Origin of the sequence: Bacillus sp. FJAT-42315, assembly GCF_002797375.1 — a bacterium.
GTDB lineage: Bacteria > Bacillota > Bacilli > Bacillales > Domibacillaceae > Bacillus_CE.
This window is the reverse complement of sequence record NZ_KZ454941.1, coordinates 849,910-900,777: the sequence shown is the minus strand read 5'-3', so window position 1 is coordinate 900,777 and position 50,868 is coordinate 849,910. Positions and strand designations below refer to the sequence as shown.

43 protein-coding genes and 1 other annotated feature are annotated in these 50,868 nt (G+C 38.5%); of the genes, 10 read left to right on the top strand and 33 right to left on the bottom strand.

All coding sequences use genetic code 11. From position 1 onward, the window contains the following. The 4 genes from CEF22_RS04135 to CEF22_RS04120 all read right to left on the bottom strand — a co-directional run. A partial coding sequence (locus CEF22_RS04135; RefSeq protein ID WP_198508020.1) for a DUF4007 family protein occupies positions 1–688 on the bottom strand: 688 nt, incomplete at its 3' end. 59 nt (positions 689–747) lie between these two features. Next, the gene (locus tag CEF22_RS04130) at positions 748–5,976 is read right to left on the bottom strand and encodes an FtsK/SpoIIIE domain-containing protein (RefSeq protein ID WP_157843162.1); all 5,229 of its coding nucleotides are present in this window, start codon (positions 5,974–5,976) and stop codon (positions 748–750) included. After that, positions 5,951–7,630, bottom strand: coding sequence for a hypothetical protein (locus CEF22_RS04125; RefSeq protein WP_100401883.1), 1,680 nt, complete (start codon positions 7,628–7,630; stop codon positions 5,951–5,953). The genes CEF22_RS04130 and CEF22_RS04125 overlap by 26 nt, the downstream gene beginning before the upstream one ends. 14 nt (positions 7,631–7,644) lie before the next feature. Continuing rightward, complete coding sequence (locus CEF22_RS04120) at positions 7,645–9,375, bottom strand: hypothetical protein (RefSeq protein ID WP_100401882.1); 1,731 nt, start codon at positions 9,373–9,375, stop codon at positions 7,645–7,647. Between the two features lie 400 nt (positions 9,376–9,775). Between CEF22_RS04120 and CEF22_RS04115 the strand changes: the two genes are divergently transcribed. After that, complete coding sequence (locus tag CEF22_RS04115) at positions 9,776–10,711, top strand: HAMP domain-containing protein (protein WP_100401881.1); 936 nt, start codon at positions 9,776–9,778, stop codon at positions 10,709–10,711. Between the two features lie 65 nt (positions 10,712–10,776). Then, a complete protein-coding gene (locus CEF22_RS04110) occupies positions 10,777–11,712 on the top strand; it encodes an IS30 family transposase (protein ID WP_100401880.1) in 936 nt (311 codons plus the stop codon). A gap of 163 nt (positions 11,713–11,875) precedes the next feature. Here the strand turns inward: CEF22_RS04110 and CEF22_RS04105 are convergent, their stop codons facing one another. From CEF22_RS04105 to CEF22_RS04075, 7 genes are all read right to left on the bottom strand, one after another. Then, positions 11,876–12,589 (bottom strand): GntR family transcriptional regulator, encoded by a 714-nt coding sequence (locus CEF22_RS04105; protein ID WP_100401879.1) that lies wholly within the window; start codon positions 12,587–12,589, stop codon positions 11,876–11,878. Between the two features lie 114 nt (positions 12,590–12,703). Next, a complete protein-coding gene (locus tag CEF22_RS04100) occupies positions 12,704–13,552 on the bottom strand; it encodes an ABC transporter permease (protein WP_100401878.1) in 849 nt (282 codons plus the stop codon). A 257-nt stretch (positions 13,553–13,809) separates the two neighbouring features. Beyond that, entirely contained in the window at positions 13,810–14,961 is a 1,152-nt protein-coding gene (locus CEF22_RS04095; RefSeq protein WP_100401877.1) for an extracellular solute-binding protein, read from the bottom strand. Positions 14,962–14,963: 2 nt separating this feature from the next. After that, positions 14,964–15,941 carry an ABC transporter ATP-binding protein gene (locus tag CEF22_RS04090; protein WP_232726062.1) on the bottom strand — a complete coding sequence of 326 codons (978 nt, stop codon included), beginning with the start codon at positions 15,939–15,941 and terminating at the stop codon, positions 14,964–14,966. Positions 15,942–15,962: 21 nt separating this feature from the next. Further along, positions 15,963–16,802 carry an ABC transporter permease gene (locus tag CEF22_RS04085; protein ID WP_100401876.1) on the bottom strand — a complete coding sequence of 280 codons (840 nt, stop codon included), beginning with the start codon at positions 16,800–16,802 and terminating at the stop codon, positions 15,963–15,965. 70 nt (positions 16,803–16,872) lie between these two features. Further along, positions 16,873–17,619: a glycerophosphodiester phosphodiesterase gene (locus CEF22_RS04080; RefSeq protein WP_100401875.1), complete on the bottom strand. Its 747-nt coding sequence runs from the start codon at positions 17,617–17,619 to the stop codon at positions 16,873–16,875. Continuing rightward, entirely contained in the window at positions 17,597–18,418 is an 822-nt protein-coding gene (locus tag CEF22_RS04075) for an inositol monophosphatase family protein (protein ID WP_100401874.1), read from the bottom strand. Before CEF22_RS04075 ends, CEF22_RS04080 begins: the two co-directional genes overlap by 23 nt. A 396-nt stretch (positions 18,419–18,814) precedes the next feature. Between CEF22_RS04075 and CEF22_RS04070 the strand changes: the two genes are divergently transcribed. The 3 genes from CEF22_RS04070 (at position 18,815) to CEF22_RS04060 (ending at position 22,344) form a co-directional block, all read left to right on the top strand. Further along, complete coding sequence (locus CEF22_RS04070; RefSeq protein ID WP_442857392.1) at positions 18,815–20,449, top strand: methyl-accepting chemotaxis protein; 1,635 nt, start codon at positions 18,815–18,817, stop codon at positions 20,447–20,449. Between the two features lie 91 nt (positions 20,450–20,540). Then, entirely contained in the window at positions 20,541–20,969 is a 429-nt protein-coding gene (locus CEF22_RS04065) for a hypothetical protein (protein ID WP_100401872.1), read from the top strand. A gap of 100 nt (positions 20,970–21,069) precedes the next feature. Further along, positions 21,070–22,344 carry an RNA-binding domain-containing protein gene (locus tag CEF22_RS04060; protein WP_100401871.1) on the top strand — a complete coding sequence of 425 codons (1,275 nt, stop codon included), beginning with the start codon at positions 21,070–21,072 and terminating at the stop codon, positions 22,342–22,344. A gap of 126 nt (positions 22,345–22,470) precedes the next feature. Here the strand turns inward: CEF22_RS04060 and CEF22_RS04055 are convergent, their stop codons facing one another. From CEF22_RS04055 to CEF22_RS04030, 6 genes are all read right to left on the bottom strand, one after another. Continuing rightward, on the bottom strand, positions 22,471–23,376 hold the full coding sequence (locus CEF22_RS04055) for an NAD(P)/FAD-dependent oxidoreductase (protein ID WP_157843161.1): 906 nt from the start codon (positions 23,374–23,376) through the stop codon (positions 22,471–22,473). A gap of 94 nt (positions 23,377–23,470) precedes the next feature. Further along, a complete protein-coding gene (locus tag CEF22_RS04050) occupies positions 23,471–23,869 on the bottom strand; it encodes an RrF2 family transcriptional regulator (protein WP_100401869.1) in 399 nt (132 codons plus the stop codon). A 263-nt stretch (positions 23,870–24,132) separates the two neighbouring features. Beyond that, positions 24,133–25,236, bottom strand: a complete 1,104-nt coding sequence (locus CEF22_RS04045) for a Fic family protein (protein WP_198508019.1) — start codon at positions 25,234–25,236, stop codon at positions 24,133–24,135. A gap of 420 nt (positions 25,237–25,656) precedes the next feature. Continuing rightward, the gene (locus CEF22_RS04040; protein WP_100401867.1) at positions 25,657–27,276 is read right to left on the bottom strand and encodes a M20/M25/M40 family metallo-hydrolase; all 1,620 of its coding nucleotides are present in this window, start codon (positions 27,274–27,276) and stop codon (positions 25,657–25,659) included. Positions 27,277–27,316: 40 nt separating this feature from the next. After that, positions 27,317–28,090 (bottom strand): dimethylarginine dimethylaminohydrolase family protein, encoded by a 774-nt coding sequence (locus CEF22_RS04035; RefSeq protein WP_100401866.1) that lies wholly within the window; start codon positions 28,088–28,090, stop codon positions 27,317–27,319. A gap of 19 nt (positions 28,091–28,109) precedes the next feature. Then, a complete protein-coding gene (locus CEF22_RS04030; protein ID WP_100401865.1) occupies positions 28,110–28,985 on the bottom strand; it encodes a dimethylarginine dimethylaminohydrolase family protein in 876 nt (291 codons plus the stop codon). 154 nt (positions 28,986–29,139) lie between these two features. Between CEF22_RS04030 and CEF22_RS04025 the strand changes: the two genes are divergently transcribed. Next, positions 29,140–29,880 carry an IclR family transcriptional regulator gene (locus tag CEF22_RS04025; protein WP_100401864.1) on the top strand — a complete coding sequence of 247 codons (741 nt, stop codon included), beginning with the start codon at positions 29,140–29,142 and terminating at the stop codon, positions 29,878–29,880. Positions 29,881–30,076: 196 nt separating this feature from the next. On the opposite strand, the gene CEF22_RS04015 is transcribed toward CEF22_RS04025, so the two are convergent. From CEF22_RS04015 to CEF22_RS03980, 8 genes are all read right to left on the bottom strand, one after another. Continuing rightward, the gene (locus tag CEF22_RS04015) at positions 30,077–31,453 is read right to left on the bottom strand and encodes an amino acid permease (protein ID WP_100403899.1); all 1,377 of its coding nucleotides are present in this window, start codon (positions 31,451–31,453) and stop codon (positions 30,077–30,079) included. Between the two features lie 255 nt (positions 31,454–31,708). Then, positions 31,709–32,365 carry a YczE/YyaS/YitT family protein gene (locus CEF22_RS04010; RefSeq protein ID WP_100401863.1) on the bottom strand — a complete coding sequence of 219 codons (657 nt, stop codon included), beginning with the start codon at positions 32,363–32,365 and terminating at the stop codon, positions 31,709–31,711. Positions 32,366–32,448: 83 nt separating this feature from the next. Next, positions 32,449–33,123, bottom strand: coding sequence for a DNA alkylation repair protein (locus tag CEF22_RS04005; protein ID WP_232726061.1), 675 nt, complete (start codon positions 33,121–33,123; stop codon positions 32,449–32,451). A gap of 76 nt (positions 33,124–33,199) precedes the next feature. Continuing rightward, positions 33,200–34,006 carry a MerR family transcriptional regulator gene (locus tag CEF22_RS04000; protein WP_157843160.1) on the bottom strand — a complete coding sequence of 269 codons (807 nt, stop codon included), beginning with the start codon at positions 34,004–34,006 and terminating at the stop codon, positions 33,200–33,202. A gap of 65 nt (positions 34,007–34,071) precedes the next feature. Continuing rightward, a complete protein-coding gene (locus CEF22_RS03995) occupies positions 34,072–35,421 on the bottom strand; it encodes a dihydrolipoyl dehydrogenase family protein (protein WP_198508018.1) in 1,350 nt (449 codons plus the stop codon). 90 nt (positions 35,422–35,511) lie between these two features. After that, a complete protein-coding gene (locus tag CEF22_RS03990; protein WP_232726060.1) occupies positions 35,512–36,375 on the bottom strand; it encodes an HD domain-containing protein in 864 nt (287 codons plus the stop codon). Positions 36,376–36,477: 102 nt separating this feature from the next. After that, on the bottom strand, positions 36,478–37,803 hold the full coding sequence (brnQ, locus tag CEF22_RS03985) for a branched-chain amino acid transport system II carrier protein (RefSeq protein WP_100401859.1): 1,326 nt from the start codon (positions 37,801–37,803) through the stop codon (positions 36,478–36,480). Positions 37,804–38,009: 206 nt separating this feature from the next. Then, positions 38,010–38,261, bottom strand: a binding site (T-box leader). 72 nt (positions 38,262–38,333) lie between these two features. After that, positions 38,334–38,789, bottom strand: coding sequence for a hypothetical protein (locus CEF22_RS03980; RefSeq protein WP_100401858.1), 456 nt, complete (start codon positions 38,787–38,789; stop codon positions 38,334–38,336). Positions 38,790–38,993: 204 nt separating this feature from the next. On the opposite strand from CEF22_RS03980, the gene CEF22_RS03975 reads away from it, so the two are divergent. Continuing rightward, complete coding sequence (locus CEF22_RS03975; RefSeq protein WP_100403897.1) at positions 38,994–39,845, top strand: DegV family protein; 852 nt, start codon at positions 38,994–38,996, stop codon at positions 39,843–39,845. Positions 39,846–39,854: 9 nt separating this feature from the next. Here CEF22_RS03975 and CEF22_RS03970 read toward each other — a convergent pair whose 3' ends face one another. The 4 genes from CEF22_RS03970 to CEF22_RS03955 all read right to left on the bottom strand — a co-directional run bounded on the left by CEF22_RS03970 (position 39,855) and on the right by CEF22_RS03955 (position 43,501). Beyond that, positions 39,855–40,514, bottom strand: a complete 660-nt coding sequence (locus tag CEF22_RS03970; protein ID WP_100401857.1) for an oxidoreductase — start codon at positions 40,512–40,514, stop codon at positions 39,855–39,857. A gap of 224 nt (positions 40,515–40,738) precedes the next feature. Next, on the bottom strand, positions 40,739–41,353 hold the full coding sequence (locus tag CEF22_RS03965; RefSeq protein ID WP_100401856.1) for a PepSY domain-containing protein: 615 nt from the start codon (positions 41,351–41,353) through the stop codon (positions 40,739–40,741). 85 nt (positions 41,354–41,438) lie between these two features. Then, on the bottom strand, positions 41,439–42,056 hold the full coding sequence (locus tag CEF22_RS03960; RefSeq protein WP_100401855.1) for a class A sortase: 618 nt from the start codon (positions 42,054–42,056) through the stop codon (positions 41,439–41,441). Positions 42,057–42,118: 62 nt separating this feature from the next. Then, on the bottom strand, positions 42,119–43,501 hold the full coding sequence (locus CEF22_RS03955; protein ID WP_100401854.1) for a SpaA isopeptide-forming pilin-related protein: 1,383 nt from the start codon (positions 43,499–43,501) through the stop codon (positions 42,119–42,121). 272 nt (positions 43,502–43,773) lie between these two features. Between CEF22_RS03955 and CEF22_RS03950 the strand changes: the two genes are divergently transcribed. The 3 genes from CEF22_RS03950 to CEF22_RS03940 all read left to right on the top strand — a co-directional run bounded on the left by CEF22_RS03950 (position 43,774) and on the right by CEF22_RS03940 (position 46,064). Next, a complete protein-coding gene (locus CEF22_RS03950; RefSeq protein WP_100401853.1) occupies positions 43,774–44,808 on the top strand; it encodes a Cj0069 family protein in 1,035 nt (344 codons plus the stop codon). Positions 44,809–44,944: 136 nt separating this feature from the next. Beyond that, positions 44,945–45,544, top strand: coding sequence for a class I SAM-dependent methyltransferase (locus CEF22_RS03945; protein ID WP_100401852.1), 600 nt, complete (start codon positions 44,945–44,947; stop codon positions 45,542–45,544). Between the two features lie 67 nt (positions 45,545–45,611). Beyond that, positions 45,612–46,064 (top strand): OsmC family protein, encoded by a 453-nt coding sequence (locus CEF22_RS03940; protein ID WP_100401851.1) that lies wholly within the window; start codon positions 45,612–45,614, stop codon positions 46,062–46,064. 67 nt (positions 46,065–46,131) lie between these two features. Here CEF22_RS03940 and CEF22_RS03935 read toward each other — a convergent pair whose 3' ends face one another. The 4 genes from CEF22_RS03935 to CEF22_RS03920 all read right to left on the bottom strand — a co-directional run bounded on the left by CEF22_RS03935 (position 46,132) and on the right by CEF22_RS03920 (position 50,778). Beyond that, positions 46,132–47,205 (bottom strand): PepSY domain-containing protein, encoded by a 1,074-nt coding sequence (locus tag CEF22_RS03935; RefSeq protein WP_100401850.1) that lies wholly within the window; start codon positions 47,203–47,205, stop codon positions 46,132–46,134. 2 nt (positions 47,206–47,207) lie between these two features. After that, complete coding sequence (locus tag CEF22_RS03930; RefSeq protein WP_100401849.1) at positions 47,208–48,575, bottom strand: ATP-binding protein; 1,368 nt, start codon at positions 48,573–48,575, stop codon at positions 47,208–47,210. Positions 48,576–48,578: 3 nt separating this feature from the next. Beyond that, the gene (locus CEF22_RS03925) at positions 48,579–49,265 is read right to left on the bottom strand and encodes a response regulator transcription factor (RefSeq protein ID WP_100401848.1); all 687 of its coding nucleotides are present in this window, start codon (positions 49,263–49,265) and stop codon (positions 48,579–48,581) included. 79 nt (positions 49,266–49,344) lie between these two features. Further along, positions 49,345–50,778 carry an SLC13 family permease gene (locus tag CEF22_RS03920; protein WP_269799366.1) on the bottom strand — a complete coding sequence of 478 codons (1,434 nt, stop codon included), beginning with the start codon at positions 50,776–50,778 and terminating at the stop codon, positions 49,345–49,347. Between the last annotated feature and the right edge of the window lie 90 nt (positions 50,779–50,868).

Here is a 50,868-nt window from a genome sequence, read left to right as displayed (position 1 = left end):
ATTCAGGAGCATTAGTCAAATCATTTATATCTACTTCAAACACATTATGCTTGTGCATATAAGCCAACAACGTGACAAAAAACAGTTCAAAATGATTACAATCAACTAGTGGCATTTTCGTGTATGAACTTCTAATGGTTTGAGTTAACAAGCCTAATTCTTCAAAAGGACTTCGAATAACGTCTTCAGGAGTTGCATTTTCAAATCTTTTTATAGTATATGTTTGAAACAAACAATCTATATCCCTGCGCAAAGAGTTGGTTGATACTGATCTCTTGATGTTCGTTTTCACCCAATTTTCTAACGCTTCTAACACGCTTGTTTTATCAAACACATCTTCCTTATAAGAATTAAAAAACCAATACCAGGTTGTTGCAATGTCCTCATCAGTAACTAAAAAATAATGTAACAGTCCTTTAGTAAACGTTTTCTGAAGAAAAGGATCATACCTTTCAACTATTTTACCCATTTCCGTTAAATATTGTTCCGTTTTGGCTCCTCGTACATCTTTCACAACATTGGTTGCAATCATCCAATGCCGAACTGATTTAGCCATGTTTTTCCCAATGCCTAAACGTTCAAAATGGTCATCTTCGTAAAAAAAACGAGGATTTAAATTAACCTCATACATACCTTTATGCAGCCATTGAGGACGCAAATAAAAACTTTGATGTTGTCCAAATCCCATTTCTTTATCACCTAACTTCTCAATTAAAATGAATTAGCCTCAATTATGAGGCTAATTCTTTATTTTTCAAAATACTTCATTAACGCTCTATAAGCTGTGGGTTGAAGGTAAGGACTTTTCCCACGAACTGGTTCACTACCTGCCTTTAACAAGTAATCTCCTTTACCAGCTAAATGTTCTGCCCCACTAGTGTCTAATACTACGTTTGAGGCTGTACTATCTGTTACTTTTAAGCCTAGTCGAGCTAAAAGGTTGTTCTTGATCGTCGTATTAATAATCTCGGCTTTAGGTGACTGAGTACAAACAATCATATGCAAACCTGCTGCTCTTCCTTTTTGTCCAATACGAGCAATAGTATTTTCAATACGCTTAGCAAATTCTTTTTCCTGTAACATAAAATCTGCAAACTCATCAAATACAATTACAATTCGTGGTAAAGTTTCATTCTCTCTACCCTCTGATTTTAAAATCTCATTATATTCTTTTAAGTTTTTAGCATATTCTTTACTTAGTAATGTATAGCGATGTTCCATTTCTTCCACTAATTCATCTAGATAATCCGCTGCACTATTAATTTCTGTTGCCACATGTCTAGTATGCATCGTATCTGTAAATGCAGTAAATTCAACTTTTTTCGGATCAATAAAAACAAATTGAAGGTCTTTTGGCTTATAAAGACACATCATTGAGAACACAATGGAATTTAAACTTACACTCTTTCCACTTCCTGTAGAACCTGCTACAAGCATATGCGGCTCAGTTCCATTGAAATCTACTGTCATAACAGCATTTAATGGATCTAGACCAATGGGTACAACAAACTCTTCATTTAAACGAGCCTCTGACACTTGCTCACGAACTAATTTCATAAACTGGTCAAAGAAAATAGTTTCCGGCTCTGGACGATTGATGTCAATCACTATATTCTTATCAATAAATACTTTCGGTACTGAATCTACATGAAGCCATAACGCCATATCTTGAGCTTTCTTTCGAATGGATTCAAAACTTTGATTAGGAGGAATACTAGCAATAATCCTAATCACATTTGCCCCAACAATCGTCTGTTCTATCATTAGTTTAATACCATTAATATTAAACTTCGATCTCAAAATGTTTCCATATCTTTTACCGAGTTCTTCATCTTCCTTCTGTTTTTCCTGATCACTCTCAGGTCTAACAATATCTTTTAAAGCTTCTAACTCTGGATAATCACTAGAAATGAGTAGTGGCTCTACATTAGATTCATCGTCTAAGCCCTGCAGGGAATCTATCTCTTGCTTCTCCTTTTTTTCTTCCACATCACTAATAACTCCAGACGGATCTTGATCATCTAAAACAACAGAACTCGGCTCTTCTTCACTGCTTTTTCCGTACTCTTTTCCTTCTTCTCTTTCTTTAATGATATCTTGATCTAAGAGAAATTGTTCAAAAGGAGTCATTTCTTCAGTTTCAGTAATTTCACTATCTGCTGTTACTTTATTCTCCACTTTTAAAGAATTTAAAATAAATGATCGAGTAAACGTTTTTGTTATTACCTCATCGAAATCAGAATGATCTTGATAGAAACCTAGTTCAACCATCTGCTTACCATCAAATTGTACATCTTGTGAATAAATATAAGCATTAATTTCTTTTTCAAAGTGAAACTCTATATTAAACTGTGGATCATTTTTTAACTGCGATAGAATAGAAATCTCTCTTTCGCTGTATGCTCTCGTATCCATTAAATACGTGATCAACGTTTGCAAACGAAGTTCCTTATCAACAGCTGCCGAATCAAACTCAAAAAATTGCTTTAACGTTTTCTCTCCACTGATAAGTTGCTTAGCTGCATCTGCGACCTCTGATTCATATGAATTGTAGTGCACTAACTTCAATTCAATTAGCTTAAATACAATATCATATTTCTTTTCATCAGGGGAATAGCGAATCACAAGTTTAAGTAGATCTGGTCGCTTTTGGTTTTTCCTGAACCATTCCAACTCATCACAAATACTCCATAATATCACTTCATTATCCTTATGACTATTATCTTTAGCGATGGTTAAATAAATCGAAAGTAGTTCATGAACAAATTTACCTGGTCCAAGTGAACGTAAAACTGAACTACCGGATAACTCCTTTACTCGATGGATAATATCTCTTATTACACCTTCATCAATTATGTCAATCGCTAAAAGATGTTTTAAGCGATTAGATAAACGTTCATGATAATAGTAATTGTCCTCTTTATCTATATATCGCTTGACAGATTCTGACGATGAAACTAACACTTTCACTTCATCTTTTCCTTTACGATCAATGTGGTAACGAATAATATTAGCCTTATTTGTCACTTGATTAACTAGTTGCGGGTCCATGTAGCGATCATATGTTACCACCCAATTAAATTTTTCATGAACTAGATTATATAGAGCATTTCTTTCTGTAAATGTCACTTGAATTTCTCCACGCAAGATATTGGTGGTATCTTTTTGCTGAATAGCAACGCCTTGCTGAAGAATATACTGTAGGTCATAAAACTTTCGGTATAAACTTGGTTGTGTATCAGACACATAATTAATTAGTCTTGTACCTTCTTGTGAAGATCGATAACCTGTCTCATCAACTTTTTTCCAAATTTCATCCTCTAACGCACACTCTTTCATCTGAACAGGATAAAAAGATTTCGGTACATTTAAATTACTTTTTTGCCCAAAATAATCCACAAAAATAGCTATATCAAAATCCATCATTGCTTTAGATATTTTGCGTTCTAAATTCTCTTCTGAATGATGTGGTAACACGTTAATTTCCAATCTTGGTAACCCGCCGAGTAGCGGTAATGGCGTTACATACTCTTCTTTAGCACTAAGCCACTGGTTTAACTCATCATATAACACCGCAGCTTTCGCTGGACTATGAAGCGTGACATTTAACTTTTTGATCGTATGCTTTTTCAGAAGGGCCTCAATAGACTTCTTCACATAATCTAAATTTGTTACATACAAAAATAAAATATCAAGACAGTCTGAAGCATACGGATACACCTTCAAATAATCTTTAGAAATCTTCATCATTTCTTCTGCAAAGTAAGTAGCTTGATTAGAATCACTCTCTTTATACTCTTCTGTGACATAAACCCCTTGACCGTATGACTCTTCTTGTTCAAAATAATAGATATTTTGATGACCTGAAGCTAAGTAAGCTGGAGCTAGTTTATTCATTTTACTGTTTTCAAACAGTCGATATCTCTGAATATCTTCAATTGATCTTACCGGATTCATTCCATTAGAAGTATCACACAACTTTGAAATTAACTGACCGAAATGAACTAACTTGTACCCGTAAGCAACTAAACGAGCTGGATTAAATACGGAAAGAACTTTTTTATGGACACGCTTGATAGCTGCTTGCTGTTCTGTTTCTTCATATTCAACAACACCCATTTTATTAATGAGTCCACTAATTTTTCTAACTGCATTCACTTCTGTAGACATCGCTGATAAATAGTTATCAACTAAATTCGATATTTCTTTTAACCTAGATACATTCAACCCATATTCAATTAACTCTTTCAATAATTGAATATACACTTGGTTAAACTGTTGAAATTCTTCTATATGCGGGAGAAGCTTCTGATCGCCTAATTTGCTAGCAGCTTCTAGCTCTTGCAATTCTTCTTCAAAAAAGTGCGCGTTTCTTTTCGACCCTTCAACCGTAACAAAGCCTAACTTATTATTTTCTAATATTTCATAGTAGAAATCAAAAAAAGTATTCTTGTCCATTTCCATAGCTAAAGTATCTACATGAAATAAAGTAGAATCTATTTTCTTTTCATTCTGTAGCAACGCTATTTCAAATGAAAAAGTGTCTTTCAACTCAACACTAGCGTCACTATCTTGTTCTTTAATTTTCTCAATAATGATATTGTTAGATAAAAGCGAAATAGCTTGTAAATGGAAATTCAAAAAATCTACATATTTTGTCGGTACAGCTTCTTTTGAAGATTTACGAACAACAAAAGAAAGATTCCCTTCGTAATCTTCTTCCTCTACTTTTTCTAGCATGACAAGAATCTCAGCAAACACTCCATCTAAAAAAGATACATAATTAGAGGGATTCTCTAGTTTATTTTCAATGTTAATAATAGACCTTGCTATTCCTTCACGATCTATTTGATCTCCAAATTCTTCTCTAAATTCACGTATCTTCTCTAAACTATTTTTATCAATAACCGCTTCAATTCCAGCATCAAGTTCTTCTTCTACTCTCATTTTTTCATTTGCTAATTGTTCAGATTCTTCTTTTGAACTAGCATTGGAAATTTTCTCATTAAAGTCTACTAATACCTGCTCTCTCATATTCATTAATCGGTCTTTGAACGGTATCGACAACTTAAATGCAAATAATTTCTCTGCAATAGAAAATGGAATTGCTAGCAGATCCGTATTTTTTCTATGAACAAATTCAGCGGCTTTTTTAAGCAACTCTGTCTCGTCTCGTCCGAAAATATCCCAAACCTCATGATTATATCCTGTATCCTGTTCATGTTGAACAAACCTATCTACACTCTGTAAAAGTTTTTCAGGATCAAGATAATGGACATTACTTTTCCGTAAATGACTTAAAAGATAGTTTTTTTGCAATGATTTTCTTAAAATCCCTTTATTATCTGTACGTATCGACTCATCTTTAAACATTTTTAATTGGTCTAAATTTCTTCCAATACGTTCTGAAATCATTAAGGTTGTATCAGATTGAATGACACACTTTAAGAAATTTAAAATTAGCGATAACTGTGAGTCAGTAATCGTTTGGTAAACATCTAAAAACCTTCTAAGCTCATTAATTTCTGAGACGGATAATAAATCTTGTTGAGTCATCATTTCAGCTAATGCCTCAAAGCCTTTAGGTGCTAAAAGTTGTGCCTCATCTATTGAAATAATATCTTTTAAACTTTGAGATTCTGGGGTTTTCTTATTTAATAACAATATTAAAGCTTGTCCTGGCTTGATAAAGTTACGCAACCACACACTCGTTTCGTAATCACGGCATGAAAACTGCTCAAACCCTTCAATTGGGCTAACCGTTTTAATAACAGGCTCGTATGTTACAGATAACGATTCCTTGCATGAGTTAATAATCTTCAAAATTGCCGGTGCATATTCATAACTAATATTGTCAACTTTCAACAAAACTTTATCTGCATTTCTTTTCTTATTTTCATCTAAATATTGCTTAATGTATTCAGTAATCCAATGTCCAAGAAGAAATTGTTTATCTATTAATGTTGTGGAGTCCATATTTACTCTCCCCTTTGTTAATATATGGATTTCGAATAAGCGCTGTCGCATCCGAATATTCTTGCAACAATCCATTTTGTTTCAACTTTTGCCTTAGCTTATTTTCATTGTGTTGAAAGTAACGTAAGTTTACTCCTTCACGTTCATATAACCCTGACTTTTTAGCCTCTTCTGTGCCGATGACAATTTTATACTTATCATAAAGAACACTCATAAAATCATGAAAGTCCATTTTTTCTACTTTTCCTAAAGTGGCATATACAAGCGTACATAGAAAGTTATCTGTCATTATATATCTTCCTCGAACACCAGGTCCCATTGTGACAAATCCACCATCACGAGCAACCGTACGAACAATTGGTAATTGTTTTTTATTTAATTCATCCTGTGAGAATTCAATAATTTTATGCTCTAATAGTTTGACAGCCTGCTCCTCATTGCTATTTTTAAGAGCCTTGATAAGTGCGTTCTTCTTCGTTGCATGTGCAGCACCGAACTCAATGTCATTTAAGAACGCGCTGTATTTATCAACATCCTTCGTTTCAGTTGATTGCTCAGCTGCTTCTTTCCAATGCCTTAGTTTAGATATTTCCTCTCCTAGTGGCAGCAACGTCTTTAAATTTTCTTTTGTAAAACTGTCAAAACTGTCACGTACAGATGTTTCGTGCCTACGATAAGAGTCCTGTGCTAGTCGTTTAACTTGAGGATCTTGTCCATCAAGACAATCAATAAAATAAAAATTACTTTCTTTAGTCACTCTCTCTGATTGATAAATCATATATCGATGCAACTGAAAACAAATAAGAGAAGTCATTAAACCAAACATTTCATATAAGTCAATATTTAACTCAAGCAATGCTCTTAATTCTTCTGCCATGTGTTTAAATAACTCTAAATCCATATCAGGAAGTTTTGGATATTCTCGATTTTCGTAATTTGAAATGATTCCATCTAAAGAAGGATCTTTAATTAAAGTTGCAGGATTCTTGGGATTATTTAAATCTATTTCATAATCATCTTCGAGTTGAGAACTAATTCGTTCTACTACTCCGGTAACACTTTTGTTCTGACGCATCATATTTTTCAACTTCATTTCAATTGCTTCACGAAGTTTAGGAGAGTGCTCCGTGCCATAAGTAAGCATTAAGAAGTATAACTCCCCACCTCTAGCAAAAAAGTTACGTTCAAAAGCTGTCTTATTTGTTTTTTTATTTGCTCTTAATTCAAAAAATAAAAGAGACTCATGTAAAGGGAATAACATAGTCGCATACCAAGAACGATCTAGTAATTTTCCGGTAGGCGTTGTCATTTGAATACTTAAATTTTTAAAAAACATTTGTAAATCTTCTAGCTCACTATGATCGATGCCAAGAGCATGAAGTAATTCCTGTTTTTTATGCTCATCAAAGGATACAAATGAAGCCGATCCATCTTTGCTTCTAGCACCTTCTTTAGAGCCTTCAAAAACGAATGAGCGAAATTGCTCCATTCTCTTTCTTTCATAAAATTTATGTCCTAATTGATAGTCGGTTCCTGCCATTACATTCAAAAATTCGAGAGTATACTCTGGACCGCGCTGCCCTTCCCGAAAACGATGCCCCCAAATTTTTTCAGACATTTGACTAGAAAATTGAGATTTACTTTTTGTCTCCATCAAAATAACACCCCTTAATCGAAATCTTCTTCTTCGTCTTCAGGACTAGAGTCCCCTAGATCAGTTTGAATTTGAATTTCTTTTAATTCAAAGGCTCCTAGGTTACTGTTAAACTTTAATATTCTCAATATCGAACTTTCTTCCGTTTTATTTGCAATTAGTTGGTTTCGGAAATTATTTAGGAGAATTTCCACATCCTCTTTTAACACATTGAACATTCCACCGTTAGCAAGGCGTAGTAAATATTCAAATGTAATTAAATTAATGTTCAGTTGAATCGCACCGATTTTCATAATAAAATAAGAGTTTTTACGATCGTATTCTTCTAAGCTTTTTGGAACTATAAATGTAATATCTGAGAAGTTAATGATCTCGTGAACATACAAGTTTTCAGAAGTTACATATAAAGCATGAGAAGCAGAATAAACCATTCTTTTTGAAAAGTATGTATTTAACCCACTAATCAAGTCTCGTTTTGTATCAAGATCTAGCTCATCAGATGATTTTAATATGTCTAAAAATTTCTTACGATATCGGTAAGGTACTAAATTTTCAATTACTTGCGGCTTACTGAACTCAAAATAATATTTCCTTCTCAAACGAGGCAACCATTTTTCAGTTAGCTTTTTTCCTTCATCTTCATCAGAACGATGATTCAAACGATATTTTTTCAATTCCTCATAGTAATAACCATATTCTGTATCAATATGTTTTCCGAATAAATCTTGGTGAAGAATACTTTCTTCCGCAGATGATAAATCACCATTTAAGATAAAATCATCAATAACAGAATCAGACACATACCCTGGGTCAAAAGCTCTCATTTCTTGTATACCAGAAATTTCTTCGAAAATTTCATTCGGCAAATTATGCCCAAAAAAGTTTTCATAATAGGCTTTTTTGGATTGTTCTTGCAACTCGTGAGAATCTGCTCGATGAACATCTACGCAATGCAATCCACCTGTATGTGTATAAGCAAGTTGAATCAGTAATTCACGCATAGTCATATGACCATGATTGCCATCAAGAGAACGATAAATCCGGTTTAGCCTTACACCTGTTCGTTTCTCTACTAAAGATTTGTGATTATGATAAATAATGCACTGGTTTTGTTTAAGACAATTAGAACACATTTCCCAATTCTCTCCTCTATTCCATTCCTTTACAATTTTCTGCGCATAAATAGAGGAAGAGCTATGCAATAAATTAAAAACTTGCAAATTATTATTATTTACATTAATACTCATTGGTGAAAACTGTGGAATGATTTCATCATGTAACAAGCTAAGTTCGCTATATTTGGTTAAAAAATAAGTTAGTTTACCTTCATTTGCGGCAATTAAATAATGAGTATTAGGTTGCTCACTCTGAAGAAGCTTCTGCAATTTTAAAAGTTCATCTAGAATTACTTCATCTCTTAATTCCGATAAATCCTTAATTATACGTATCTTGTAATCTTTATACTCAAACTCTTCCATACCATTTGACGGCCATCCCTTGAATTCAGAAGAAGCCAATTCATCGTATACATTTCGACAAATTCTTGTTTTTCCATCTCCAGCATTTCCAGTAATAATGATAGACTTAGGTGCATCTCGGAGTATACTTATAATTTTTTCATTTATATTTGTGCCAATGTTATATTCTACCGTCGTTGTATGTTCATCAAATATCTTTGAATAGTCAGCAGTAGTCAAGTCGTACTGTTGCATGAACGTAACAAATGGATTTATCTGTTTTTCCATCTCTTTCACTCCTCACTAACTTACAATGTCATAAATTCAGTTCAATTATTTTCTGGTTTCCTCAGTATTAATTTCCGATATTATATATACATTACTCTTTGATCAAAAACTACAAACCAGTTTATTATAAGTAGGCATAAGAGCGACTCCTTTTCCAAATAGTATTTTCTAATATTTTACCAGAAAAGGTAGTTAAAAAAATAGATACCCACTGACCTTTATTGGATATTTTCGTTCATTTTCCACTCATTTTATGTATCGACAAATTTTGTGAAATCTCAAGGAAATGACAGGACTTTCACACTAGTAAATCCCTTGTAATTAGGTTACCATTGTAACTAAGTATGGTTTTTTTGGAATTATTATGTAGTTTTTTATAATGAGGTTGGGAGGTCTTTAGGTGAAAGTGGGAATTCGGACGAAGCTGTTTGGTGCTTTCGTTGTGATGCTGGGCTTTTTGGTTGTGCTTGGCGGCATTAGTATTGCTCATATCGTCAAGACGAACCAGATGCTTTCAGACATTAAGAAGAATGAAGAAATTATGGTCGGTTATAATGATATCGCCTTTCATACGGTTCGATCGAATGCGGCGATTCGTGGATATATGAATTATAAGAAGGATTTTATGAAGGAGAATCATTTTTTGATTCGCAAGGAGGTTCATGCTTCCATTGATCGGTTGAAAGAATTAGGTGTGACGAATGCCGAGTTTGTACAGTTTGAAAAGGACTTCGTGGCGTGGGAGCAGGCGATTGATGAGCAGGTGATGCCGTTAATTGATGCGAATAAATTGCCTGAGGCGTTGAAGGTGTCGGCGCCGATTTTGGGAGAGGGTTCGCAAAAGCTAGTCGTTTTTTCAAAGGATAATGCAAAAAAGATTGATAAGCAAATTGTAAGTGAAATCGAGCAGATGAATGCGAGTGGTAATTTCATTTTTATTTTGACAACTATTGTTGTTGTCAGTCTGATTGTCGGTGCGGTTCTTGCGTTTGTGTTTGGAAATAGTGTGTCGAGAGCGATTCAGCAGATCATTTCGCAAGTGAAGCAATTTGCCTCTGGGGATTTCACTGTGACGTTTAATACGAAGCTTCGGGATGAGTTTGGGCTACTTGCTTCTTCGATGAATGAGATGACGAGTACGCTTGGGAATACGCTGAATCAAATTAGCTCATCAGCGGAGCAAGTAGCGGCGACCGCCGAGCAGCTGACGGCGAGCAGTCAAGAAGTGAGTAAGGCAACCGTGGATATCGGGGGCGCGATTCAAAATATCTCTTCAGGGATCGAGAAGCAAAAGATGAATTGTAATATTAAGTGCAACACCTGTAAGTCAAAATAAAAGAAGCCCATAACGTCCTCGTGTAAAATGTTAGTTACCACACAAGCATCAGAGGAGGAATCGTTATGAGCTATACTCATCTTACCATATCTGAACGTTCGAAAATAGAAACTTATCTTGAATTAGGCTACTCGATTCGCGCCATTGCCAAACAGATTCATCGCAGTCCTTCTAGCATTTCAAGAGAGTTACGTCGCCATCAAAATTGTTCGATAGAGGAAGCCCAAACACGCTACCAATCAAATAAATCGAAATGTGGCGCTAAGTTAAAGTTAACAGCCGAATTAAAAGAGGTTGTTCAAGAAAAGTTGGGTGAGACTTGGTCACCCGAACAAATTGTCGGTCGCTTATATCAAGGAGAGCTTAGTTTTAAAAGCATTTACCGTTGGATTTATAACGGCTTATTAGAGGTACCTTTAACCATACTTCGTCAAAAGGGAAAACGTCAAAAGCCCCGTGAAACAAGAGGTCGTTTTAATATTGGCACACCTATTTCAAAACGACCTAAAGACGTCCGTAAACGAGAGACGTTCGGTCATTGGGAACTCGATACGGTTGTCTCGGGACGTGGACAAGCGAAAGGTTGTGTCGCCACTTTCATCGAGCGCAAAACACGTTGGTATTTCGGCGTATTAATCTCAGACCGTTCCGCTGCTTCAATGGAAACCGCTGTGAAGCTTTTACACCAGCAATTACCTCCAGGCGCTATTCAAACAGCAACAACGGATCGTGGGAAAGAATTCAGCTGTTATAACGTGCTCGAGCAGGAGTTAAACATCAAAGTGTACTTTGCGGATGCCTACTCATCTTGGCAACGTGGCAGTAATGAAAACAGCAATGGTCTTTTACGTGAGTTCTTCCCAAAGAAAACTAATTTTGACCACGTAACAGAACAAGAGATGGAGCAAGCGCTTCAACTCATCAATAATCGGCCAAGAAAATGTCTTGACTGGAAAACTGCACACGAGGCGTTTGAGGAAGAACTGTTGCACTTAATTTGACAAAGTATCCCATAAAAAAAACTTTAAGTAGAAAGTACAGATTTTACTCCTGTCAGTCTACTTAAAGTGGGTCATATCAATGACCTAAGCGCTTTTTTTATGTCTTTTTCATCAATCCATCAAGTAAATGCTTCGATTAGAAAATATAATATAAATATTTGAACTACTCTTTTGTTCTTCTAACCCAAAAACTAAAAATATCATTCCTTAAATAGTCTAGTGAATACATCACCTGTTGATTTTTTTCATTAAAATTGAGGTGTTTAAGTAATAAAACGGTGGTGTCTGGTGTACACATCAACTTTTGTGCATTTTCATCGGAAGATAACGGCACAAGAATTTCTGTATCAGCATGTAAGATCGAAACCCCACACTCCATCTGCAAAAACCGGAATAAAGAGCCCGAAAATTGCTTGTTCTCAAACACATCGCCTACAATCGCCTTGGGTAGTACATTAATAGAAAAGGCCACTGGCTCATTATCTGCCGTCCTTACACGTTTTAAGAGATATACAGGATCGCCCTCATGAATACCTAACTTCTCTGCCCACTCTTTCCGACAACTTTCTAAACTAATACTTTCCTTACGTTCTCCCTCTATTAACCCTGCTAACTTAATTAAACTACCGATACTTTGCAATTTCTCCAAACTACTTGGAATACTTGGAGGAGGTTTAATCACAAAAGTTCCAACTCCATGCTTTACTAACAGTTTTCTTTCTTGCTCTAGAAGTTTAACAGCTGAGCGAAACGTATCTCTGCTGACACCGAAAAATTTAGCCATATTATATTCAGAAGGAAGCTTTTCTCCTATTTTCAGTTGCCCATCTGTTATCATCTTTTCAAGGTCTGCTTTAATATTTAAGTAACTAGACATTTCTAATACACTCCTAATATAAACACCATTACCTTTTCCTAAAAATAAGAATCTCAAGATAAGTATAATCACTGTTGGGTGTCAAAGTAAATCCTTTATTTGACATCACCTTTATTATTTTGCCTCCCATTTACTTTCTTTCATATTTGTATATATGTATACAGCCGCTGAAATCGAGCAGATAATAAAAATGATGAAAGATAAAGCTGCTGCTCTTTCATAAGCCATATAGCTATTGAATTGATCGAATAAAACAATCCCTAACATTTTTGGAGCAACTCCACCTACTAGATACGGAGTTGTAAAGGCTCCTATATTACTCATAAATATAAAAGTCACTGCAATGAGAGCATCTTTATATGACAGTGGTAAAATAATTTTTCTGAAAATCGTAAGTTTACTTGCACCTATATCTTTCGCACTTTCAATGATCGATTCTTTAACTCCAGATAAAGCTGCCGTAATGATCAAAGTCGCAAAAGGAATATTAAACCATAAGTTTAACAATAAAATACTTTTGTAGCTATGCAATACACCAATTTTTATATCTAATCCAAAAATCTGACTTACTCTATTAATGACACCTGCATCATTAATAATTAAAATCACTGCATAAACGGCTACCATCCCTGGCACAAATCGAGGCAGTAAATTTAAAGTATAGATCCATCTACTTAATTTTGATTTACTAAAGCGTAAATAAATCGAAAATGGATAGGCGACAAGTAAGGTCATTATGACCGTTGCAATCGAGATAAGAATGGTATATTCAATATTATCTAGTTGGAGTGGATCAGTGAAAAAATACTTGTAATTATCTAATGTAAAACCCCCAGTATCCGGATGTTGGAAGCTTCTAATAACAGAGTTGATAATCGGATATACAACAAAAAGAATGACTATAGCAAAAGACGGAAAAACGAGAAGATAAGGCGTAAGTTTTTTCATAAATTCTTTTGACATTTTATCTTCCTTTCAAAAAGTACTATTGTTATTTTTGCTCATATTAAAATTGAGCCACTCCATTTCTAGTTAGAGCACCTTCTTGAAATGGAGTGAGAATTTTTCCTCCTCAAAACAACCAGTTGTGCCGCCTTTCGATCTAAATCGCGCCTTTAAAGGCGCGATGTCGAGATATTACAGATTTACTAGTTGTAAAATTAAAGTTGGCTCGTAAAGATATAATTAGAATGGCTCCAACTCCAATGATCAAACCCATACTATTTTAAAGTCGCAATCTCCTCGTCCCATTTTTTCAAAAAATCAGCTAATAATACACCTAAGCTTGAAGTTCTAAATTCACTTACATCAAATTCTGAAAGCATCTCTGTATTATCAGATTTAAGTTTATCGGTATCAATTACCGGAAAAGCACCCATCTCATCAAGTAAGATTGTTTGAGCTTCTTCAGAAATCATGAAATCCATCACAGCATAAGCACCTTCAGAATTTCCACCTATTTTTGGAATGGCTAATGTTGCTAAGTTTCCAGTGAGTGCCGGATCAATTTGAACCATTTCAATGGATTCTGGTAATATACCCATTTTTTTCTGATTTACAATTTGGTCTACCCATACAGGTGCCATATCAATTTCTTGATTAGCTAAAAGATCTAAAGTTCCTTGGTTTTTATGTGGGTAAACTGTTTTTCCACCTGATTGATACAAATATGGATGTAATTCAGTGAGTAAATCAAATCCAGGTTGCCATTCTTCCTTCCATTTTGCATCTGAAGATGTTAAGGCTTCTTTAGGTAAATCATTATAAATGGCAGTTGCGGCAAAAGAGAATCCTGCTCCACCTGTTCCTGGTGTGTTATAAGCAAATCTACCTTTATTATCTTTAATCCATTGGTATAATTCTTCGGTTGTTTTTGGAGGAGTTGAAACTTTATCAGAGTTATAAGCTAATACTACCGTTGTCCCTCTATACGGTAAAAGTACATCTTTTCCAGTAGAGGTTTCCGCGATAACATCTTTAGAATTAGAAATCTTACTTTTATCGATTGTTTCAAAAAAATCTTCTCCACCTTCATAGTAATAAGCAGCTAATTCAGCGTCAGCAACTTCAATAAGGTCGTAGTTTGTATCTGTTTTTCCAGATTTTGCAGCTGCAATAGTTCTATCTCTCAAACTTTGAGCACCTGATCCAGATGAGATAAATTCAACATTCATCTTATATTTATCTCCATACTCACTACTATTAAAAGCATCAGCAAGCATTTCATACGTATTTTTTACGTTCTCTGAACCAGATGACCAAACAGTGACGGTCTCTTTTTCTTCACTTGCCTTTTCAGAATTTGTACCACAACCAACTAATAATGCACCAGTCAATGAAAAAACTCCCAATGTTTTAATAAACTTTCTCATGTTTACACTCCTCTTGTATAAGTTTGATATTGTCCTATATTAAAAGAGACACGCATCCCCTCTTTTAAAACATTAGATCCTACCCTTGGTACAAAAGCTTTAATATCTTGCCCTTCATATTCAATATGAACAGATACAAAATGACCAAGAATCATCACACTACTTACAGTTCCTTTGTAATCCCCAGTTCCATTTGTACAGACTTTAATATCTTCTGGTCTAACGGCTAATTGAGACTCATCTTGATCAATAAAGTTCATTTCTCCAATAAATGAAGCAACATATTTAGAGTTTGGCTTATCATAAATTTCAATAGGCGTTCCAATTTGAGCAATTTTCCCTTTATCCATTACAACTATTCTATGGGATAGAGACATTGCCTCTTCTTGATCGTGCGTAACAAACACTACTGTAATATTTAATTCTGATTGAATTCTTTTTAATTCTTCTCTCATCTGCATTCGAATTTTTGCATCTAATGCAGAAAACGGTTCATCTAGTAACAACACAGATGGCTTAAGTAGTAATGATCTTGCTATAGCAATTCTTTGTTGTTGTCCACCTGATAATTGATTAGGATATTTCTTCTCTGCCCCTCCCATTTTTACCATTTCTAGAATTTTAGTAATTTCAGTTTTTATTTGGGATTTCGGAATTTTCCTCAACTTCATACCCCAAGCAAGGTTTTCATAAACTGTCATATGTGGCCATAGATTATAGCTCTGAAACACCATTGCAGTTGGTCTTTTTTCAGGTACTAAGTGAGAAACATCTTGACTATCGATGATAACTTTCCCTTCATCTATATCATTAAATCCACCGAGTATTCTTAAGATAGTTGTTTTTCCACAACCAGATGGACCAAGTAATGTAAGGATTTCACCCTCGTAGATGTCCAGGTTAATGTTTTCTATCCCATCTCCATTAGCATATTTTTTCGTCAAACCTTCAATCTGTACTTTTAGTGGCATAGTAGACATCTTAACGCTCCCATTCTTTTATTATTTAACTTTTATCCCACCAGAAATTGAATTCGGGTTGATATATTTTTTAAATATAAAAATAACTAAGATCGCAGGGATAATTAAAATCAAAGCAAATACTGCTCCTGCTGTAGCAGGATAATCATTAATAACTCCGTACATCTCTGTAGCCATTGTATTAATCTGCGGGAACCCTATTAACATCGTTCCTTCAGCTTCTTCTAGTGACCCTAAAAAAGTAAAGATAGATGCAACTGCTATGCCTGGCATTGCCATTGGCAATGTTACTTTCATAAAAGTTTGAAATGGAGTTGCTCCTACATCCCTGGCTGCTTCTTCTTGTTGAGAATGAATATTTCTAAATGCTCCCATCGGTAGCCATACCATAAACATTAACGTATTAATAATATGCACGATGATAACTCCTGTAAAAGTTCCTATTAAATTAAACTTGTAAAAGAGAATCCCCATGGATACGTAAAGTCCCATTTTTGGGAAAGCATTAGATAATAGATAAGAAAACATAATGATTTTTCTACCTTTAAACTGATATCTAGATAACGCATATGCTGCCGGTATACAAACAAGTAATGAAACAACTGTTGTAACTACAGCAATCAGGAAAGAATTTACTATTGAAGACATCAATGAATCTTTAGATAAAATAAACTCCCACCATCGAAACCCAAACTCTTGTGGAATAACAGCAGGCACTTGATAAACATTTGCAAATGCAAGCATAAATGTATTAAGTATAGGGCTATAGAAAAAGAGTAGAAATATAGAAAATATAGAGAATTCAAGGAATTTCCTTCTTCCTAAAGCATGATAGAGCCTCTTAGGGTTCAAATATTTCATTGTGTCACTCTCTCTTTTGTTCTTTTAGTTATTTCAACATTTTCTTAAAGTTATCTTGCAAACAGTTAACCTACTTGATCGTTAATTTTTTCATAACATCTGGCATATTTGTTTCTGCCATATCAATTCCCCATGATTGCATTTCCACCCATTTATCTGGAATATCATTATGACCTCCACAAACTAGGAAACCTGCGTCATGAAGTTCTGCAATTACAGACTTCGAATGAAATGCCCAAATCGTATTGAAAAAATCAGCCTTTGTTTGTTTCATAACGCTAATTGGATCGTAAAGTTCTGCAAATAGAATAATCCCTGTAAATGCATCTGAATCTAAATCTTTCATCTTTTTAACAGCTTTATGATTAAATGACATCAGTTGCACTTGATTCATTGTCTTTGTCTTTTTTATGACCTCTAAAACTTTCTCTTCCAGTTGAGTATATTTTTCATCATACTGCTTTAATTCAATACTTACCCCGATCATGTCCTTAGACCACTGCAATACTTCCTCCAACGTAGGAATTTCTAATCCAGAAAATTCACCCCCAAACCAGCTGCCTGCATCGAGCTGTTTCAACTCATCAATCGTATAATCTCTTACTTTACCCTTTCCGTTAGTTGTACGATCTAAAGTTGAATCATGCATAATGACTGGTACATGATCTTTTGTCAGATGAACATCAAGTTCAACATAATCGGCTCCTAATTCTAATGCCTTTTTAAAGGAGAGCATCGTATTCTCAGGATAATAGTGTGAAGCTCCTCTATGTGCTCCAACCAATGGGTATTTTTTAGTTAGGAATAGTTCCTTCATCTTCTTTCGCCTCCGACAATATATTGATAAGTTGATTTTGGATCAAACCATTTGTAGCTAATACGTCACCTTTCTTTATATCCAATATACTTCCATCAATTCCTGATACTGCACCGCCTGCTTCTGTTACAAGAAGAACACCCGCAGCAATATCCCATGGAGATAAGCTTCTTTGCCAAAATCCATCTATTCTACCACATGCCACATAAGCTAAATCGATACTGGCAGATCCGGCAATTCTTATGTTTCTTGATTTTGCATAACATTTTGCAAACTCCTGACGCAATGGGCTGTCTGTCGTCCAGTCAGCTGCAGCATAACCAGTGTGTAATACACTTTCTTTCATTAAACGTTTCGAAACCTTCAGTCTCTTCCCGTTTAAATAAGCTCCTATTCCTTGTCCAGCAGAAAAGAGTTCTTTTCGGTTAGGATCATACACCACTCCAACGACTGTCTTACCATTTCTTACGATACCGATTGAAATTGAATAATAAGGTATATCGTGTACATAATTAACGGTGCCATCAATAGGATCAATGACCCAGCAATATTCATCTTGGTCAAAGCTCGAAAAATCTTTTTCGATGGATTGAATTTCTTCCGAAATAATTGCATGCTCAGGGAACATTTGTTGAATATTACGAATGATTCTTGCTTCACTTGATCGGTCGATATCTGTGACTAAATCCAAATGATTTTTCTTGTACTGTATGTTTTCAATATTACATCGATTTTCTACGATCCATTTTCCAGCATCAATTGCAACTTGTTCTGCACACTTCATCAATTTTTCTATCAATAAAAACACCCTTCCTAACCTTTAAACACTCGATCTCAGATTCACTCTTCTTTTTAGCTTTGAGTTAGTACTTAAAAAAATTTATAAATTGATCATTGCATGATCTATTTATCTACCTCCTACACAACGATGTCTAGACATCTCAACATCTATACATACATTCTAGTACTTGAATGTTTAAATTATTTAAATTTAGTATTAAGATTTTATTAATAATTCGTTAAGGTCTTTGTTAGATCTCTCAAGCCTTTTGTACTAGTAAACCCCTTGTAATTAGGTTACTATTGTAACTAAGTATGGGGTTTTTGGAATTATTATGTCGGTTTTTAAATTAGGTTAGGGGGTCTTTATGTGAAGGTAGGAATTCGGACGAAGCTGTTTGGTGCTTTCGTTGTGATGCTGGGCTTTTTGGTTGTGCTTGGCGGGATTAGTATTGCTCATATCGTCAAGACGAACCAGATGCTGTCAGACATTAAGAAGAATGAAGAAATTATGGTCGGTTATAATGATATCGCCTTTCATACGGTTCGATCGAATGCGGCGATTCGTGGATATATGAATTATAAGAAGGATTTTATGAAGGAGAATCATTTTTCGATTCGCAAGGAGGTTCATGCTTCCATTGATCGGTTGAAAGAATTAGGTGTGACGAATGCGGAATTTGTCCAGTTTGAAAAGGACTTTGTGGCGTGGGAGCAAGCGATTGATGAGCAGGTGATGCCGTTAATTGATGCGAATAAGCTACCAGAAGCATTGAAGGTGTCGGCGCCAATTTTGGGAGAGGGTTCGCAAAAGCTGGTCGTTTTTTCAAAGGATAATGCGAAAAAGATTGATAAGCAAATTGTAAGTGAAATCGAGCAGATGAATGCGAGTGGTGATTTCATTTTTATTTTGACAACTATTGTTGTTGTTGTCAGTCTGATTGTCGGTGCGGTTCTTGCGTTTGTGTTTGGAAATGGTGTGTCGAGAGCGATCCAGCAGATCATTTCGCAAGTGAAGCAATTTGCCTCTGGAGATTTCACGGTGACGTTTAATACGAAGCTTCGGGATGAGTTTGGGATGCTTGCTTCTTCGATGAATGAGATGACGAGCACGCTTGGGAATACGCTGAATCAAATTAGCTCATCAGCGGAGCAAGTGGCGGCGACGGCCGAGCAGCTGACGGCGAGCAGTCAAGAAGTGAGTAAGGCAACCGTGGATATCGGGGGCGCGATTCAAAATATCTCTTCAGGGATCGAGAAGCAAAATGATAAAACACAACATACAGGTCAGCAAGTGAACAGTGTCGCTCATGAAACGGATCAAATTTCAGCGAAGATCCAGTCGGTGAATGAGCAAACGGATCTGGCGACAGAAAAAGCGAATCAAGGTCGTGATTTTGCGAACAATGTGACGGCACAGATGGATACGATTTTGACGAAGACGAATCAAATTACAACGAGCTTGCATGAGCTAAAGGCGAAATCAACGACCATCACAGAGATGGTGGCGATCATTTCAAACATTGCCGAGCAAACGAACCTTCTTGCCTTGAATGCGTCGATTGAAGCGGCTCGTGCTGGAGAGCATGGAAAAGGGTTTGCCGTGGTGGCGTCAGAGGTTCGTAAGTTAGCAGAGCAATCGGGAAATGCCGCTCAAGAGATTCATACGCTTGTCGATACGATTACGGCGCACACAGACCAAGTCGTTCAAGAGATGGATAGCAACAACGCTTCGGTGCAAAAAGGAAAAGAAATGGTCGATGTGACTGGAGCGACTTTCGCTGATATCTCGCAGGCGGTGGAACGCGTGCAAGCTGAGGCAAATGATGTAACAACGGCGATTCACAATATGCACGAAAACATTCAATCCATCGTTCAAGACACGAACTCGATCGTGAGCATTTCCGGTGAATTCACGGACGAGTCACAAACGGTGGCAGCGGCGATTCAAGAAGAAAGTGCGATGATGGAAGAAGTAGCGGCAGCGGCGAACGAGCTTGCGCATATGGCGATAGAGCTACAAGAATCTGTAAGTCAATTTAAATATTAAAGAGTTTGAAAGGAGAGCGGCTTGTCATAGCGCTCTCCTTTTGTTATATATGTTATCCTTAAGGAAAACAGGAATGGGGAGTCTTACCATAATGATCAATAAACAAAAGATACGAAATGCCATTCCAGGGCTCGGGCTGATTTTTCTTTTGATCGGTGTCGTCGTTTATCTTCAAGTAACCGATGAACGTAATAAAGATCTCGAACAATCTGTTCGTTTAGCTATGAAAAAAGAAAGTGTAGAGGAAATTGATTTAAACCGTTTCACAGACTTTGATTGGGAACAAGCCTATCTCTTTTCTCCTTACACTCCGCAAGAAGATATCAGCAGGCAATTAGGAATCTATTACAAAGATCCAAGTAGCATAGATATGAGAGATGACATCAACTTACTTGTCTTTCTTAATAAGAACAAAGTCGTTCAATATGCAGAAATCTCTCGCGAATACGGAGATTTAGTCATAGACACTGATGATGGATTGTCCCCTTCTAATGCCACCTTAACAATTAAAAAGCATTAATTCGACAAAAGTCGGGGAGTGACCGGCACCTATTGATTAATCGATTATAATCGATTAATATTAAAACAAAAATATAATCGTTTTTAAAGGAGTGAATGACATGTTAAAAGAAAGTCCAACTCTAGAATTAAAACGTGAAGTCACAGATGGCTTGAAACGAGAAGTCATCGCATTTGCCAATACAAATGGTGGTGAAATTTATATTGGCGTTGAAGATGATGGAACGGTCGTTGGTTTACCAAATGCTCAAAAAGATTTAGAAGCTGTGAGCAGTATGCTACATGATAGTATTAGACCTGATATTTTAGTGCATACAACAGCTGAAATTATCACAATAGATGGAAAAGACATTATTAAAATTATCGTTTCTAGAGGCACTCGAAGACCTTATCACATTGCAAGTAAAGGGATGAAACCATCTGCCGTATTTGTTCGTCACGGTACATCGGTAAGTAACGCTTCTGATGAAGCCATTCGTCAAATGATTATAGAGTCTGACGGTTCTCAATATGAAGTAATGCGTAGTTTAAACCAGGAGCTTACTTTTCATGAGGCAAAAACTCAATTTGAACAACTGGATTTATTATTTGAAGAACAGCATAAACGAACACTTGGATTAATCAATCAAGATGGATATTATACGAATCTAGGATTACTTTTATCCGATCAATGTGAGCACTCGATTAAATGTGCGCGCTATGCTGGCGTAGATAAGCTTCATTTTCAAGACCGGAAAGAGTTTAACGGGTCCATTTTGAAACAAGTGAATGACACATACGAGTATATTCAACTGCACAACGCAAAGGCTGCCTCATTTGAAGGATTAAACCGCATTGAACATACAGAATATCCAGAGTACGCCATTCGCGAAGCACTCATCAATGCGGTCGTTCATCGAGATTATAGCTTTAGCAGCAGTATTTTGATTCATATTTTTGATAATCGCATCGAAATTGTATCGGTTGGCGGACTTGTACAAGGGTTAACTATAGAAGATATTGAGCTAGGTATTTCACAAAGCCGTAATCCAAAATTAGCAAACTGTTTTTACCGAATAAAATGGATTGAAAGTTATGGAACAGGCTTGCAGCGTATTAAGGAAAGCTATAAAAACTTCGCGCAACAACCTTTTTGGCAAGTAGGGCCGAATTCATTTGTCGTCACTTTACCAAAGCAAACATTGTCAAAACTACAAGAAAGTGACGATTTAATTTTTGAATGGATCAAAGAGCAGGAGGTATTTACCGCTAAAGACTTAGAGCGCTATTTAGATAAAAGCAAATCCTCCGTTCGTCATCTGTTAGAACAACTAATAGAAGCAGGAGTAATTAAACGTGTTGGAAAGGGCCGCGCAACACGTTATAAAAGAACATAAGGATCGGTTCAATATTATTATGCATTTATCAAAAAACAAGCCTGTATCTCCGCTAAATCTACAGAGATACAGGCTTGTTTAAATTTATATTATTCGACAAAATCCGGGGAGTGACAGGCACCTGTATTAAAAATTTTCATTGATGATGTCCATATTGACCATTTTAGCTACTTGACTTCCTTCTGCCGCTGCTATGCTTAGCGAAGTAGATTTAAGGTTCTTACATTCTCCTGCAACATATATATTTGGTTCGGATGTCCGTGCCCAATCATCTGTAACTATATGACCGTTCTCGTTGATTTCACACCCAAGTTTTTCTGCAAAGTCATTCGTTCTTTTGTATGTAGGAGAAATAAACCCTCCCGTTCTTTCAATCACCATGCCTGAATCAAACTCTACCGCTTTTAGCATCCCATTGTCACCACGCAGTTTTGTTATACGACATTCAATTATCTCTATCCCCTTTTGTTGGAACAATTCAATCGTACGCTCTTTAAATTTATGTCCGTTCGATGCAATGATGATATCTTTAGACCAATTGTATACGAGTTTCCCTAAATGCATAGCGTGCTCATCACTTTCAGCTATCACAATAAGTGGTTGATTTTTTACTTCCCACCCATCGCAATAGGGACAACTGAACATGCTTTTTCCATAAAACTCTCTTACATTAATGTTGTTAGGAAAAACTTCTTGAATACCAGTTGATAATATCATTTTACCTACTTCAAAGATCGCTCCATTTTCTGTATGAATCAAAAATTTTCTACTTTCTATCTTACTAATATTTTTAACTGCCTGATTGACCAATTTCACATTGTCATAATGTTGAATATCCTTCATCGCTAAATGCTTAAATTCATTAGGCGTTACGCCGTCTCTTGTCAAATAGCCATGTGATTTTTTAGTCACTCTGTTACGGTTTGTTCCATTATCGAAAATTACTGTATTTCTTAATGATAAACCTAAATAAAGACCGGCGCTCAATCCTGCTGCCCCTCCACCTATAATGGCACACTCAAATTGTTTCAAAATAATCTCCCCTTTCATGGTTTTAATCATAGATATTACAGACTCTTAATATCTATGATTAGTATAAAATGAAAGAGTTGAGCCGTCAATCCACTCAACCCCTTTCGATTTCTTTGGCGATATCGAATATTTTTTTTGTTTTCAATTCTTCTTCCATCTTTTTTTCCGCTTCTAACATGACCTGATATACAAGACAGTTGGGGCCATGTACGGGATCACATTCAAATAATGAAGATTTTCCTTCTATCGCCTGGATCACATCAAAAAATGTAAGTTCTTTTGCGTTATGCGGTAAGCTATACCCACCATTCACACCTGATGTTGATACGATCATTCCTGCCTTTACTAATTGTGAAAGGATCTTCGATAGGTAAGTAGTAGATATTTGTTGTTGGCTTGCTAGTTCTTGTACACCAATTGAAGTATTTGAATCCTGCCTAGCTAAATAAATCAACGTGTGTAAAGCGTAATTGGTAGCTTTGGAATATTTCACGGTACCTTGCTCCATTCTAACAGTGATTAATTATCTATTATAGAATGTAACGCTGACAATTAATAGTGAGAACGTCAATAATTTTGTGTAGTGAGTCAGTTTAAATATTAAGCAACGTAACAGGAGAGCGCCTTTTCTTAGCGTTCTCCTTTCCTGATGACAGAACATTTTTCGTTTTCATCGGCACGAGCAAGAAGTGCCATGCTATTTTCATTCTATCCCGTATTAACGGGCTGTAAGACCTTACTGAGTCAAGCTTCACTTTATTCACTCATAATCCGAATTAAATCGTATTGGTAATAACGACGATTTCTTTTTCTGTCATCCCCAAAAATCATATTTAATTGAACGAGTTGCGTTAAACTTTTCCGAACAGTTGCAGGAGCTAAACCTGTAGCTTTTTCAATTTGATGAACAGTCGCAATGGGCCTTGCAAATAATGCCCCCCACACTTTCTTCGTAGAAGGTTGATTAAGTTTTTTCATTCCTACATTATAAAGCTGTTCTGCTTTATCTAATTTCTCATATTGATGCTCTGCCATCCGAATGGTCGCATCTAAAAAGAAAACAATCCAACTTTTCCAATCTGGATTTTCCCGTCCAATTGCCCGAACCCCATTTAGCATCGCATAATATTTGAACTTTTCTTTCTCAAGCTCTTCACTTAAAAAAAATAATGGCGAATCAATTAGATTAGATTGTAGCAAATATAAAACAATAAGAATTCTACCTAATCTCCCATTCCCATCTAAAAATGGATGAATAGATTCAAACTGCGCATGGACAATGGCCGCTTTAATAAGTGGATGCAACATATCCTCTTCCTCTTTTTGATAAGGATGACCATTAATGTACCTCTCTAAATTTGTCATATAATCTCCCATAAGTTGAGGCTCGGGTGGAATATATGAGGCATCTTTTATATGTTTGGTTGGCCCGATAAAGTTTTGAATTTTACGGTACTCTCCAGAAGCACTAGTTGAACCTCTAGCATTTTCCATTAAAATCACATGCATATCACGAATTAACCGCTCTGTTAATGGATATCCCATTTGAACACTCTCTACACCTTTTTGTAAAGCGCTTTGATAATTACGAACTTCTATCTTCTCCCAGTCTTGTTTTTGATCAATATTATCTTCCAACATCTCACTAAATGTTACTTGCGTTCCTTCAATCCTTGTAGATTGGACAGACTCGTGCAACGTTAACAATTGAATGAATGACTCATTTACTAAAGAATAACGAAGCTTTTGCTTTAAACTCTCTAGCTTGGATGACGCTTTCACTACCTTTTTATAAAAAACAAGTTCCGTTTCCGCATCAAATGGAATAGGGAGTAATGGTAAATTATATGGTTTCTTCAACTCAAACACCCCTAAGATTATTCTTGATAACATTATACTCTATCATATATATTTTTTAAACATTACAACATTTTTCAACCAAAAAATATTACAAAATAATTGGAAGACTATAAAAAAATATACGAATCCGTTTTAACTTTGGAAAAGGAGTTGCATTCATATGAAGAATGATGAAGTTGAACGATTTTTATCAAACTTAAACAAAGAATTATCTCATATTATAACTAATAGAACATTGAAAACTATGAACTATAGAGTATAATTTCCAATCAGATCGGAGCAATAAAATGGGAGGTGTAGTGATCAAAAGGATAGCTATGAATATACTCATCACCTGTAGAACAACTTCGCCTCTTATAATAAAAAACAAGCCTGCATCTCCGTTCAATCTACAAAGATACAGGCTTATTTGAATTCGTATTATTCGACAAAATCCAGGGAGTGACAGGCACTCTTCACTAGCTGTTCTAGCATTGCCGGTGTGTGGATAAAGGCGCTTTCGATGTGGAGTCGTTCGGTACGCTGGTGGGCGTCTTTGCCGAATGGTCCGACATTGAGTACGGGTGCTTGGAGTTGGCGCATTTCATTAAATGGAATGGTGTACGTATCGCCCCAGACTGGCGTGTTTTGTTCGAATGCTTTCCACCCATCTCCGTCATCCGTATATTGAACGTAGCTTAAATCGCAAATGCCATTGAAGTAATGAATTTGACTGATCTCCACTCCAAAACGGCTGGCGGTCTCCTTTACTACTTCTACGCTATTGACAACTAGTTCGTGACCGGATGAATTGACGGCCGGATAATAAGGTGGCGCAAACAATAACACGATTGCTGGCGCTAGTTCTTGGCATTGAATGAGTAGTTTATCCGCGATGCGTAAAGACTTTTCCCGTTCATCCCACTCCGTTTGCTCGCACACTTCCTGTTTCATTTGTTCAACGACCGCATTACCTAGTTTGTTGTTAGCGTAAGACAGCAATTGCTCGTAGCGAATCACTTGCACTTCGCCAATTCCTTCGACTTGTTCCCGCTCGCACAGTGCTTGATAGGAAGCGTTGCATCGATTCGCTGCTTCTTTTGCGACTTGCTCGAACGTATCCATCACATCGGCCGCGCTTTTCTTCATTAAGAATACGTTGTAAAGAGCGGCTGCCCGATAAGGTGTTTGCGTTGAATATTGCATCTTCAAGTCTTTTTGCTGGAGCGAAACAGGTAATGGGGTATGCTCTCCAAAGAATTGTTCGTGAAATGCCTCATTCCACTCCATTTGTTGTGTGAGGAACGAGGCGATATAATTTGCCGTCATCCCTTTTAATGGTTCTCCTACATGCGTTTCTTTACCGTAAAAGAGCGCTGCTGGCATAATTTTCCCTATTGATCCTGAATATACATAATGAGAAGAGTCGCCAGGCTTTTGCGAAAAAGAAGGCTCGCTATTTAAAAACAGCTCATACGTTAAATCGTACTGTTCACGTAAATGGACTAGTTGCTTGACTGCCGCTCTCATGCCTGCTGAATTGACCTCTTCATCGGGTACGGTCACAAGCAAAAGGTTCATCGGCCACTGTTCGATGCTCGCTTTTTCGATGAGCGCCATATGAAGGGCCAGCCCCATTTTCATATCCATCGTGCCTCGCCCAAATAAGTAGTTGCCGGATTCCAAATCGACCCGTGCCTCTTCGGACAAGCTTCCTTTGCGCTCATGAAGCTTCTTCGTGAGCTCCTCTGGATAAAAAGCGAGGGGTTCAAGATCACCGTACTCTTCTGTTTGAACAGTATCAAAATGACTAATGAGAACGATCGTTTTATCCGCTTGTGGATGTTTATATAAAGCGGTGACCAATTTTCTTCCAAGGTCTGCTTCATGACTTGCTAATTGTTGCGGATGCTCCTGAAAATAAACTAACTCCCTTAATTTCGCTTGTACTTGATCCGGAAATGCTCGTTCTCCATCTGTCAGCGTCTGGCTCTTCCAACTAACTAACTCACATAATAACTGTCGTAGCTTTTCAGGCGTCCCCCATAAATATTCACTCATGCCTAGTCTCCTCTCTGTCTCGCAAAGTTGTATATGTTGATTAGAATCGTAAAGATAAGCAGCTTAAGCCACCGTCTTGTTTTTGAAACTCTGACATTTCTAATTCAATCGTTTCATATCCTGCTTCGTTAATTTTGCGTTTCGTCTCTTCATATCCTTTTGGAATAATGACGTAATCGTTGACGCGAATACAGTTTGCCGCATATTCCTCTTCTTTAGAAACGATGATTTTTTCATATTGCTCGAAGTCCGGGTGATCAATGAATTCACCAGCAGCGACGATTGTATTATTGCCAAGATAAGCAATCCCCGTTTTCAAATGGAAAAACTCTTTCAATGGAACAATCGTCCCTTTGTATCCTTCTGATTCCACAATTTCTTTTAATTGACGAGCCCCTTCTTCGTTTGTCCGATCAGAAATACCGATATAGAAGTGATCATCCACTTGTAAAATGTCCCCACCATCTAACGTGCCTGGTGCTTTTATGTAATGAAGTTTTGTGTAAAACTCTTTGTAGAACTCTTTTAAAGTGGTCTCGATTTCTTTAATTTCACCATTTCTTGAGTCAGCGCCTGGATTCGTAATAACTGCAAATTCTGCTGCTAGCACAGCCGTATCTTCTACAAATGTGGAATCAGGAAATTCTTCACTAGCTGGCAAATGAGTAACAGACACACCACATGTTTTTAATGCGTCTACGTATGCTTGATGTTGCTCCAATAATTGCTCATAATTCGGCGTCCCAAGATCCGATGTAGTTAATCCATTGACATAACTCTTTCCCGGTGTTTTGACAATAACATGCTTGAACATCTTCCATTCCCCCAATGATTTATTTCGTGCGGACAACCGGACAAGTTAAACAAGTCGGTCCGCCTGTTCCTTTGTAGCTAATTTCTTGTCCTTTATATTCGTAAACTGTAGCTCCTGCCTGCTCTAGCTGTTGCTTCGTCTGTTCATTTCCTGATGTGATCACGCAAACTCGCGGTGCTAATGCGAGTACGTTACAACCTAAGTTCATATACTCGTCATCTGGCACTTCAATCAGCTCAATGCCACGTTCGATCAGAAGATTGCGAAAATAAACAGGCATCAAACGCGAATGAACGACAGCTAAGTCTTGATCGACCATACTGATGAACGACATTAAGTGGAGACATTCTTCTTTTCCTTGGTCATGCGGAAGCTGAACGACGATGAATTCATCGACAAGATGTGCTGTCATTTCTTTTAATTGGCGAATTGCTTCAGCATTGGTGCGATATCCATGTCCCACCGCTAACGTTCTGTCATCAAGCCAAACGAGATCACCGCCATCCGCTACAGCCTCTCCCGTTAATTCCCCAATGATCGGGATGTGTTTCTCTTTGAGGAATCCCTTGTAAACATCTGCTTCTGCTTGTCTTAACTCTTTTCCAGATTTCAATATAATAGCACCTGCTGCAGTAAACTTCACAGGGTCGTGGGCATATAAAGAATCTAATCCTACTTGTGAAGAAGCTGGCAAATAATCAATGGTTGGCACATACTTTTGCAAAATAGCTAAAAAATGATCAAACTCAGCTATCGCCTCTTGAAAATCGGGCTGTTCCAAATAGTTAAACGTTCGCCACTGTTGTTCAATCTGAGCTTGGCTCACGAAAGCGTCCTTTGGATGTTTCACAATGACACGTTGCAGGGACTGAAACATAGATGAACAATAAGACATTTACATCCTCCTTTTTCCGTATAACGGAATATCATTCCACAATATGAAAAGTTTATTAAATTATAAAATGAGTCGTGATATACTGTCAATATCTTTACATTTTTCCAATGAAGCCGTAGTCGCTCATTGGCATGAAGGACAGGTGATACAAATTATGCAATCCATTGATCGAGCAATGAGCGTGATTCAAGTGTTAGTTTCCGATTCAACCGAAAACTGGCTATCGATTACAGAATTATCTCAAGAATGTCAACTTCCGATTAGTTCGATGCATCGTGTGTTAAAAGCGATGAGCAAACATGGGTTGATTCAGCAAGATGAACAAACGAAGCAATATGGCCTAGGCAACATTTGGCTTGAATATGGCTTGAAAATGTATGACCGAATGGACTACATTAGCAAAATTAGACCAGAGCTAGAGCGGCTTATGAACACTGTTGAAGAAAGTGTCTACCTGAGCCAACCGACTGGTAACGAAGCTCTTGTTATTGAACGAATCGACTGTGAGAAGAATCAAATTCGAGTACATGACCAGCTCGGTTCACGAATTCCGTTGCATATCGGTGGCGCTAACAAGGTAATGCTCGCCTATATGTCACCTAAACAAGCGAAGAAAATTGTCGATGAACTATTACCAGAACAGGACAGACCCGCCTTTTTCGCGACGTTACAAGAAACCAAGAGAAAAGGATATGGCATGAGTCACGGTGAACGAATGGAAGGCACTTCTTCTGTCGCTGCGCCGATCTTAAATCACTTTGGAGAGGTTCACGGAGCGGTGAGCATCGGCTTTGTTAGCTTTAATTTGACAGACGAGCGGCTTCACTTTCTAATTGAACAAGTGATCGACACTGGCAAGCGAATCTCCGCAAAACTAGGTTATACAGAGCGCTAACAGCTAAAAACAAGAGACGAATCAAGCTGTCTCTTGTTTTTTATCCCGCATTAACGGGCTGTAAGACTCCCACCTCAACAGGGCAGAAAAAGCACAGACATATAGGTGGGAGATCAACAGCCCGTAAACGCCCGATCCGTTCAACTAACAATCAGTGAGGGATGAATCCCCCACTGATTGAAGTTTCACTTTATCGTTACATTAATTGTTGGTCTTTGCTTGCCTCATCCACTATGGTCGCTTTCGTTTTTCCTAATTTAAATTTATAAATAAGCAAACAAGCGACGAAGAAACCGATGCCATAAATAAGCCCAATTCGTTGAGTAGGGTCGAAAGCTAAGAACACGAGCACGAACGCACAAAAACCGAAACAAAACAGCGGAACGAACGGATAGAAAGGAACTTTATATTTCAGATCCTCTACTTTTCCTCCAGCTTTTATGAATTTTTTCCTAAACATATATTGAGATAAAGCGATCCCCATCCAGGAAATCGTGACTGAAATGCCAGCGATCGACATGAGTAAGACGAACACAGTATCCGCGGCAATGACACTCGTTAATAAAGATAAAAGGGAAAAAGACATCGTAAACAAAAGAGCGTTGAGCGGAACTTTTCTCTTCGATAATTTCCCAAATACTCGAGGAGCCATTCCCTCATGAGACATCGCCCAGAGTAAACGAGTCGATGCATACAGACAGGAGTTTCCAACAGATAAGATCGCCGTTAAAATAATGAAATTCATAATATCAGCGGCATACGGAACACCAGCAATCGTCATTAACGTTACGAAAGGACTTTCTAATAAACCTAATTCAGACGTAGGAAAGATCGCAGAAAGAATAACAATGGACGCAATGTAAAAGACAATAATTCTAACAAGTACATTTCGAATCGCTCTCGGTATATTCTTCTCAGGCTCTTCACTTTCCCCTGCCGCAATACCGATCAATTCTGAGCCTTGATAGGAGAATATAACATTCATCATCGTCACAAAGACGATCGCAATGCCTGCTGGGAACAATCCAGAAGGGGCTAAATTGTCAAAGAAAGGAGCTGGACGATCTGATAAGGAGACAAAATCGAAGATCCCGGCAACTCCAATGAAGATAAAAGCGATAACCGCAACGACTTTTATTCCTGAGAACCAATATTCCGCCTCAGCGAACCCTTTCGTCGTCAAAGCATTTAGTGCAAATAAAAGTACAATGAACACGGCACACCAAATCCAAATGGGCACATCAGGAAACCAATACTTCATTAAAATACCTGCTGCGGTAAACTCAACGCCGGCTGTCGCAGCAGAACCGACGAAATACATCCAACCAAGCGCAAAACCAGAAGACGGGCCAATATACTCTGTCGCATACTTTTGGAAGGAACCAGTGACAGGCATATGTACAGCTAGTTCACCAAGACAAACCATCACCATATACAAAATCAGTCCACCGATTAAATACCCAATAATTGCTCCCCCGGCACCTGCTTGGTTAATCGTATACCCGGCGTTTAAAAACAGCCCTGTCCCAATCACCCCTCCAAGCGAAAGCATGAATAAATGACGCCTTTTCATCGAACGATTTAATTGCTCATGAGATTGCCTATTTTCCACTGAACGAACCTCCTAGTCTCAAAGTCTTTTTTTGTTGTTTTTCCGAATAACGGAAATCATTTCTACTAAAAGGAATTTCCTATAATAAGGATAAACCACCTAACATTACTAAGTCAATATTTTCTGAATTATAGAAACAAATACTAAAAGACTAATAAATAAGGGCTATTTCAAAAACGATCAACTTCGCTTTCGAAACAGCCCTTACTCTCTTATTTAAATGATCTCTTTCTTCTCACTAGCTATATGTGGATTTACTTGCCCTTTTCCCACCAAATAGGCAAGCCATTTTTGACACGGCGGCAACGTCACTTGAATGATTTTCCCTAAGAAAAAGGCGATAAAAATTGTACCGATCCCAACTGGTCCTCCGAGTAACCATCCTAAAAGAAATACGGTGATCTCCATGCCATTTCGAACGAGTGTAATGCTCCAACCTGTTTTTTCAACGATTAGTAACATTAAGCTATCGCGGGGCCCCGCTCCAAGATTAGCAGATACATATAAGCTGATACCAAACCCTAAAATTAGAACACCGACAATGAAGAAGATTAACTGAACAATAAATGCCTCTGGCGTCGGCAGTAAAGCATTGAAGATATCAATAAAAATCCCAAGCAACAGCATATTGGCAATCGCCCCGATTTTCGGCGGCGTTTTCGTACCAATCCATGTGGAAATAATAATGATCATTCCAGCGATAATCGACCACATACCGATCGTTAGCCCTAGCTGCTTATATAATCCGTAGTGAAAAACATCCCACGGTCCAATACCAAACACTTTTCCTTTAATCGTTAATGCCACACCGAATGCCAGCACAATCAAACCGACAATAAAAAAAGTCCATCGCAAACGATACTCTCGGCGCATACGCACCCTCCATTCCAATCAGAATACTTGTTTGTTTAGTATTCCGAAATAGTTTCCTCATCCACTTTAGCATATAGCGTTCATTATTTTAAGAGGTTTTTCAATGCTTCTCGTTTGCTTAATGAAGGTAGTGAATGCTGCTCAACAAATTGTAATACGAATGAAGGGTTTGTTTTGGCATATTCTCTAAGCGCCCACCCGATCGCCTTTTGGATAAAAAACTCCTTGTTTTCTGAGTGATTGAGAATGATGGATTGAAGCATTGACACATTGGTATGTTCCTTATACTTTAATTGAAACAAAATAGCGATTCGATTAATCCACATATTGTCGGATTGATTCCAGCGTGATACCCAAGTTGTTTTCTCATCTGGATATTGTCTTAACACATGACCAATAAACTTAGAAGCAATCAAATCAATCGTGTCCCACCAAGACTTGGATAAAGCAATCTCTTCAAGTAAAGGTAAATGCTCTGGAGTCAGCTCGCGCAGCGATTGTTCTAAAAAAGTTAACGCACAATATTGATACTCTCGCTCAGGCATCGCCCAAAGTGCACGAACAATATCCGGCAACTCCTCTATTGTCGGCTTCCCAGATTCCTTGATAAATTCTCTCAAAATCGCTGTGCGTTCTGGTGCAGGGATACCGAGGAAGGCGAAATGATTTTTCATATACGCAGACATTTTTTCTGCTCGCTCTTTATCTCTTTCAGCTTGCATAAGGGTGATTAGTGGTTGTATGTATAATAACTCCATGGCTCGCATTCCTTTCTGATCAAATTAGTGCACAACTTCTTCTCATTCGACAAAAGTCGAGGATGACAGGCACCTATTACTTCAACGGAAAGTAAACATGCACATAGTAAACCGGACGATCGTTTATATTTTGGTATAGATAATATAGTTCATAAAAGTTTGGTTGGAGGGTTAAGTTGTTTTCTGCACAGTGTTGTATGACTTGTGTTTTGATTCGATTTCGATAGGTACGATCGGAGAAGGTGTCGCCGATGTAATTATATCTAAGCGCTCGCGTAAACTTGAGTTTTTCGATGTCATCGCATTCACTCGGAATGATATTCGAGCAGCACACTTGTCCCTTTTGAGGATCATCACTATTTGAGATCGTATTGGTAAAGCTAATAATGGAAGTTTTCGTCCAAAATGGATCGTCTACCGTCTCTTCGTAAGTCGGCTCATCAATATTGAAACCATCTTCATCGGCTGTAAAACTTAACGCATGACAGATGTAGATAAAGTCGTTTTCTACATATTCTAGCTGATTGGGGCTGCGTTGAAAGCTTTCCATTCTAGCGTTGAACTGTTGCAAATAATTTATTTTTTTGTCGATTAGCTGTTTCTCTTGTTGAAGTGCTTCAATATAATTGGAATGAAAGGAGGTCACTTCATTTAAATCACTATAGGTGAACCAATCCTTAATTTGGTGAAGCGGCACCCCTAACTCTCTTAACCACGTCACACTGCTGAATTTTAACGTATCATTGAGCGTGTAATATCTGTATTTATTATCTTTCACGACGGTCGGTTCTACTAGTTTTTCTTTATGATAGTATCTAACGGTATCCGGGGAAACGTTGTGAAACTTCGCTACTTCTCCCGTTTTGAAATATTTATTCACCACGTCAAAAAACCCCTTTCTTGAAATAATGAAAGACTTGTACATAGACAAGCCTTTTATCGAACACTTTATTGATTATTATAAGCTTCCTTGCTTAGTTGAAGCAATATTTCACTATAGGAAGGGTACGGATGGATTGCTTCTTGTAATTTATAAAACGGAATATGCAACGACTTCATGACTTGAAGCTCACCTAACAATTCACATGCTCTTTCTCCTAAAATACTAGCTCCTACAATGTAACCTTCTTCATCGCAAATGACCTTTGCCATGCCTTTTGTTTTTTCGTCTACAACCGCTCGATCTAATTCACTATATGCCTGTGTATATACTTGCACACGACCATCATATTTCGCTTTTGCTTGTTCCTCTGTCATACCTGCTCTTGCTAGTTCTGGATGAGTGAACGTGCACCAAGCTGCATGGTCATAGTTTATTTTTCCTTTTTCTGCTGAAAAAGCATTTTGTACCGCTTGCTTCCCTTGGGCTCCGCCCATATGAGAGAACAAGTAAGGCCCGACGATATCTCCTACCGCATACACATTCGGCACCGTCGTTTCTAAGTATTCATTTACTTCGATGCCTTTATGATTATATCGGACACCAATTTTATCTAAGTTGATCCCTTCAACATTAGGTTTTCTTCCTAATGCGAGTAATATTTTTTCTCCGGTAAGGTTTGTCTTTTCTCCATTTTGTTCGATCGTGAGCGTCACTCCTGTAGCATCAGTTGTCACTTCTACTCCTTTAGCCGAAGTGAAGCATTCAACCCCTTCCTCCTTCAGAATGGATTCAAGTGCTACCGCCATGTCTTTCTCTTCTCTAAATAAAATGGTCTCTGCCATCTCGACTAGTTTCACTTGAACGCCTAGTCGTTGGAACGCTTGAGCGAGTTCAACGCCGATCGCTCCTGCTCCTAAAATGATTAAATCCTTAGGCAGATCTTCAAGTAAAAAGACATTTTCATTCGTTAAGTAGTCGACATTTTCTAGTCCTTTAATAGAAGGAATAAGCGCGGATGACCCTGTAGAAATAACTATTTTATCGGCTTGTATTTCCTTTCCATCTACATCTAATGTGTGAGCATCTTTAAATTTTGCGTAGCCTTGAAGATAATCAATCCCCGCCTCTTCCAATACCTCAACAGCTTCTGCTTGATGAGCAGTCTCGATTAAAGTACGAACTTTCGTTAATATTTGCTTTCCATTGATCGCGATGTCTCCATATTTTTTCGCGGTATGTACTTCATCGGCGATTTGAATAAGCGCTTTACTAGGTATACACCCAGACCAAGTACATTCCCCACCTGGCTTATATTTATCGATTAATACCACTTTCTTTCCGAGCATTAAAGCTTCAAATGAAGCATTTAACCCACCTGCTCCAGCACCAATCACAGCAAGATCATACTTTTCCATATCCATTCACCTCATAATTTATTTTCATATTATGGTGTCAGTATGAACTATGGAGTCGTTCGAGAGTCAAATAGAAAGGTGACAGGCACCTTATTTATACAAGTTTCTAAAAACATGCCGCACAATTTCTAAATCGTTCAATTGATAATGTTCCTTGATGGCTACACATAAACTTGCGATCAAAAATGGTCCATCAGAATTGTTTTGCCATTGGATGCCGTGTTGTTCTAGAAGTACAAGAACATCTCGTACTTGTGGGTCTTGCATTCGATAAAGAGTTTCCATTCTATTAAAAACTTTCAACTGCTCTTGTTTTTTCAGGTCTTTTTCCCATGCTCTCCTTTGTTCTTCATCGATTCCATAAGGAAAGCGGAAATAGGCATCAATTTGTTGACGGGGTAACATTGGGCTTTGACCAAACACTCTTTGTGCTCTTTGGTCGAGTTTTAACAGTAGTTTAATCGGGACGTCTCTTTGAAATAATTGAATGATCAATGATTGATAATACCAGCTTTGCTCTTCTTTGCCACTGTTAAAACGATTCCATACTTGATCACCTATCTGTTTATAATCTTCATAAATAGAGGAAAGGTTGTGGAGTTTGTCCGCACAAACAATGATAGCAGCTTCTTTTGAGAGATGCTTGATTCCTTGAATCGTTTGTTCTTTTCGTATTTTCCACGGTAAGGATTTATCTTGTTCAGAAGCTTCTTCTACTAAACTCGCCACTTCATGTCCAAAATGATGGATAAGTTGAGTGTGAGTCACCTCTGTATCCTCTAACACATCATGCAAAATTCCGGCCGCAATCGTTCGCTCATGACACTGATATTTTTGCAAAATCATCCCAACAGACAGCGGATGAACAATATAAGGTACCGTCGATTGCTTTCTCATTTGCCCTGCGTGCGCCTCCATCGCAAACGCCATCGCTTTTTCTATCAGTTTCGTCACCACATTAATCCCTCCTTTTCTCTCTTCCATAATTACACAATAACATATAAACTAGCTGATTTTTTAGAATATAGTCTACCATCCACAAGCGAAAAGCCAGGATCAAATTCCTGGCTTTTCATTCGACAAACTTCGGGGAGTGACAGGCACCTTGAGAGCTCCGAGTGCCAGACCGACTAATGCTGGAACGATCCATTCTAGTCCAAATTCGGCTAGTGGAAGGTGTTCTCTTACGGTTTGGAGCGGTCCTAAGTTGATGCCGAATGTGTGCAGTCCTCCAAGTACTGCGAATACTCCGGTGAATAAAACGGTGCTTCCGTATACTTTCTGTGAGTTTTTAAAATAACGGTGAAAGAATGTTAGAACGATGAGCACGATCGTTAATGGGTACGCCGTCACAAGGAACGGTACCGATACTTTCAAGATTTGCGCAAGCCCTAAATTCGCTAACGTAAATCCAACGACCGTTAATACTAACACCAATGTTTTATAGCTAACTTTCGGAAATTGCTCGGCAAAGTATTGGCTACAAGAAGTCGTTAAGCCGACAACAGTTGTAAAGCAAGCTAACGTGAAGATCAATCCAAGTAAAAGGGTTCCATTTTGTCCTAATAAAAGAACGGATGTTGCGGTTAAAATGTCTGTTCCATTTTCAAAAGAGCCGCTTGCCGCCATTTTTCCACCGATTAATCCTAAGCTGATATAGACCACGGAAAGCAAGACACCAGCGATCATTCCTGCTTTTAACGTATATTTCGTTAACGCTTTGCTGTCAGTGATACCTTTTTGGCGAATCGATGTAAGGATGACGATTCCGTAAGCTAAAGCTGCAAGGGCATCCATCGTGTTATATCCTTCAATGAATCCTTTGAACAACGCGCCATTTTGATAACCTTCTGTCGGTGCTTGTAGCGGTGCATCTAATTTCATAAAGCCAACGACACAAAGGACGACCATAGCCACAAGCAAAACTGGTGTGATCCAGCGGCTTAAATATTTTTCCATTTTTGAAGGGTCTAAGCTGATTACATATACAAGAGCAAAGAAAACAAATGTATAGATAAATAATGTCAATGCTGGGTTCCATGCTTCGTTTAAAAATGGTTTTACGCCCATTTCATACGCTACATTCGCATTTCTCGGGATACCAAGAAAAGGACCAATGGATAAGTACACGCCAAACATGAAAACTTTGCTGAAGGCTGGATGTACACGATTGCCGATCGTTGGTGCGCCATCTTTCACAAGGGAAACAGCTAACAAGACAGCGAACGGCAAACCTACGCTCGTGATAATAAATCCAGCCATCGCGAGCCAATAGGACGTTCCTGATTGTGCCCCTAAATGAGGAGGAAAAATCAAGTTCCCTGCTCCAAAAAACATTGAAAATAACATTAAGCCGATAAATACTGTGTCTAATTTCTTCATTGCAAATCTCTCCTTTTGTTTTTGTAGAATAGAAAAGCGGAAGGCGCTCGTTCAGCGACATATGGACTGGAACGACCCGGTCGAGATAAAAGAAACACGATGAACGATAGTGAATCGATGTTGACTTATCGCAAGGAGGATCGTGGAAGTACACTAGTCGCTAGCGTATGTACGGATTCTGGAAAAATAAAAAAACTCGTCCCCAAAATAGGGACGAGTTTGTGCTCGCGTTACCACCCATATTCTGCCCGTATCGACAACGATACAAAACAGCTCTCCAGTCACGTACAATCATACGCGCTCCATGATAACGGCGGAAAACCCGTCAAAGCTTACTCTTGTTCAGCTTTGCATCTCAGAGATGATTTTCGGACAAGTCCTGAACATCGGCTCTCACCAATTGCCGATTCTCTGTAGAACAGGGGGCTTGTCGTACTCTTTCTCGTCATAGACTTTATTGATTGATTAATAAATTAACAGACTATTTTTATTATGTCAATATATTTTAATAATTTAGATTTGAAAAATTATTATTTTTTAAATATAGTAAATACTCCTATCATCCCACTTAATAGATGAATCAGCAAATACGTATAGACATTGAAGAACAAACTGTTTGTGTATTGATTCCACCAGCCAAAACGATAAATTTTCGACTGAGGATTATCTGGTGTTCCTCCTAAGGCAGAGATAAGATCGTTGGTGTAATGAATGATTAGATAGATTAGCAGTACACTAAAAATTGCGGAAATCATTAAAAAGATGAAGGTGAATTTTTTATTTTTTACACTGCCGAAAATCTCCCTCACTTTTTTATACGTTAGGATGATACTTAAAATAAAGATGGGCGACAGCAAAGGAATCAATAATATCGCAACATTTCCATTTCCCGATATCACATTAGGACTCATCGTAAAAACTTTTTCTATCAAAATAAATCCGATCAATGAAAAAATGAGACTCAGTATCCAAATTTTATTTCTCATAAACTCACCTCTTATACATATTATACCAAAAGTATAACATTAACTTATTTCAATCAACAAACATCAAAATCCTACCTCAACTCCACTTTGTCAACAGAATCGACATAATTCGGGTGGTGACAGGCACTCCCCCGTCAAGGTATAATTATGTCTACAAAATACTACAATATTCGGGGAATTTATGGCCTAGAAAAGGATGAAGATATGACAAAGAAGAAGATTGCTTGGGTGACAGATAGTACGGCTTTTATTACAGAAGAGTTACGCAATCATCCGGATGTGTATGTTGTTCCTCTTAGCATTATTTTTGGTGAGGATGCATTTGAGGATGGCATTACGTTAACGACAGATGAATTATATACTAGAATTAAAGCGGAGAAGAACATTCCGAAAACTTCGCAGCCACCTGTGGGTGTGTTTGCTAGTTTGTTCGAAAAGCTGAAGGAAGAATATGAATGCGCAATCGCCGTTCATGTATCTAGTAAACTAAGTGGCACATATGCGACCTCTAAAGCGGGGGCGGAGATGGCTGGATTGGATACTTATATGGTCGATTCTAAATCGATGTCCTATGCCATTACTTCGCTCATGTATAAAGGAATGGCGTATGCCGATGAGGAAATGGACCCACAAACGATCGCTGAGAAGCTAAATGTAGAAACGGCGAAATCACAAAACTTAGTGCTATTAGGAAGTCTAGAGCAATTTTATAAAGGCGGCCGGATGTCAGGCACTTCGTATTTGCTCGGCACAATTTTACAAGTGAAGCCGATCATTTGCGTTAATAGCAACGGTGAATTTGAATTATGCGAAAAAGTGCGCTCTGAGAAAAAAGCGCTCAAGCGTGTGATTGACATCGTGAGAGAAAAATATGAAATGCATCACATCCCTGAAATTCGGATCATGCATGGAAATGTACTAGAGAAAGCACAATCTCTTCAGCAAATACTTGAACAAGAGTTTCCAAATGTGAAATTTGTCATTGGGGAAATTAGCTCGACGATCGCTGTTCACGCTGGTGAAGGCACACTCGCGCTCATTTGGGAAAACGAATAAGAGGATGTCCTATAACGGGACTTCCTCTTTTTTTGCGATGCTTTCAGATTCATAAATATGCACGCCACCACTCTCTGCTAGTGCCGTGGCGACCATTGCATAAGCAACTGTTTTCACGTGAATCGGCTTATATTTTTTCAGCGGTCCGGTAAAAAGAAACGGGAACACGTTAGCTAACTTTTCAGTTGTCGCTTCGCCAAGACGAAACTCCTCTCGCTCTCCAAGCAGCAACGACGGGCGAAAAATGTGTAGTCCATTTAGTGCAAGTGCTTGTAGCCGCCGCTCAAGCTCTCCTTTCACTCTACTGTAGAAGAACGGCGATTTCACACTGGCTCCCATCGAGGAAATAACAAGAAATTGAGAAGCTTGATGTTTTTTCGCCAGCTTAGCTAGCATGAGCGGATAATCTAAATCGACCTTTTGAAACGCCTCTTTCGTCTTCGCTTTTTTAATCGTCGTGCCGAGACAGCAGTATATATGATTGATCGGATCGTCTAATGTCAGCTCATCAAAATTTACGACCTTCTCCTCCAGCTTGTCATGCACCATTCCAGACGAACGCCGAACGATCGTGATCACTTTTTCATACTCTGGTGTCGCTAACAACTGTTGAACTAACTCACTTCCAACCAAGCCCGTGGCTCCAGCAACAAGCGCTATTTTCCCCATGCAACCTCTCCTCTCAAACTGTTTATCAAACAGGGTGTCTAACATGCGTTCAGGTCCAATTACTCAATTTCAATCATACAGTCAATTTCGTGATTTACAACCATTCAACCATCATATCGAAGCTTTTTTATTCGAAAAAATTACGCTCACTTAATACGGAATAAATAACCTTCGAATCATGAAATACAAAAAAGGGCGAACCAAAAGTCCACCCCTCACTCTATTTAGTCATCATCACGATCATCATCATCATCTTCGTCTTCGTCATCATCGCGGTCGTCGTTGTCGTCATCATCATCTTCGTCCTGATCATCGTCCCAATCATCACGATCATCATCGTCATATCGATCGTCATCGTCCCAGTCATTGTCATGGCGAATGGATGAGATTTCACCCGTTTGAGCGTTTATGTACATGTCTGTTTCGCCATTTGCTGTAGTAACTTCCACTTCGTATACCCAGCTACCGTTTTTGTTCTCTAGTTCAATTTCAGTTACTTTTCCTTTGACTTTGGCTAGAGCAATTTGTTTTGCTTGATCGCGAGTGATTTTCACTTGGCTCTTTGATAAGATTTTACCTGTTTGAGCATCAACATGTACTTCTTGTTCACCTTTTGTTGTGCGGATTTCTACTTCATACACCCACTGTTTATTTTTTCTTTCTAGATCCACGTCAGTTACTTTGCCTTTGACGCTATTTAAAGCGATTTTCTTTGCTTTGTCACGAGTGATTTTCACAGCGACTTTTTCCTCTTTGTGATCATCCGCCTCCGCTACTTGAGTAATGCCTCCTAAAGTTAATGCTCCTGTTAAAGCAACTGCCCATAATTTCTTTTTCATTTCTCTTACCTCCTTTTTTTGTTACTTCCATCATAAGAAAGGAACATTAAGGAAAAAGAAGAGAAAGATTAAAATTTGATGAGAATTATTCCACTAATACACCTTGCACCATGACGCGCTTGTTCGTTTTTGTCGGAACGTCACAAGTAATCAAGGTAATTTTGTTTTCAGTTGTGTCGTTGATGACGTCTGTTTCCGTTTCTGAAATGATTTTGTTTTCGGTCACCTTGTAGTGATATTTATTTTTTTTATCTGTGACATAGATATCCGCGCCTTTTTTCAGCTCGGGTACGTGTCCGAAAAATTGATCTTTTGAGCGGGTGTGATGGCCGGCTAGCGCGTAGTTTCCTTGGCCCATTTGTTGATCTGGACGCATCGTTGCCGCACCGATAAGTAAGTTGGCATTCGTCGTTCCTTTTAGTATCGGCAATTCGATGTCAACATCGGGTATCGTAATCACACCGATGACAGCTGGGTCGTCCATATTTACTGATGAGCTCAACACATTAGTCATTGTTGGCGGAGTAATGGCTTCATAGTCAAAGGTCGCTTCCTTCTCATTGTTCTGTTGTAACTCTTCAGCAGAATATTGATCGACGGACACTTTAGAGGCACTAAAGTCGATGAGTTGATACTTGATCAACGGCGAAATCAATAAAATGATGCCTGCTGTAAATAATAGACCGACAATCCACTTTCGCATGTTCTTCTCCCCTCTCTACGAAAAAAATCCCTCGCTGCTAGGACGAGGGATTGTATGCTCGTTTAGATTTTCAAACGAATCGCTGCTAAAATCAAGAACGCGCCAAGGATCGGTGCCATCGAGCCAGCAGTATCTCCTGTTTGAGGTAGCTTACTCGAAGACTTGTTGTCGCTTTTTTGTTTATTAACAGTCGTTCCAGTTGATGTGCTTGGTCTTTTCGTCACTGTTGTAGGTGAATCTGGCTTTTTCACCGGTATTCCAACTCCTGTTCCACTCGAATTTGGTTGTTTTGGAAGTACCTTTTGTTTTTCATTTTTGACTTCTAGTTGCGTGATTTCTCCGGCAACAATTTTGACCGAAAATGTCACATCAGATTTGTTATAGCCTTCAGGTGCTTTTGTTTCTTTTAGCAAGTATTGACCTGAAGCTAATTTTTCAAAAAGAGCGACTCCATTTTGATCGGTTGTTTTTAGCTGTGAAACGATATGTCCCTCTTCATCATATAACTGGAATTCTGCTCCTTTTAACACAGCGCTCGTTTCACTATCTTTCCTAATGACTTTCAAACTACCAAGCTCTTTCGTGTTTGGAACAATCATTAAAATATCTTGCTTGTTTTCTAGCTTGATGTCAATTGTTTTCGCCAGCAATTGATAGCCTGTCGGTGCTTTCGTTTCTTTTAGCATGTACGTCCCGTCAGGTAACTCTTTCGATGTTGCTTTTCCGTTAATATCCGTCACTAAAGAATCGATAATTTTTCCGTTTTGCAGCAGGTCAAATTGCGCGCCTTGTAATAGTTGATTTTGATCTTCTTGATCGACTTTCACAATTTGAATGTGCGCTTGTTCATTTAACACACCTGTTGTTGTTTGAGAAGCTTGTGTCGCTTTTGAATCGTTACGTTTGAGAACGATTGTTTCAGGATCTTCCTTTACATCATGACCAATGATATGGACAGGTACATGATACGTTTTGCCATTCACTTGAAACGCTAGTTTTTTCGTTACCTCTTTTTCTTCCATACTTTTGATTTGCGCCTGAATAAGGTGTGGACCCTTTACGTTGGCTTTGTCCTTTACAGCCTCATCATATGTACATGTAAGTGTCGTTTTGGTAGCGACACATTGCCCAATGGACTGTCCATTCGCATCTTTCATAGAAACTTTTTCGCTGTAGGCTTGCAGCTCTTTTGGCAATTCAATCGTCACTTGGTCTTTCGGTTGTATCGCTGATTTCGTTGACCATTCTATTTCAATTTTCACATCTTCATATTCATGAAAACTAGTCTTTGACTGTCCGTTTGCACCTAATAGCCTAATTTGATCTACTACATCCGCCTTTGTTGTTTGAGCATGTACAAACGGTGGAAAGGCATTGATCATCATACATAATCCAAAAAGAAACCCGATGATAACCGGCATCTTCTTCCGAATGTGAACGTTCATCGTCGTCCCTCCCTTTCTTTTCTTTTCTCTCTACTTTCACCGAGAACCCATTCATTACAATATTTTATCAGTACATAAAAATATTGTAAATGACTCCCTTGAACATTCATCTATCATTTTTCGACAAAAACCGGGGAGTGACAGGCACCTTTTGTATGAATTTTGTAAAATTTGTTAAGGTATTATGAAATGTTTCACAATTATATTCCAATATTATGATATTCATGGTATATTAATATCGTTACTTAAGAACTATTCAAGGAGCTGGCTAAATGAAAAAACATATCGTTATTTTTGAAGTTGCAGGTGGAACAGATAAAGGACCAGATGGCTATCGTCCTGATACGATGCCAATTGTAAAATCACTAGAAAAACGGGGTTGGACTGCTGAAGTCATTTTTTATTCCCACGAAAAGAAAGATGAAATTTTACAACATGTTTCCAACACAGCTGATGCATATGTAAGTCGTATTAACCCAGGAAATTTAGCAGATGAAGCAAATTATTTTGATATGCTCCGCAAGCTTTGTGACAATGGCGTCAAAGGAATGTCACATCCAGATGTGATGATTAACTTTGGAGCAAAAGATGCGCTCGTTAAACTTCGTGATACTGACTTAGTTCCTGACAACACATTTGCGTATTACGATATTGAATCATTCAGAAACTCCTTTCCAAAATCTTTGTTACATGGAGAGCGTGTATTAAAACAAAATCGCGGCTCCACTGGCGAAGGAATTTGGCGCGTTCAACTAGTAGATAAACTAGCAGATGTTGAAGCCGTTCCACTTACAGCGAAAGTAAAATGTACAGAAGCGAAAGATAATCATGTAGAATATCACGAGCTTGGAGACTTTTTAACTTTCTGTGAGCAATACATTAAAGGCGCTAATGGGATGTTAGTTGATATGCCATTTCTTCCTAGAATTAAAGAAGGGGAAATTCGTCTCCTAATGCTTCACCGTACACCAGTAAATGTTGTTCATAAAAAGCCAGCAGATCAAGCAGATGCCTTTTCTGCCACGTTGTTCTCAGGAGCTCAATATCGTTACGATGCTCCGAGTGATTGGCCAGAATTAATCGACTTGTTTATTGCTAACTTAAGCACGATTACGAACAAGCTTGGCAACTTAGATTTACCACTTATTTGGACAGCCGATTTCATGCTTGATACAGATGAAAACGGAAACGATACATATGTCCTTGGTGAAATGAACTGTTCTTGTGTCGGCTTTACTTCCGAATTATCACTAAGTGAAAATATCGCTGATGAAATCATTAACATTTTAACTCCGCAACTCGTATAGATAGACAGATTAAAGAAACAGCCCCGAATTGTTCATTATGTTTAACAATTCGGGGCTGTTCTGCGTGCATCATATTAGACAGCATCCTTTCACATCATGTATACTAATCTAAAAATACATAAAGGGGTATTTTGCGATGACAAAGGAACATTGGAATAAGCATTTCGGTCAAGAAGCGTTTGCTTACGGAAAAGAACCGAATGCCTTTATTCAAGAAAAAGGGCCTCTTCTTCCTAAAGGAAACGTATTAGCCATTGCGGAAGGCGAAGGCCGAAATGCGGTCTATTTAGCTTCTTTCGGACATAATGTCACCACTTGGGATTATTCTACAGCCGGATTGGAAAAGACAAAGAAGTTAGCCGATGAAAAAGGCGTCAACGTTGAAACACAATGTGTTGATTTAAACGAAGCACCATGGGAGGCAGAAGCATGGGATCACATCACATGTGTATTCGGCCACTTTGAAACGGATTTGCGTGAAAAAACGTTAAAACAGATCGAAAAAGCGGTGAAAACAGGTGGAAGCTTCCTTTGCGAAGTGTACTCAACTGAGCAGCTCGACTACAAAACAGGTGGCCCTCGAGATATGAACATGCTGTACCATCCTGAAGAATTTTTAACGATCTTTTCTGACTGGAAGATTAAACATTTCTTCGTTGGAGAAGTAGAACGCCAAGAAGGAAAACTACACCAAGGACTTTCTCATGTCATTCAGTTTTATGGCGTAAAAAAATAAAATAGTTAGCCCCCTCGACGGAATTTAACTATTTCCGAGGAAATACAAAAATAAAGGAGAATTTTTTATGTCAAAACATCATTTTCATTTGAAAGCCGATTGGCCAGGAGCACGTAATGGCACTGGATATATTGAATCAGGCAATTTAAAAACTGAGGTGTCGATTCCAACAGAAATGAATGGGCCTGGCATTGGTACGAACCCAGATGAAATGCTACTTGGGGCTGCATCGACATGCTATATTATTACACTAGCAGCCATGCTTGAGATGAGTAAATTGGAAAAAGTGTCGCTCACGATGGAGTCTGAAGGCATTGTAGATGTGACACGAGGAATGGTCACGTATGAAACGATTATCCACCGTCCAAAGTTAATTTTAAAAGCAGATGCCTCTGATCGTGATATCGCTTTAGCTGAAAAACTAGCAGTAAAAGCGGAAAGCTCTTGCATGATCAGCCGTGCCCTTAAAGGTAACGTTGACATGCAGCTTGAAGCTACAATTGAAAGAGCTACTGTTTAATCTTAAAATACAGAAAAGCCTGTTCGGCAACGCTATAAGCGTTCTTTCCGAACAGGCTTTTTGCTAATTAATCGTCATCGTCGTCTGCATCATCATCGTCGACGTCATCAGCTTCATCTACATCGTCGTCATCGTCATCAGTTGGAACTGGAGCCGGCTTTGGAGTCGGCTTAGGCTTTGGTTGATTGTTACTTGGTGTTGAATTGTTTGTTGCCGGTTGGCTTGGCTGTTGTTTAGCTGGCTGTTTTGATGGTTGCTTCACTGGCGCACCGTTGTCAATCGTTGTCGTTGACATGACTTCGCCTGTAATCGCATGGACACGAACGTCAACGATTCGATTTTCTGTTTTCGCAATCACTTGATACACAGGACCTTTGCTCGTTTCGATTAATTTGACAGCAGAAATTGTCTCGCTATCTATTCGATCATCTGTGATTTCTATTGCCTGCTGCTTGCTAATTTTCACTTGTGGCTGTGCGACTACTTTTTTAGACAGCACCTCTCCTGTTGCCTCGGCAATCTCGACGATCACGTGCTCCTCTTCACTTTTCTTCACCTCTACGAAGAAGAAACGCTTATCTTCTTTCGACTGCATCGTCACTTGAACGACTGTACCTGGCACTTGCTTCACGGCGATCTCTTTCGCCTGCTGTTCAGTAACATTGCTCGGCTTCTCTTTGCGGACACGCTTCGTTATCACTTCCCCCGTGGCTTTGTCAATGTCCACGATCGTCGTTTCATTGACTCCTGTTTCGATTTCAACCACATACACCGAGCCATCACGTAAGGTGACTGTTTTTAACGTACCCGCAGCGACACTAAGGGCCAGATCGACAGCTTCTTTTTCAGACACCGCTAAAGCTATTTCTTTCAGCTCAACAATTTCACCAGTTTCCGCATGAACGATGACTCGATAGGTGCCGCGATCATTCATTAATCGTACATGATAAACCGTTTGTTCCCCTTTTTGCGTCAGTTTAATCGACTCGATCTCACCGCCATACTGGTCTGTTACGATTTGCTTCACTTCTTTTTCAGTTAATACTTTCGTATCCATACTCGCCACAATACGTTGTACGCTAAAGGCAGCTGTCACAAGTACGAAACAGACAATCAACAGTACTTTCCATTTTCGATTCACCTTCACACCTCCCTCTCTTCATTTGGTAATAAAACGGTCACTTTCGTCCATTTTCCTTCTTCACTTTCTAGCTGCATCTCACCTTCATGGGCATCAACAATTCGTTTCGCAATCGACAGCCCTAGACCTGTGCCTCCGGTTTCGCGATTACGTGCTTTATCGACACGGAAAAAGCGGTCAAACACTTGTGATAAATCCTCTTTCGGAATGCCCATGCCGCTATCCTTCACAGAAAAAAAGACACGCTCCTGATCGATCCCGACGTCAATCTCGATCGCATCCGAGCTATATTTCATCGCATTATCTAACAATACGACAAGCACTTGCTTGATTTTCTGTTCATCGGCTGACACTATCACTGACTCCTCATTCGATACGAGCTGGAACGTCCGTCCGTAAGCATGCGTCAACTGATCGGCTGCTGTTTGGCATACGTTCACTAAATTGATTCGTTGTATATCTAAATTCCACTCGGCACTGTTATTAGCAAGCATCAGCATTTGATTCGTCATCGCCTTCATTCGCACAGCTTCTGAGTGAATTGCTTCAACGGATTCCTCTAACACATCCGGCTTTTTCGTTCCCCATCGTTTTAATAATTTCGCATAACTTTCAATCACCGTTAATGGCGTTTTTAATTCATGGGACGCATCGGAAACGAACTGTTGTTGCTTTTCAAAGTTTTGCTGTAATAAGCCCATCATCTTATTGAAAGTGTTCCCCATTTTATATAGTTCATCTTTCGACTGATGCTCAAGTGGGATTTTCTTAAAAATACCTCGCACTTGAATATCTTCCATTGTTTGAATCATCGAATTGACCGGCCGTAAAATGAGATTACTTAACATACGCCCAGCAAAAAAGGCTGGAATTAACACAAACAATGAGGCAAGAAATAAGACATTCTTTAACATATTTAAATTTCTTTGCAACCCGGCAAAACTTTCTGTCACTTCTAGTGTCATCACTCGGCCGTCTGTCCAAATAACCGGCACTTTCACAAAGCCATACTCCATACCTTTTGCTTCAAATTGCCCCTCCGTCGCTTTTCGTTCAAAGCGAGGTTCCGTTCTAGGCATCGGCTCATTGCCGTCCGCTTCTTGCGTGACAATCGCACGCGAATCGGCATCAATAATTCGAAGCATCCCGTTCGTCGGCAAATACGGCTGTAATAACGTGGCAGGATCGATCTTTTCCACACCTTCTTGATTTAAGCCATCGGTAATATGTAACGCCTCCCGCTTTAACCGATCGATCTCGCCATCTGTCGTCACTTTCGCAAACAGCCAATAAATCGAGCTATTAATAATCAGTAAAATAATGAGCAATGTGACGGTTGAGAATAAATATATTTTATTTTTTATCTTCATTCTTTACCCCTTTAACATATAACCAACGCCTCGTACTGTATGCAGAAGTGGCGTGTCGAAATCACGATCTACTTTTTTCCGCAAATAACGAATATACACATCAACGACATTCGTATCGCCGAAGTAGTCAAAGCCCCACACATTCGTTAAAATTTGCTCACGATTTAATACTTGATTGTGATTCTGCATGAGAAACAATAATAAATCAAATTCACGTGGAGTGAGCTCGATTTGTGTCTCTCCTCTTGTTACTTCTCTCGTTTTCTCATCGATCGATAAATCCGCCACTTGAACTTTTGGATTCTCTTCCTCTTTCTTATACGCTTGTGATAAGCGTAAACAAACGCGAATGCGAGCGAGTAATTCTTCAATTTCAAACGGCTTTGTTATATAATCATTCGCTCCTTGATCGAGCCCATTCACTTTATCAACCACGGAATCGCGAGCTGTTAATAAAATAACCGGGGTCACAGAATTTTGCGCACGGATGCGGCGCAGCACTTCCATTCCTGTCAACTCCGGCAACATCACATCGAGTAAAATTAAATCCCACTCTTCATCATGAAACTTCTCTAACGCTTCGAGACCCGTTTTCGCTGTTGCACTTTCATATCCTTCATATTCAAGTTCCAATTGAATCACTCGCGCAATTTTCTCTTCATCTTCTACAACTAAAATTCGCTCTGACATAAAATCCTCCCAAACTATCAATCTTTTTCCATGACTTCAGTTTAGCAAATTCTCTCTTGCCCTCAAAGAGGAAAAAGGTTCACAGTGAGAGGCCAACCCATTGCCAGTACCCATAATAAAAGACAATCATTAAAACGAGATGCACGAAACCAACATATAAACTTAATCGCAATAAATCTCTCGGCTGAAATGTTTCTCTTTCGCCTTCTTGGAACATTAATAACGCCTTTGAACTGACTGGGAACGTTAAACAATAATTCATCCCAACAATCCCGATAAAGAGAACCGCCACTTCATTGATCTGTAAGCTACTCGCTAAATAAAGAAGAGGTGGCACAAAAATGACCGCTCTTGTCGTATGAGAAGTAATATATAGATGGGAAGTAAGCGACAGAATGATAATAACGAATAATAACGGAAACGTTGATTCTCCGCTTAGCTGATCTGTTACAGAGAAGAACCTCCCCATCAGCCATTCTGCTGCGCCGCTTTCAATCAATGATTTCCCTAGCGCAATGGCGGCACCAACGAAGATAATTAAATTCCAAGAGACAGCTTGCACGCCTTCCTTCCATTTCATGACTCCCGCGTTTGGCAATGTTAATAAGAAGGCACCAATGACCGTCACTGTCGCAATCTCAATGCCATGCAGTCGCTCGGTTACCCAGAAAATGACCATCGCCGCAATGATCGCAACGGTATATTTTTCATTCCGTGATAACGTGAGTGTTATTTTTTCACTGACGAGCGTCTGCTTTCTTTCTTCTTTATTAAGGAAAAGGGCGAGAACGATCCGACAAGATAGGAAGCTCGCCACGATTCCAAATGGCAAGCCCCACAACAGCCATTCAATGAAGGAAATTTCTTTTCCGCTAAACTCCTTTAACATATCTAGCGCAATAAAATGCGAACCCGCTCCAATCATCGTCGAGCTCGTTGACACTAAAATAATCGTCGGTAGTAAAATCGCCAGCGCTTTCGTCAGGCGGTGACTGCCGATTTCCGCTGTTAAGGAATGAAAGACCGGAAGCAATACAGCGGCCCGCCCCGATGTCGATGGGATGAAAAATGCCAGCAATTGCACGACGATCGTTAATAGAGTAAATAAACTCGTCACATTTTTCGCTCGGCTAATGACTAGGTTCGTCAGTTTCTCTGCTAATCCTGTCACTTGAAGAGCTCCTCCAAGAATGAAGGAGCCAATCATTAACCAAATGACATCAGAAGCTAATGATTCAAATAATAGCTCTTGCTTTGCCGTTCCGGTCACGACGAGAAATAACACTACTCCTAAAGCGACGTAAGCAGAATTGAGACTCGTTGTCGTCCATAAAATGATCGCACACCCGAAGCCAAACAAGCTCCACTTCGCTTCCATCGTCATCGAGGTGGCAAACAAAAGGGAAAGCTCTAATAAACTGATGAGCACGAGTGGAACAACCCAAGCCGGCCGCTGCTTTCGTGCTTCGACCGGTACTACCGCTTCCTGCTTCGCCGCTAATGCCGCCTTCAAGAAACTCGCCCCTTTTTCTTTAAACGAGCCGCTAACTGAAAGCCGACTAAAATCGTTCGCATCGCACTTTCGGTACAATCTTTCAACCAT

Coding starts and splice junctions, on each gene's coding strand:
- CEF22_RS04130 (WP_157843162.1), bottom strand. CDS start 5,976: ATGGACTCCACAACATTAATAGATAAACAATTTCTTCTTGGACATTGG.
- CEF22_RS04125 (WP_100401883.1), bottom strand. CDS start 7,630: ATGGAGACAAAAAGTAAATCTCAATTTTCTAGTCAAATGTCTGAAAAA.
- CEF22_RS04120 (WP_100401882.1), bottom strand. CDS start 9,375: ATGGAAAAACAGATAAATCCATTTGTTACGTTCATGCAACAGTACGAC.
- CEF22_RS04110 (WP_100401880.1), top strand. CDS start 10,777: ATGAGCTATACTCATCTTACCATATCTGAACGTTCGAAAATAGAAACT.
- CEF22_RS04105 (WP_100401879.1), bottom strand. CDS start 12,589: ATGTCTAGTTACTTAAATATTAAAGCAGACCTTGAAAAGATGATAACA.
- CEF22_RS04100 (WP_100401878.1), bottom strand. CDS start 13,552: ATGTCAAAAGAATTTATGAAAAAACTTACGCCTTATCTTCTCGTTTTT.
- CEF22_RS04095 (WP_100401877.1), bottom strand. CDS start 14,961: ATGAGAAAGTTTATTAAAACATTGGGAGTTTTTTCATTGACTGGTGCA.
- CEF22_RS04090 (WP_232726062.1), bottom strand. CDS start 15,941: ATGTCTACTATGCCACTAAAAGTACAGATTGAAGGTTTGACGAAAAAA.
- CEF22_RS04085 (WP_100401876.1), bottom strand. CDS start 16,802: ATGAAATATTTGAACCCTAAGAGGCTCTATCATGCTTTAGGAAGAAGG.
- CEF22_RS04080 (WP_100401875.1), bottom strand. CDS start 17,619: ATGAAGGAACTATTCCTAACTAAAAAATACCCATTGGTTGGAGCACAT.
- CEF22_RS04070 (WP_442857392.1), top strand. CDS start 18,815: ATGCTGGGCTTTTTGGTTGTGCTTGGCGGGATTAGTATTGCTCATATC.
- CEF22_RS04065 (WP_100401872.1), top strand. CDS start 20,541: ATGATCAATAAACAAAAGATACGAAATGCCATTCCAGGGCTCGGGCTG.
- CEF22_RS04060 (WP_100401871.1), top strand. CDS start 21,070: ATGTTAAAAGAAAGTCCAACTCTAGAATTAAAACGTGAAGTCACAGAT.
- CEF22_RS04040 (WP_100401867.1), bottom strand. CDS start 27,276: ATGAGTGAATATTTATGGGGGACGCCTGAAAAGCTACGACAGTTATTA.
- CEF22_RS04035 (WP_100401866.1), bottom strand. CDS start 28,090: ATGTTCAAGCATGTTATTGTCAAAACACCGGGAAAGAGTTATGTCAAT.
- CEF22_RS04030 (WP_100401865.1), bottom strand. CDS start 28,985: ATGTCTTATTGTTCATCTATGTTTCAGTCCCTGCAACGTGTCATTGTG.
- CEF22_RS04025 (WP_100401864.1), top strand. CDS start 29,140: ATGCAATCCATTGATCGAGCAATGAGCGTGATTCAAGTGTTAGTTTCC.
- CEF22_RS04015 (WP_100403899.1), bottom strand. CDS start 31,453: ATGAAAAGGCGTCATTTATTCATGCTTTCGCTTGGAGGGGTGATTGGG.
- CEF22_RS04010 (WP_100401863.1), bottom strand. CDS start 32,365: ATGCGCCGAGAGTATCGTTTGCGATGGACTTTTTTTATTGTCGGTTTG.
- CEF22_RS04005 (WP_232726061.1), bottom strand. CDS start 33,123: ATGGAGTTATTATACATACAACCACTAATCACCCTTATGCAAGCTGAA.
- CEF22_RS03995 (WP_198508018.1), bottom strand. CDS start 35,421: ATGGAAAAGTATGATCTTGCTGTGATTGGTGCTGGAGCAGGTGGGTTA.
- brnQ (WP_100401859.1), bottom strand. CDS start 37,803: ATGAAGAAATTAGACACAGTATTTATCGGCTTAATGTTATTTTCAATG.
- CEF22_RS03980 (WP_100401858.1), bottom strand. CDS start 38,789: ATGAGAAATAAAATTTGGATACTGAGTCTCATTTTTTCATTGATCGGA.
- CEF22_RS03975 (WP_100403897.1), top strand. CDS start 38,994: ATGACAAAGAAGAAGATTGCTTGGGTGACAGATAGTACGGCTTTTATT.
- CEF22_RS03970 (WP_100401857.1), bottom strand. CDS start 40,514: ATGGGGAAAATAGCGCTTGTTGCTGGAGCCACGGGCTTGGTTGGAAGT.
- CEF22_RS03965 (WP_100401856.1), bottom strand. CDS start 41,353: ATGAAAAAGAAATTATGGGCAGTTGCTTTAACAGGAGCATTAACTTTA.
- CEF22_RS03960 (WP_100401855.1), bottom strand. CDS start 42,056: ATGCGAAAGTGGATTGTCGGTCTATTATTTACAGCAGGCATCATTTTA.
- CEF22_RS03955 (WP_100401854.1), bottom strand. CDS start 43,501: ATGAACGTTCACATTCGGAAGAAGATGCCGGTTATCATCGGGTTTCTT.
- CEF22_RS03950 (WP_100401853.1), top strand. CDS start 43,774: ATGAAAAAACATATCGTTATTTTTGAAGTTGCAGGTGGAACAGATAAA.
- CEF22_RS03945 (WP_100401852.1), top strand. CDS start 44,945: ATGACAAAGGAACATTGGAATAAGCATTTCGGTCAAGAAGCGTTTGCT.
- CEF22_RS03940 (WP_100401851.1), top strand. CDS start 45,612: ATGTCAAAACATCATTTTCATTTGAAAGCCGATTGGCCAGGAGCACGT.
- CEF22_RS03930 (WP_100401849.1), bottom strand. CDS start 48,575: ATGAAGATAAAAAATAAAATATATTTATTCTCAACCGTCACATTGCTC.
- CEF22_RS03925 (WP_100401848.1), bottom strand. CDS start 49,265: ATGTCAGAGCGAATTTTAGTTGTAGAAGATGAAGAGAAAATTGCGCGA.